Annotated in this window: 54 protein-coding genes and 1 pseudogene (1 of these 55 cut by a window edge); 15 read left to right on the top strand and 40 right to left on the bottom strand. The window is 66.6% G+C overall.

Features of this window, described 5'->3' with window-relative positions; genetic code table 11:
• The 3 genes from MU521_RS13715 to MU521_RS13705 all read left to right on the top strand — a co-directional run.
• Positions 1-507: the 3' portion of a CbiX/SirB N-terminal domain-containing protein gene (locus MU521_RS13715; protein WP_092693391.1), read on the top strand. It extends 372 nt beyond the left edge of the window; 507 of the gene's 879 nt are visible here — the last part of the coding sequence; the start codon falls outside the window, past its left edge; it ends in the stop codon at positions 505-507.
• 167 nt (positions 508-674) lie between these two features.
• Entirely contained in the window at positions 675-1046 is a 372-nt protein-coding gene (locus MU521_RS13710) for an ArsR/SmtB family transcription factor (RefSeq protein ID WP_092693393.1), read from the top strand.
• Position 1047: 1 nt separating this feature from the next.
• Positions 1048-1359 carry a DUF7521 family protein gene (locus MU521_RS13705; protein ID WP_092693395.1) on the top strand — a complete coding sequence of 104 codons (312 nt, stop codon included), beginning with the start codon at positions 1048-1050 and terminating at the stop codon, positions 1357-1359.
• Positions 1360-1375: 16 nt separating this feature from the next.
• On the opposite strand, the gene MU521_RS13700 is transcribed toward MU521_RS13705, so the two are convergent.
• On the bottom strand, positions 1376-2599 hold the full coding sequence (locus MU521_RS13700; RefSeq protein ID WP_092693396.1) for a LolA family protein: 1224 nt from the start codon (positions 2597-2599) through the stop codon (positions 1376-1378).
• Between the two features lie 55 nt (positions 2600-2654).
• A complete protein-coding gene (locus MU521_RS13695) occupies positions 2655-4643 on the bottom strand; it encodes a LolA family protein (protein WP_092693398.1) in 1989 nt (662 codons plus the stop codon).
• A 348-nt stretch (positions 4644-4991) separates the two neighbouring features.
• Between MU521_RS13695 and MU521_RS13690 the strand changes: the two genes are divergently transcribed.
• Positions 4992-6077, top strand: a complete 1086-nt coding sequence (locus MU521_RS13690) for a DR2241 family protein (protein ID WP_092693399.1) — start codon at positions 4992-4994, stop codon at positions 6075-6077.
• Here the strand turns inward: MU521_RS13690 and MU521_RS13685 are convergent.
• Entirely contained in the window at positions 6074-6658 is a 585-nt protein-coding gene (locus tag MU521_RS13685; protein ID WP_092693401.1) for a DUF7524 family protein, read from the bottom strand. The genes MU521_RS13690 and MU521_RS13685 overlap by 4 nt on opposite strands.
• A gap of 38 nt (positions 6659-6696) precedes the next feature.
• Positions 6697-6891 carry a methytransferase partner Trm112 gene (locus tag MU521_RS13680; RefSeq protein ID WP_092693402.1) on the bottom strand — a complete coding sequence of 65 codons (195 nt, stop codon included), beginning with the start codon at positions 6889-6891 and terminating at the stop codon, positions 6697-6699.
• A 158-nt stretch (positions 6892-7049) separates the two neighbouring features.
• Between MU521_RS13680 and MU521_RS13675 the strand changes: the two genes are divergently transcribed.
• Positions 7050-7412: a group I truncated hemoglobin gene (locus MU521_RS13675; RefSeq protein ID WP_092693404.1), complete on the top strand. Its 363-nt coding sequence runs from the start codon at positions 7050-7052 to the stop codon at positions 7410-7412.
• 4 nt (positions 7413-7416) lie between these two features.
• On the opposite strand, the gene MU521_RS13670 is transcribed toward MU521_RS13675, so the two are convergent.
• Positions 7417-8793, bottom strand: a complete 1377-nt coding sequence (locus MU521_RS13670) for an adenylosuccinate synthase (protein WP_092693405.1) — start codon at positions 8791-8793, stop codon at positions 7417-7419.
• Between the two features lie 212 nt (positions 8794-9005).
• On the opposite strand from MU521_RS13670, the gene MU521_RS13665 reads away from it, so the two are divergent.
• Positions 9006-9311, top strand: a complete 306-nt coding sequence (locus tag MU521_RS13665) for a hypothetical protein (protein WP_092693407.1) — start codon at positions 9006-9008, stop codon at positions 9309-9311.
• An 8-nt stretch (positions 9312-9319) separates the two neighbouring features.
• On the opposite strand, the gene MU521_RS13660 is transcribed toward MU521_RS13665, so the two are convergent.
• Entirely contained in the window at positions 9320-11875 is a 2556-nt protein-coding gene (locus MU521_RS13660; RefSeq protein ID WP_092693408.1) for a DUF7527 domain-containing protein, read from the bottom strand.
• 166 nt (positions 11876-12041) lie between these two features.
• Here MU521_RS13660 and MU521_RS13655 point away from each other — a divergent pair, with 166 nt between their 5' ends.
• Positions 12042-12326, top strand: coding sequence for a DNA-directed RNA polymerase subunit L (locus MU521_RS13655; protein ID WP_092693410.1), 285 nt, complete (start codon positions 12042-12044; stop codon positions 12324-12326).
• Here the strand turns inward: MU521_RS13655 and MU521_RS13650 are convergent.
• The 17 genes from MU521_RS13650 to MU521_RS13570 all read right to left on the bottom strand — a co-directional run bounded on the left by MU521_RS13650 (position 12323) and on the right by MU521_RS13570 (position 29408).
• Complete coding sequence (locus MU521_RS13650) at positions 12323-13189, bottom strand: hypothetical protein (protein ID WP_092693411.1); 867 nt, start codon at positions 13187-13189, stop codon at positions 12323-12325. The two genes, MU521_RS13655 and MU521_RS13650, sit on opposite strands and share 4 nt — an antisense overlap.
• Positions 13190-13285: 96 nt before the next feature.
• The gene (locus MU521_RS13645; protein ID WP_092693413.1) at positions 13286-14815 is read right to left on the bottom strand and encodes an NADH-quinone oxidoreductase subunit N; all 1530 of its coding nucleotides are present in this window, start codon (positions 14813-14815) and stop codon (positions 13286-13288) included.
• Positions 14815-16353 (bottom strand): complex I subunit 4 family protein, encoded by a 1539-nt coding sequence (locus MU521_RS13640; RefSeq protein ID WP_092693414.1) that lies wholly within the window; start codon positions 16351-16353, stop codon positions 14815-14817. The genes MU521_RS13645 and MU521_RS13640 overlap by 1 nt, the downstream gene beginning before the upstream one ends.
• Positions 16354-18423 carry an NADH-quinone oxidoreductase subunit L gene (gene nuoL / locus MU521_RS13635; RefSeq protein ID WP_092693416.1) on the bottom strand — a complete coding sequence of 690 codons (2070 nt, stop codon included), beginning with the start codon at positions 18421-18423 and terminating at the stop codon, positions 16354-16356.
• Between the two features lies 1 nt (position 18424).
• The gene (gene nuoK, locus MU521_RS13630; RefSeq protein WP_092693418.1) at positions 18425-18727 is read right to left on the bottom strand and encodes an NADH-quinone oxidoreductase subunit NuoK; all 303 of its coding nucleotides are present in this window, start codon (positions 18725-18727) and stop codon (positions 18425-18427) included.
• Complete coding sequence (locus tag MU521_RS13625; protein ID WP_092693420.1) at positions 18728-19078, bottom strand: hypothetical protein; 351 nt, start codon at positions 19076-19078, stop codon at positions 18728-18730.
• A complete protein-coding gene (locus MU521_RS13620) occupies positions 19075-19350 on the bottom strand; it encodes an NADH-quinone oxidoreductase subunit J (RefSeq protein WP_092693422.1) in 276 nt (91 codons plus the stop codon). The genes MU521_RS13625 and MU521_RS13620 overlap by 4 nt, the downstream gene beginning before the upstream one ends.
• 201 nt (positions 19351-19551) lie before the next feature.
• Positions 19552-20013, bottom strand: coding sequence for a NuoI/complex I 23 kDa subunit family protein (locus tag MU521_RS13615; RefSeq protein ID WP_092693424.1), 462 nt, complete (start codon positions 20011-20013; stop codon positions 19552-19554).
• 28 nt (positions 20014-20041) lie between these two features.
• Positions 20042-21085, bottom strand: coding sequence for a complex I subunit 1/NuoH family protein (locus MU521_RS13610; protein ID WP_092693425.1), 1044 nt, complete (start codon positions 21083-21085; stop codon positions 20042-20044).
• Positions 21085-22761, bottom strand: coding sequence for an NADH-quinone oxidoreductase subunit D (locus tag MU521_RS13605; RefSeq protein ID WP_092693427.1), 1677 nt, complete (start codon positions 22759-22761; stop codon positions 21085-21087). Before MU521_RS13605 ends, MU521_RS13610 begins: the two co-directional genes overlap by 1 nt.
• The gene (locus tag MU521_RS13600; RefSeq protein WP_092693429.1) at positions 22758-23462 is read right to left on the bottom strand and encodes an NADH-quinone oxidoreductase subunit B; all 705 of its coding nucleotides are present in this window, start codon (positions 23460-23462) and stop codon (positions 22758-22760) included. The genes MU521_RS13605 and MU521_RS13600 overlap by 4 nt, the downstream gene beginning before the upstream one ends.
• 3 nt (positions 23463-23465) lie before the next feature.
• Positions 23466-23876, bottom strand: coding sequence for an NADH-quinone oxidoreductase subunit A (locus MU521_RS13595; RefSeq protein WP_092693431.1), 411 nt, complete (start codon positions 23874-23876; stop codon positions 23466-23468).
• A 122-nt stretch (positions 23877-23998) separates the two neighbouring features.
• A complete protein-coding gene (locus MU521_RS13590; protein WP_092693433.1) occupies positions 23999-24748 on the bottom strand; it encodes a hypothetical protein in 750 nt (249 codons plus the stop codon).
• Between the two features lie 76 nt (positions 24749-24824).
• Entirely contained in the window at positions 24825-25589 is a 765-nt protein-coding gene (locus MU521_RS13585) for a hypothetical protein (RefSeq protein WP_092693435.1), read from the bottom strand.
• Between the two features lie 86 nt (positions 25590-25675).
• The gene (locus tag MU521_RS13580; protein WP_092693437.1) at positions 25676-26317 is read right to left on the bottom strand and encodes an AIR carboxylase family protein; all 642 of its coding nucleotides are present in this window, start codon (positions 26315-26317) and stop codon (positions 25676-25678) included.
• Positions 26314-27462, bottom strand: coding sequence for a 5-(carboxyamino)imidazole ribonucleotide synthase (locus MU521_RS13575; protein ID WP_092693439.1), 1149 nt, complete (start codon positions 27460-27462; stop codon positions 26314-26316). The genes MU521_RS13580 and MU521_RS13575 overlap by 4 nt, the downstream gene beginning before the upstream one ends.
• 71 nt (positions 27463-27533) lie before the next feature.
• Positions 27534-29408 carry a flippase activity-associated protein Agl23 gene (locus MU521_RS13570; RefSeq protein ID WP_092693441.1) on the bottom strand — a complete coding sequence of 625 codons (1875 nt, stop codon included), beginning with the start codon at positions 29406-29408 and terminating at the stop codon, positions 27534-27536.
• A 124-nt stretch (positions 29409-29532) separates the two neighbouring features.
• Between MU521_RS13570 and ribH the strand changes: the two genes are divergently transcribed.
• From ribH to MU521_RS13555, 3 genes are all read left to right on the top strand, one after another.
• Positions 29533-29934, top strand: coding sequence for a 6,7-dimethyl-8-ribityllumazine synthase (gene ribH / locus MU521_RS13565; protein ID WP_092693443.1), 402 nt, complete (start codon positions 29533-29535; stop codon positions 29932-29934).
• Positions 29931-31079: a pyridoxal phosphate-dependent aminotransferase gene (locus MU521_RS13560; protein ID WP_092693445.1), complete on the top strand. Its 1149-nt coding sequence runs from the start codon at positions 29931-29933 to the stop codon at positions 31077-31079. Before ribH ends, MU521_RS13560 begins: the two co-directional genes overlap by 4 nt.
• A gap of 67 nt (positions 31080-31146) precedes the next feature.
• Positions 31147-31527: a pyridoxamine 5'-phosphate oxidase family protein gene (locus tag MU521_RS13555; protein WP_092693447.1), complete on the top strand. Its 381-nt coding sequence runs from the start codon at positions 31147-31149 to the stop codon at positions 31525-31527.
• A 2-nt stretch (positions 31528-31529) separates the two neighbouring features.
• Here the strand turns inward: MU521_RS13555 and MU521_RS13550 are convergent, their stop codons facing one another.
• A complete protein-coding gene (locus tag MU521_RS13550) occupies positions 31530-31961 on the bottom strand; it encodes an FAD synthase family protein (RefSeq protein WP_092693448.1) in 432 nt (143 codons plus the stop codon).
• Positions 31958-32464, bottom strand: a complete 507-nt coding sequence (locus MU521_RS13545; protein ID WP_092693481.1) for a Mov34/MPN/PAD-1 family protein — start codon at positions 32462-32464, stop codon at positions 31958-31960. Before MU521_RS13545 ends, MU521_RS13550 begins: the two co-directional genes overlap by 4 nt.
• Positions 32465-32568: 104 nt before the next feature.
• Between MU521_RS13545 and han the strand changes: the two genes are divergently transcribed.
• Together han and MU521_RS13535 are read left to right on the top strand one after the other, a co-directional pair.
• The gene (gene han / locus MU521_RS13540; protein WP_092693482.1) at positions 32569-34473 is read left to right on the top strand and encodes a Hef-associated nuclease; all 1905 of its coding nucleotides are present in this window, start codon (positions 32569-32571) and stop codon (positions 34471-34473) included.
• A gap of 154 nt (positions 34474-34627) precedes the next feature.
• Positions 34628-35197, top strand: a complete 570-nt coding sequence (locus MU521_RS13535) for a hypothetical protein (protein WP_139171130.1) — start codon at positions 34628-34630, stop codon at positions 35195-35197.
• Here the strand turns inward: MU521_RS13535 and MU521_RS13530 are convergent.
• On the bottom strand, positions 35117-36790 hold the full coding sequence (locus MU521_RS13530) for a phospholipase D-like domain-containing protein (RefSeq protein ID WP_245681192.1): 1674 nt from the start codon (positions 36788-36790) through the stop codon (positions 35117-35119). The two genes, MU521_RS13535 and MU521_RS13530, sit on opposite strands and share 81 nt — an antisense overlap.
• Before the next feature lie 166 nt (positions 36791-36956).
• Here MU521_RS13530 and MU521_RS13525 point away from each other — a divergent pair, with 166 nt between their 5' ends.
• Entirely contained in the window at positions 36957-41267 is a 4311-nt protein-coding gene (locus tag MU521_RS13525; protein WP_175452889.1) for a PAS domain S-box protein, read from the top strand.
• Between the two features lie 6 nt (positions 41268-41273).
• On the opposite strand, the gene MU521_RS13520 is transcribed toward MU521_RS13525, so the two are convergent.
• The 4 genes from MU521_RS13520 to MU521_RS13505 form a co-directional block, all read right to left on the bottom strand.
• A complete protein-coding gene (locus MU521_RS13520) occupies positions 41274-44336 on the bottom strand; it encodes an FAD-binding and (Fe-S)-binding domain-containing protein (protein WP_092693486.1) in 3063 nt (1020 codons plus the stop codon).
• 84 nt (positions 44337-44420) lie between these two features.
• A complete protein-coding gene (locus MU521_RS13515; protein ID WP_092693488.1) occupies positions 44421-45728 on the bottom strand; it encodes a HEAT repeat domain-containing protein in 1308 nt (435 codons plus the stop codon).
• 35 nt (positions 45729-45763) lie between these two features.
• Complete coding sequence (locus tag MU521_RS13510) at positions 45764-46528, bottom strand: protein sorting system archaetidylserine synthase (RefSeq protein WP_092693489.1); 765 nt, start codon at positions 46526-46528, stop codon at positions 45764-45766.
• Between the two features lie 48 nt (positions 46529-46576).
• Entirely contained in the window at positions 46577-46846 is a 270-nt protein-coding gene (locus MU521_RS13505; protein ID WP_092693490.1) for a hypothetical protein, read from the bottom strand.
• 102 nt (positions 46847-46948) lie between these two features.
• On the opposite strand from MU521_RS13505, the gene MU521_RS13500 reads away from it, so the two are divergent.
• Complete coding sequence (locus MU521_RS13500) at positions 46949-47443, top strand: plastocyanin/azurin family copper-binding protein (RefSeq protein WP_092693492.1); 495 nt, start codon at positions 46949-46951, stop codon at positions 47441-47443.
• Between the two features lie 75 nt (positions 47444-47518).
• Here MU521_RS13500 and MU521_RS13495 read toward each other — a convergent pair whose 3' ends face one another.
• Genes MU521_RS13495 through MU521_RS13480 form a run of 4 tightly spaced genes read right to left on the bottom strand, consistent with a single transcriptional unit; the run spans position 47519 to position 50013 of the window.
• Positions 47519-48187 (bottom strand): 30S ribosomal protein S3ae, encoded by a 669-nt coding sequence (locus MU521_RS13495; protein WP_092693493.1) that lies wholly within the window; start codon positions 48185-48187, stop codon positions 47519-47521.
• The gene (locus MU521_RS13490) at positions 48184-48405 is read right to left on the bottom strand and encodes a KEOPS complex subunit Pcc1 (RefSeq protein ID WP_092693494.1); all 222 of its coding nucleotides are present in this window, start codon (positions 48403-48405) and stop codon (positions 48184-48186) included. Before MU521_RS13490 ends, MU521_RS13495 begins: the two co-directional genes overlap by 4 nt.
• Positions 48402-49550: a hypothetical protein gene (locus MU521_RS13485; RefSeq protein WP_092693495.1), complete on the bottom strand. Its 1149-nt coding sequence runs from the start codon at positions 49548-49550 to the stop codon at positions 48402-48404. Before MU521_RS13485 ends, MU521_RS13490 begins: the two co-directional genes overlap by 4 nt.
• A 1-nt stretch (position 49551) precedes the next feature.
• Positions 49552-50013, bottom strand: coding sequence for a 30S ribosomal protein S15 (locus MU521_RS13480; protein WP_092693497.1), 462 nt, complete (start codon positions 50011-50013; stop codon positions 49552-49554).
• Positions 50014-50343: 330 nt separating this feature from the next.
• Here MU521_RS13480 and MU521_RS13475 point away from each other — a divergent pair, with 330 nt between their 5' ends.
• A complete protein-coding gene (locus tag MU521_RS13475) occupies positions 50344-51909 on the top strand; it encodes a DUF7289 family protein (RefSeq protein ID WP_092693498.1) in 1566 nt (521 codons plus the stop codon).
• Here the strand turns inward: MU521_RS13475 and MU521_RS13470 are convergent.
• The 6 genes and pseudogenes from MU521_RS13470 to MU521_RS13445 all read right to left on the bottom strand — a co-directional run.
• A complete protein-coding gene (locus MU521_RS13470) occupies positions 51906-52658 on the bottom strand; it encodes a DUF7289 family protein (RefSeq protein ID WP_139171132.1) in 753 nt (250 codons plus the stop codon). The two genes, MU521_RS13475 and MU521_RS13470, sit on opposite strands and share 4 nt — an antisense overlap.
• On the bottom strand, positions 52655-53131 hold the full coding sequence (locus MU521_RS13465) for a DUF7266 family protein (protein WP_139171133.1): 477 nt from the start codon (positions 53129-53131) through the stop codon (positions 52655-52657). The genes MU521_RS13470 and MU521_RS13465 overlap by 4 nt, the downstream gene beginning before the upstream one ends.
• On the bottom strand, positions 53124-54065 hold the full coding sequence (locus MU521_RS13460; RefSeq protein ID WP_092693503.1) for a DUF7261 family protein: 942 nt from the start codon (positions 54063-54065) through the stop codon (positions 53124-53126). Before MU521_RS13460 ends, MU521_RS13465 begins: the two co-directional genes overlap by 8 nt.
• Positions 54053-54634: a DUF7288 family protein gene (locus MU521_RS13455; RefSeq protein WP_092693505.1), complete on the bottom strand. Its 582-nt coding sequence runs from the start codon at positions 54632-54634 to the stop codon at positions 54053-54055. The genes MU521_RS13460 and MU521_RS13455 overlap by 13 nt, the downstream gene beginning before the upstream one ends.
• Positions 54628-55227: a DUF7287 family protein gene (locus tag MU521_RS13450; RefSeq protein WP_092693507.1), complete on the bottom strand. Its 600-nt coding sequence runs from the start codon at positions 55225-55227 to the stop codon at positions 54628-54630. The genes MU521_RS13455 and MU521_RS13450 overlap by 7 nt, the downstream gene beginning before the upstream one ends.
• Positions 55228-55397: 170 nt before the next feature.
• Positions 55398-55516 (bottom strand): annotated as a pseudogene (locus MU521_RS13445) (IS6 family transposase); the annotation flags it as partial.

Genomic DNA, 55516 nt, shown 5'->3' with positions numbered 1-55516 from the left:
AGCGACGTGATCGTCCAGCGTGCCGAGTCGGTCACGGGCGACCCCGATGTCGGCGACGGGTTCGGCCTCGCCGTCGTCGGCCACGGGACCGAGCGCAACGAGAACTCGGCGAAGGCCATCGAGTACCACGCCGACAGCATCCGCGAACGGGGCCGCTTCGACGAAGTGAAGGCCCTCTACATGGACGAGGATCCCGAAGTCGACGACGTGACCGACTTCTTCGACAGCGAGGACGTAGTCGTCGTCCCCCTCTTCATCGCCGACGGCTACCACACCCAGGAAGATATCCCCGAGGACATGGGCCTGACCGACGACTACCGCAAAGGGTGGGACACGCCCGCCGAGGTCGACGGCCACCGCATCTGGTACTCGGGTGCGGTCGGCACCGAACCATTGCTGGCCGACGTGGTACTCGAACGTGCGGCCGACGCCGGTGCGGACGTGCGCGAGGCCATCGAGCGGGTCCGTGCGGAGACCGGTGGCGGACAGGTTACCGCCGACGACTGACGGCCGACGCGACCACCGAGAGCGTCGCCGAACAGTCGAGCGGCGCAGCCGCGAGACTGGGTAGTCACGGAACGAGCGACCGGTCCGTCCGTGACCACGTTCCGCCCGTTTTCTGAGCCGGAAAGTGACTGTGGGCTTTTAACCCCTCCTGGTTCCATGCTCGATTCGTGAGTGAGGATTGGGAGCTGGCCGAGGTCCTCGACCTGCTCAGCGACGAGTACGCCCGCTCAATCCTCGCGGCAACGAGTGTCGAACCCATGTCCGCCAAACAGCTCTCCGAACAGTGTGACGCGTCCCTCCCAACGATCTACCGACGGATCGAGTGGCTTCAGGACTACGACCTGATCGAGGAACGCACGAAAGTCGAATTGAGCGGCAACCACCACAAGGTGTACTCGGCCACCCTGGACGAGTTCGCGATGGACCTCGACGACGGCGGGTACGAGGCCACCATCGAACGAACCTCCCGGGCCGAATTCCCCGGCGAAGACGCCGACGACACCGCCGACCGATTCACCAAAATGTGGGAGAACCTCTAACATGCTCGGGACCGACCAACTCGCGTACTGGCTGATATTCGCCCTCTCGGCCGGGTCGGTCGTCGTCGGGAGCTACGTGGGCTACCAGGCCTACCGCGGGTTCCGCCGCCACGACAGCCGGCCGATGCAGTACCTCTCTATCGGCCTGTTCCTGCTGACGGCCGTCGCCTTCGGACTCTCCTTCGTCGGTTCGATCCTGCTGCAGATGCGGGTGCTCCCGCCAGATACCTTCCAGCAACCGCTGACGCTTTTGACGCGGTTGCTCCAGTTCCTGGGCGTCTTTTTCATCGCCTACTCGTTGCACAAGCGGTAATCCGGACGGGCGACACTCACTCACAGCCGACCGACCTGGCGACCTCGATCAGCAGTTTTGGCGAGACGGCTTTGCCCGACACCTGATACTGGTAGCCGTCACACGACCAGGAGACGTAGGTGGTGTAGCCGACGCTCACGTTCGCTCGCTGGCCGGCGACCTCTGTCGACCGGTCGGGTGTCGGCGGGTAGAACAACCCCGCGACCTTCGAGACGGAAATCTCCGTGCTGGCGTTGACGTACTTCAGGCCGAGGCTCGTGATGCGCGGGCTCTCGGTCTTCGAGGCGAACTGCAGCTGGAACGACGGCGGGAGGTCCGGCGTCGGGACGGAGACGTTCGTCACCCGTCGCAGGGCCGGCGTCGACGCGTAGAAGTCCCGTCGCGGCGTGTCTTCCAGTTCGACGGAGACGTTCGCGGACGGGTCGAACCGGAACACGGACTCGTCGAGACCTGGATTGAACGTGACGTTCTCGTAGACGACCGTCTTCGCGTGCTGGACGCCGTTCGAGTGCCACTCCGAGTGGCGTTTGAGCGGGAAGAACCACTCCGTGTCGACCCATAGCGTCTGCTGGAAGCCACCAACCAGCGACTCGTTGCGGGGCACCACCTTCAGGACGTAGACCGGCCGGCCGTCGATGGTGTCGGTCCCGTTGTAACTCACGGCGAAGGCGGCGTTCCCCACGGCGGCCGGTCGTTCACCGGTCTGGCCCTCCGGGGCACCGCCCGACTGCGGGACGGCAGGCAACGGATTGATCCCCGGCGTCGGCGTCGCGGCGGTCCGGTCCGTGCCATCGGTCACGTTCAGTCGGCCGAACAGCCGTTCGATCTCCTCTCCCTCGGTGCGCTCCCTGGAGATGTCCGGGTTGCTCAGACCGAGCCGCTCGACCGCTCCCGAGGTTCGGTTTTGCCACCACATCACCGACCCGTTCGAGACGGTCAAGTTGTGTCGGTGGCGCGGGCCGTACAGCAACCGCTCGCGGAACCGATCCGTCCCCGGACGCATGGCGACGCGGTAGACGGACCGGTTCACCTCGTCGCCCTCCCGGTTGATCGTGATCCGTGTCGCGTTGAGTCCCTCGACCGCCGCGTATCGCTCCGAGGCGTTCGCGCCGATCTGCTGTGGCATCGGCTCCTCGGTACCATCCACCGACAGGAATCCGACCGCGAGAACGCCCCCGACGAGTGCCAGCAGACAGGCTCCCCCCAGTATCTGTTTCGCTGTGACGGTTCCGCGAGACATCTGACTGGTCAACTAGAGGTCGAGACGTGTTGATAGTCGTTTCGAGACGTATGGTTCAGGGACACGGCATGGATTCGGCCACCTCGACGAGCAGGGGTTTCGAGACGAACCGGCCGCTGACGCTGTACCGAACCTCGCCACAGGACCACGACACCGAGCGAGCCAGTCCGGTCTGCATGTACCGGCCCGTCCGGTTTCCGATCCGTATCCGCTCGCCGGTGGCGACCCCATCGTCCGTCCCGTTCGTCTCGTTCCCGGGCAGCGCCGACTCGTTGGTCGCGTACGCACTGACGATCAGCCGCGAGGTCTCGTTTCGGTACGTCAGCGTCACCGACTCGACGTACTTCGAGTCGGCCGTCCGACCCGAAGTGAACGAGAAACTCGGCGGAACCGTCGGCTTCGTCACCTCGATAGTCGCGTTCTCGACCGTCGCGTTCGGACTCCCGTAACTCTCTGAACTACCGAGGTCGCTCCGCGTGACGTTGGCGTCCGCCGGTGGCTCGAAGGTGAAGGTCCCCTCGGCGAACCCGTCGGTGATCGTCACGTTTCGATAGGTGACCGACACGGTGAACCGGTCGTCGCCGGTGCCGAATTCCGTTCGCTGTTTCACCGGAAAGAACGTCTCGGCGTCGATCCACAGCGTCTGTGAGTAGTTCGCCAGGGTCGACCGGTTCGCCGTCGCGTTTCGGTCCCGTTCCGGCCGTATCTCGAGGACGTACGTCGTCCGGCCGTCGACCTGTGCGGCCCGGTCCAGCGAGACGCCGAACTGATCGGCGGGGAGTTGCGGCGTCGGCGTGGACGGTCCCGACCCGGGAACCGGGGTGAGTCCGGGCCTCGGAATGGACGCCCCATCGTCCGGCGTCGTCCGCGTACGGCTCAGTCGGGCGAACAGCTGTTCGATCCGTCGGTACTGCCGTTGTCGCCCGGTGGCGTCGACTTCCAGCCGCGTCGCGTTGTTCGCGGCGCTGTCGTACAGCCACGACACCGATCCGTTGGAGACGATCAGGCTGTTGTTGACCATCCCGGGGACCGACGGGGAGCGCAGAACTTCGGCGCGCTGCTTGCCCGTGCCCGGAACCATCCGCACCCGCTGGACGGTCTCGTAGGTCGTCTCTCCCGTCTCGTTCCCATCGCTCAGGTTCAGTCCACCGTACTGCCGCTGGAGCGTGGCCGAGAGGCCGTCGATCGATCGAATCCGCTCGGCCGCGTTCACGCCGAGGTCGGGCGTGACGACGGCGGCGGTCTCCGGTGGCTCGTACTCGAACCGCGCCTGGGAGAGTCCGGGCTCGAACGTCATGTCCCGGTACTCGACGGTCGTGGTGACCGATTCCCCGTCGTCGACCCACTCGGTCCGGTACTTGAGGGGAACGAACCACTCGGCGTCGACCCACAGCGTCTGTGAGACGGTCGTCGCCGCGTCGTCACGGGGCCGCACGTGGAGGACGTGGACCTCGCGACCGGAGACGGTCGTCGTTCCGTCGTAACTCACCGTCACCTGGTCGCCGCTTCTGTTGGTCGCCGGGGCGTCGGGCGTGCCCGGGCCCTGGGGCATCACCGGAAGCGGCGAGACACCCGGCGTCCGCTCGTCGGAGGCGGTCTCTGTCCCGTCGGAACCGACCGCACGGTCGAAGAGCCGTTCGATTCGCTCGCCGCGCGTCCGCAGTCGCTGGCTCACCCTGCCGGCGGCGGTCCGGCTCACGAGTCGCGTCTCCGGATCGTAGGTCCACTTGGTCGACCCGTTCGTGACGACGACAGCGCCGTCGTCCGTCGATCCATCGACCGTCCGCAATCGCACCTGTCCGGCCCCCGGCCGCATGGCGACCGCGCTGACGGTTCGGTTGGTTTCACCGCCGCGTTCGACGGTCGTGACGACCGTCGCGTTCAGGCCGTCGAGGGCGACGTACTGTTCGGACGCGTTGTGACCCACCGGCGGTGACGCCTGCCCGCCGGTCGTCAACAGTCCGACGGCCACGGCACCGCCGGCGATTGCGAGAACGCCGACGACGGCGAGGACTGCCGTGGGAGAGGGCTCATCGAACGGCATTGGTACGCTTGAACGACACGACACGAGGCCGAAATAGTTTTCGTACGGCGTCAGTACCGCGCGGTGTCCGAGTCATCTGAAAGATTGGGGGAGGGCGGTGGTCACGGGCGAGAGGGGGCCGAAGCGTGGAGGGCCGAAGCATGGTCGCGGGCAACCGATTGCTGACAGGGCGGCACCCATCGTCAGCGTGAGACCATGCATTGCTACCTATATCCTCCTGTAGCAAAAAGGGGGAATCGACGTTTCCGACCCGGAAGTTCGGCCAAAAATATAAATACGAGAAAGGATTTCCCGGCGGTTCGGGACGGAAAGACGGAGTTTATTCGACTGGCACCCGTCGACTCGGGTATGAGCGAGACGGCGGTTCGCCGGTTGGCGGAAGCCGCGAGCGAGGGCGGCGTCGACTGTGACGGTCTCCGGGCGGAGACGACGGATGCGGGCTATCGCTTCCGGACGCCCGATATCGACCGTGCGGGGCTCTCGGAAGCGGAGTTCCGCGATGTCGCGGCCGATAACCCGGCCTACGTCACGAACTGGGACTTCTGGACCCGCGTCGCACCCGACGCACCCGCGGACCGGGCGTACCTGCGCTGGCTGGAGGGTGCCGAGGAACGGCCCGTCCCCGAGCGCTACGACCGACTGGCCGAGGGAGTGACCCGCGAGTGGGGACAGTTGCGCCTCACCGTCGAGCGCGACGCGGACGGCCAGCGTCGCTACGAAGTCCGTCACGTCGACGACGCCGACGCGGCGGTCGCGGACCTGGAACGTCACGACGATCCGCTGGACGCCCGTCAGATCGCGAAACACGACGAGCGCGACCGGTACCGACCGCTGAAGACAGCGCCGACGCTCCAGGCGGATTGGGTGTTCCCGGACCTGGAGCCAAGAGAGCTGGTCAGCGCGGTCGATTTCTTCTATCCGGCGACGGTCGTCAACTGGCACCGCGAGCGCGAGGGGGATCTGGACGTGGACCACTGGACGGAGACCATGGGGCGGCAGTCGGGCATCTACGGGGTCATCGAGACCTGGGACCGCGGCGAGGGGTACGAACACGTCAACTGGGTGGCCGAGGCCTGCTGTGACGACTCCCAGTGTCTCAAGCGCCGCGAGTGGCAGTACGACGACGAGACCGACCTCGACGTGGACGGCGGCGATGGCGAGTTCCCCTGCCGGGAGCCGTGTTCGCTCGTCGTCTCGGCCGCGCGCCAGTGGACGAAACTCGAAGGCGAGCAGTCACGGACCTACGAGTTCGAGTTGACGCCCAGCGAGAAAGAACAGATCGAGGAAATCATCGACGCGGTCGCCGAGGGCCGCAGCGACGAAATCCGCGAGGCCGACGTGTACGACGACGCGAACCGGTATCGCACACGATACCTCCGGGCAAAACTGTTCGACGACGACGGGAATCTCTCTGGCGTCGAGACCGAGGACTAGCGGACGAGCAGGTAGCCCGCCAGCAGGACGGCAACGAACACGGCGACGGCACCGGCGGCCACCAACCCGCTCTGGAAGGCAGTCGCCGCGCCGATAGCGACGGCGACCGCAAGCGCGCCCAGGGCCAGCACTGGCAACGCCGGACGGTCCGCGAGTGTCGAACCGGGTGTGGCCCCGTCAGTGCTGCTCTCCTCGTCCGTCGTCTCGCGCTCGCCGCCGCCGGGTTCCGCGAGGCTCTCGTCGACTTCGACGCTTCCGGTGTCGTCGGGTTCGGTCAGCTTCACGTCGACCCACCGCGTCGTCGCGCCGTACCCCGCCGAGAGCTTGATCTTGCCGTGGACGACACCGTGTTCGTCGACGCTCACCGGAATCGCCGCTGTACTCTGTGCCTCGACGTAGTAGTTGGTATCCTCAAGCGAGGCGACCGCCGAGAGGTCCTCGTCGAGGTGGACGTGGACCCGGCCTGCGTTCCCGTGATTCCGGACCCTGATGACGAACGAGTCGTCGGTCTCGATGGACGCCGGGACGTTCAGGGAGTTGCGCTCCCGGCGGTTCACGTCGACGGGTAACTCGTCGGGCACACCGCCACCTGCGCGTGGCGGGGGGAAAAAGGTTCAGTCTACGCCGGTGACTCCTCGCGCATGTCCGGCGGCAGGAGGTTCGGAATCCCGTCCTCGATGGGATACTCTTCGCCACACTCGGTACAGACCAGTCGCCCCTCCATGATCTCCTCGTCGTTCCGGCGGATGACCTCCAGGTCGAGTTCGTGTTTGTCGAGTGGACAGCAGATGATGTCCATCAGGTCCTCGCGCATACGCACATCTCCGGCCGGCCGAGGCAAAAACGTGCCGAACCGACCCACGCCGTGCCCGGTCGACACGGATACACTCACCCCGAACGTATTCGCAACGCACACGCCTGTTACGCCCTGTTTACGGCACTCGTTTCACCGGTCCACCGTCCGCCCCGGAGATGGAGGCAACGACCCTCTACGATAGACTGGGTGGTGCCGACGGGATCGAGACCGTCGTCGACGAGTTCTACGACCGGCTGCTCGACGACGAGGGGATGCAACCGTTCTTCGGGGATGTCGACATGGAACGCCAGCGCCAGCACCAGACGCTGTTCATCAGTCGGGTCGCCGGCGGTCCCGCGGAGTACAGCGGCGAGACCACGCGCGCGGTCCACCGCGACCTCGGGCTGACGCGGGACGACTTCGAGACCGTCGTCGCACATCTGCGTGCGAGTCTGGACACCTGCGGGGTCGACGACGGCGACGCTGCCGAGGTGATCGCAGCAGTGCGGGGACCTGAAGACGACGTTCTCCGTCGTTGAAAGTCTAGAACGGCCGTTCCCGGACGATGGTCTGGGAACGGCCCGGGCCGACGCCAACCGCGTAGATCGGCGTGTCGAGTTCGTCGCTGAGGTAGTCGAGGTACGCCCGCGCGTTCTCGTGGAGCGCTTCGTATCCGTCGCTCGCAACCGCGCCCCAGTCCTGTTCGGGCCAGCCCTCGAAGGTCCGGCGGGTCACCTCGCAGTCGGCCCACTGCTCGGTGGTAGCCGGCATCGTCTCCAGGGTCTCGCCGTCCAGGTCGTAGGTGTGGCCGACCTGCAACTCGTCGAGGCCGGCGAGGGTGTCGACGTGGTTGACCGCGAGGCCGGTGAACCCGCTCGCGCGGGTCGCGTGGCGGAGCATCGGCATGTCGAGCCAGCCGACCCGGCGCGGACGGCCGGTGACGGTGCCGTACTCGTCACCCTCCTCGCGGATGTAGGTGGCCAGTTCCTCGTTTTCACCTTCACCCTGTTCGTCGTAGCCCGGCGTGTCGCCCTCGACGCCGCCGAGTTCGGTCGGCATCGGACCACTCCCGACGCGGGTCAGGTAGGCCTTGACGATGCCGACGACTTCGCCGTCACCGACGACGCCCGGGGAGAGGCCGGTCCCGGTGCAGGCCCCACCCGCGGTGGGGTTCGAAGAGGTGACGAAGGGGTAGTTGCCGTGGTCGATGTCGATGATCGTCCCCTGGGCACCCTCGAGGATGACGTTCTGGCCGTCGTCGATGGCGCTGGCGAGGAACTCGCCCGCGTTGACGGTCATGCCCTCGTCCGCCAGTCGGCGACCGAACTCCCGGAACTCCTCGTACAGCGCGTCCACGTCGAGCGCGTCGGGGTCGTCGAGATCCGCCACGTCGAGGCCGTACACGTCCTCGACGATGGCCCGTTTCTGCGGGACGACGTACTCCAGTCGGTCACGGAGGACCTCGGGGTCGAGCAGGTCGCCCACGCGGACGCCCCGGCGGCCGGCCTTGTCCTCGTAGGTGGGGCCGATGCCCCGACCTGTGGTGCCAACCTCGTCGTCGGTCTCGCTCTTTGCCTCCTCCTCGATACCGTCCAGAACCCTGTGATAGGGGAGAATAACGTGTGCGCGTCGTGCGACCCGCACGTCGGGATCCAGTCCACGGTCCCGGAGCGCGTCGAGTTCGTCGAACAGCGTCCGCGGGTTGACGACACAGCCGTTGCCGAGAACGCCGACCTTGCCGCGGACGGCTCCGCTCGGGACGAGCGACAGTTTGTACTCCTCGTCCCCTTCGACGACGGTGTGACCGGCGTTGTCGCCACCCTGGTAGCGGACGACGACGTCGGCGGCGTCGCCGTACAGGTCGACGATGCCGCCTTTGCCCTCGTCGCCCAGCTGGGACCCAACGATAGTTACGGTCATCACCGGGGTTTCTGCCCATCCCGATAAACAGGTTACGGTCCCCTCGCAACCGTCCACTGCACGCGCACAGCGCCGCCCGCTCGGGCGGCCTGTGCCGTGTGGTATCATACAAAGATTTAAACCGGCACCCGTCGAACACGTAATTTGAGGCCGCTTTTTAAGTATGCCGGACAGCAATCTTTAAAGCCTGCGAACACAAGTTAACAATTGCCATGATAGACAGGCTTGAGAAGGAAGTAGATATGCTCGAGCGCCATCTGCAGGTCCTCCGGATGGTCATCGAGAACGAGCCGATCGGCATCGTCAAGATGTCGAACGAGACCGGCTACCCACATCACAAGGTTCGGTACTCGCTGCGCGTCCTCGAGGAGGAGAACCTCATCGAACCCTCGAGTCAGGGCGCTATCACGACCGAACAGACCTCCGAATTCGTCGACGATCTCGACGAGAAGATCGATCACATCATCGAGAAACTCGACGATATGAAGATCGAAGACGTCGCCGAAATCGAAAATTAACCGTTCTCTCAGATCTCGGGCACGGAGAGGTTGAAATTCTCCTCGCGCGCTTCCACCAGACAGAGGTGGAAGCCGTCTTTTCGAGAGAGCTTCACGAAGCTCTCGCGTTTGTCACGGCTGAGCAGGCCGCTTCCCGTCGCGTCCGAGGCCGCCTCCATAGCTTCGGGCTCGAAGAAACTCGACGTGACGAGGAAGGCACCGGCCAGTGACTCCTTGGACTCGCCGACCCGCTGTGACGCCGTGATCAGCCCCTCCATCATGCTCTGACTCGCGGGCTGGCGGGACTCGTTCATGTTCGCGACGATCAGCGGGTTCCCCATCCGGTCGCGCAACACCACGTCGAAGCTCTCCTGACTGCGGTGTTCCTCGCCGTCGTCCTGGTACTGGACGGTGATGGCGCCGTTCAGCTCCGCCCGGTCGATCTTCGGGAGCGCGTCGTACAGCGGCCCGAGCGCCTCCTGGTGGCCGGTGTCGCGGATCTCGTAGGGCAGGACCCGCACGACCCACTCGACGAAGCTGTACTGGATCGTGTCCGTGAGGTGGGCCGCGAACGGCTCCCCGTTGACGGCCACGTCGTCGGCCTCGAACTGGGTGTGGAACTGGATCTGCATGTTGTCGTTGACCGCACCAGCCTCGGCGTTCCCGGCGTGGGCCGCTTCGAGCGTCGCGTCGCCCTTCGAGGCGTACCGGACGAAGAGATTCGTCCCCTCGATGGCCTCGGCCGGGCTGAGCCGCTCCCGGTCTGCGACCGACTCCCCACCCTCCTCGGTTCGGAGTTCGTCGATCCGCTGTTCGAGCTGTTCGACCCGCTCGCGGAGTTCGTCACGCTCGGCCGCCAGCTCGTCGCGTTCCGCCTCCAGCTCGTCGCGCTCGTCCTCGACCGCCGCCAGTTCCGATTCGAGTTCGTCGATCTCTTCCTCCCGGGCCTCCAGTTCCGCCTCCAGTTCGTCGATCTCGGCCGACCCAGGGCCGTCGGGTTCCGGGTCCGGCTCCGTTTCGGCCGGTTCCCGGTGTGGTTCGCCCTGTTGACCCTCCGCCCCCGGCCGCTCGGGCTGGCCCCGCTCGCGCTCGCGTTGTGGCGTCCCCTGCCGCGACGCCGGCTCGGGTCCCTGACCCGCTGCTCCCGATCCGCGGCGAGGCTCGTTGTCAGGATTCCCTGCGGGCCCGGGGTCGGGCTCCGAACGCGCGGTCGATTCGGCGGCCGCCGTCGGCCCGTTCCCGGTCGTCGGCCCCTGTTGCCCGTTCCCGTCGTCGGGCTCGCTCGTCCGGTCGGGATCCAGCGACGGGATGGATCGAGTCTCCAGTTCGCCTACGCTGCCGGTACTGCTCTGCTGTCCCTTCTGTCGACTTCGGCCGGACTCGCCTGCCCCCGCCCGCGGTCCGTTCGCGCTCCCAGTGGTCCCGGCACTCCGCGATCCGGTATCGCGTTGCGTGTCTCTCGGCGTCGGCTCTTGCGTGCCCGACCGCTGTTGTCGGGGCTGTGTCTCACCGCTCCGGGAGGACGCCCCGCGGTCGGACCGCTCTCGCTGTTGCTCCGTCCCCGTGGACTCGGTACGCTGGCTCTCACGTCGCGTGCCGCTGGACTGCTGCCGGTCGGGTCCGTCGCGCGTCTGCTCTCCGTCCCGGGTACGTTCGTCACGCGCGGCCGCCCCCGCCGTGCCACCGCTGGCCGTGCCGTCGCGTCCCTGTTCCCGCGTCTCGGCCGACTCCTGCGTGGGTTCGGACGCGGACGGGTTCGACGTGTCCGCCTCTGTCTCCGTGTCCGCCTCCGCTCGCGCGGGTTCGGACCCCTCGGCCGGCGGCGCGCTCGTCTCTTCGGCGTCGTCGGCAGCCGGCTCCGTCTCGTCGATCTTCGCCTCGCCGGTGTCGTCGTCGGCTGTCGACGGGTCGGCCGGGGCGTCCGACTCGGCCGGCTCGTCGGCGGCCGGTTCCGCACTGGCAGCCTCGGACTCGGTGTCGGCGTCGGTCGCCGCCGCAGTTGCCGCATCGGCCTCCGTCGCCGATCCGCCGCTCGCGGGCTCGGTGGGTTCCGGGAGCTCGACGACCTCGATGTCGACGGGTCGCACCTCGTAGATGCCGACCTCATCGTCGGCTTGGTCGAAGGCCTCGTCGTCGATCAGGAGCTTTTCGCTCGCGCCGACCCAGGCGACGCTCATCGAGCGGCCCTGGTGGTAGACCAGATAGTAGTCCCCGCTGAGGACGTTCTCGGACAGTTCGACGTAGCCCGTGAAGTTCCCCTGCGTGAGCGTCCGGTCGACTTCCTCGATGCTCGTCTCCTCGGTGTAGTACTGGGCGCGGACCTCGTCGCTGCGCTCCTGCATGACCGAGAGCAGCGGCAGTGCCGGGGAGGGGGCCTGGTAGGCGGTCCCCTCCGCGTCCTCGAAGTCCTCGATGGTGCCGTCGAGGATACCGATTACCCGGCCGGAGGTCATGCAGAGTCGCGTCGGTCCCGCCGCGACGATACCGGAGAAGTCGTCGTCAGCCAGGTCGTGCAGGCCGCGGTACCCGCCGGAGAACGGGCGGGAGTCCCAGTCGTCGACCTGCTCGACCGCGCGTGTCGTCATTACCTCACACAAGTCCCATGCGGTCCTAATACTTTGCGGGGAAAACGCGGCCCGCCGGACGTGACCCGGTGAGCCGGGGGTCGATCCGGCCGGAACGGGCACCGAATCCCCGAGACCGCATCCCGTGTTCGTAAGCTTCAATGCCGCCAAGTGTGGACGGGAGACCATGGAACTGCGGGTCATCGAGAAGACCGACACCGAACTCTCTATCGAGATCGCGGGCGAGGATCACACCTTCATGAACGTTCTGAAAGGCGCACTGCTGGAATCGGACGGCGTCGAGGCCGCGACGTACGACGTGAACCCCGAACAGTCCGGTGGCCAGACCGAGCCGATTCTGACGGTCAAAACCAAGGAAGACATCGACGCACTCGACGCGCTCGAAGCCGGTGCCGAACGCGTCATGGAGAAAGCCGACGACTTCCGGTCGGCCTACGAGGCGGCGGCCTAACAGACGATCCGCGTCACGTAGAGGACGCCGTCCGGCCCGGCGTGGAGGTCGACGCCGATCGATTCTTCCGATGCGTCCTCGAAGGAGCTGGTCTGGTCGTAACTCGCCACCAGCCGCCGCGCCAGTTCGCGCTCCGTGGGCGTGTCGCTCGCCCGGTTCAGGTCGTAGGAGTACGTCGCGGGCGCGTACCCGCCCGCGCAGTCGTCGCCGAGCCGGGACCCAACTTCTGACTCGTCGACGGTCGGGCGTTCGTCGGTGTACTGTGCCCGCACCACCTGCTGGTTGATGTACGTCGCCGCCGAGGCCAGGTTCTCGTCGGCGGTCAGATTCGCGAATCCATCGGCGGACCGGCGCGCGTTCAACTCCTCGACGTAGGCCGACTCCACGTCGGCGAACACCAGTCCGTCCGTAGCGGTGGCGTTCCCGGGCACCGGTGAAGCCGGAGAGATTCCTGGAATCTGGACGATACCCAGGACTCCGAGTGCGAGGTACGCCACCAGCGCGGCTACGCCGAGAAAGAGCACGACGAGTTTGGCGTCGAGGACGTCGAGATAGCTCACGTCGGCGCTCGGGGTTCGGTCGGAACTGTCCTCGAGCATTTCTTCGACGATTTCGTCCTCGTCGTAGCGCAACTCCCGGCGTTCGAGTTTCGCGTTCCCACACCGGTCACAGGGCGGCGTGTGCTTGGGGTGGTCGTTGCCACACTCCGTGCAGATCCAGGCGTAGGTCTTCGCGGCCTCCTCGTCGTCGGCTTCGGGAGCCATGGGCACGACTGCCTTCTCGAACTCGCTGTGGCCACAGTTGCCACAGGGTGGATCGTTGCGCTCGTGTGGCTTCCCACAGTGCTCACACCGCCACTTCATCGACCGGAGCGAGGGACCGGGGGACGGAAAGGGTGTCGGTCGGGCGACGCGACCGTAGCGAGCAGAAGAAGACCGACGGGGAAATCGACCCGGCCGTCAGAACAGCGCGGCCGCGGCGTCGAAGGCCGTCCCGGAGACGACGCCGAAGGCCGGCAACAGGAGGAAGGTCACGATGGCGGCACCGACGACGGCCGCGTAGAGGCCGGTCGGGTACGACGAGACCTCGAAGTCACCTGCGGGCTCTTCGATCCACATCGCCTTGACGACCCGGGAGTAGTAGAACAGCGACAGTGCGCTGTTGACGATCAGCGCCGCCGCGAGCAGGTACGCACTCAGCGTGGCGGCGCTGGCCGTCGCCGACAGGAGCGCCCACTTCGAGAGCGCGCCGCCCCCGATGGGCAGGCCCGCGAGGCTGAACAGGAAGATCGTCATCGCGAAACAGGCGACCGGTGCCTGCTTCGCCAGCCCGTTGTAGTCCTCGAAGGTCCGGCCGACGCCCCAGTACTCGACCAGGGCGACGAACAGGAACGCGCCGGTGTTCATGAACCCGTAGACGAACAGGTGGAGCATGCTGGCCCCCAGGGCGTAGCCCTGGTTGGCCGTCCCGGTCACGATGGCGATGCCGATCAGCGCGTAGCCGGCGTGGCCGATCGAGGAGTACGCCAGCATCCGCTTGACGTTCTCCTGGGTGGCCGCGGCGAAGTTCCCGAGCGTCATCGTCACCAGCGCCAGCACGGTAAAGGCGAGCGTCCAGTCGAGGGTGCCCGCGACGACTTCGAGCGGGAACGCGGTGACGAACACGCGGAACGCCAGCACGAACCCGGCGGCCTTCGAGGCCGAGGAGAGGAACCCCGAGATTGGGGCGGGTGCGCCCTCGTAGGCCTCCGGGGCCCAGAAGTGGAAGGGCACGGAGGCGGTCTTGAACGCGAAGCCGCCCGCGACCATCAGGATGCCCACGCCGAGGACGCCGAGCGTCCCCTGTCCCGCGACGCCGCCTCCGAGTGCCGTCGCGATTGCGGGCAGTTTCATCACGCCGGTCGTGGCGTACACCAGGCTGATCCCGTAGACCAGCACGGACGAGGAGACGGCGCCGATCAGGAAGTACTTCAGGCCCGCCTCGACGCTCCCACGGTTGTTCTTGAGGAACGCGACCAGGCCGTAGGACGGGAGACTGGACAGTTCCAGCGCGACGAACGCCGTCGCGAGGCCGTTGGCCGAGGCCATCAGCGTCATCCCGGTCGCCGCGAGCAGGACGAGCGCGTAGTACTCCGCCTGGTGGGCGCGGTCGGCCAGGTAGTCGTAACTGGCGACGCTCACCAGCGCGGTCACGCTCGCGAAGATGAACGTGAAGAACAGGCTCATCCCGTCGACGACGAGCTGGCCGTTGAACAGCTCGATCGCGCCGCCGGTCCGGGGCATGCCCGTTCCGGCTACCAGGTACCAGCCCGTGACGACCATCGCCAGGACCGAGCCCAGCGTCGCGACGCCGGCGAGCAGGCCCGGCGAGTCGTCGTCCGGATCGATGCTGTCGACGAGCAACAGGGCGAGCGCGGTCAGCCCGAGCAGGAGTGTCGGGGCCAGCGCCGCCCAGTCGGGCAACGTACTCTGTGTCTGGAGTGGAATCATCAGGCACCACCTCCCAGGCCCAGTGCCGTCACTTCGAACACTGCGTCCTGGATCATCCGGTAGAACAGATCAGGCGCGACGCCCAGCGCGATGACCAGCGCCAGCAGGACGAACAGCGGCGCCACGTCCTGTAGCGGGGCACGCCCGATCTCGTAGTCCGTTTCGAGCCGGAAGGGCCCGAACAGCGTCTTCTGCATCGCACGCAGCAGGTAGCCCGCCACGATCACGATGCCGAACATCGCGATTCCGGTAAAGAGCGGGGCCATCGGAATCGTCGTCGACCGGAACGCGCCCATGAACACCAGCACCTCGGCCGCGAAGCCGCTCATCAGCGGCAGGCCCATGTAGCCGAAGGCGGCCGCGACGAACACGCCCGCGGTGACGGGCATCCGGTCGGCCATCCCGGACATGTCGCCGATCATCCGGGTGTGGGTCTCGTTGTAGATGACGCCGACCGCCATGAACATCAGCCCGGAGATCAGGCCGTGGCTGACCATCTGGAACGTCGCCCCGCCGACGCCGTGGGGCGTGAACGCGATCAGCCCCAGGATGACGTACCCCATCGAGGAGATCGAGGAGTAGGCGACGATCCGCTTGAGGTCCTGCTGGGCCAGCGCCAGCAGTGCCCCGTAGATCACCGAGACGACCGCGAAGATGGCGATGAGCGCCGCGTTGGCCCGCGCCACGTCCGCAAGCATCGTGAAGTTGAACCGGAGCAGTGCGTAGGTCCCCATCTTCAGCAGGACACCCGCCAGCAGCACCGACACGGGGGTTGGTGCCTCGACGTGTGCGTCCGGCAGCCACGTGTGGAACGGGACGACCGGGACCTTGACCGCGAAACCGAAGAACAGCGCGGCGAAGGCCGCCAGTTTCACCGTGCCGGGGCCGAAGCCGCCGACGCTGCCGAGCTGTCCCGCTTCGAGTGCCTGCGCGATGGCCGGCAGGCCCAGCGTGCTGATGGAGTCACCGAGACCGAATACCAGTGTGAAAAAGCCAGCGAACATCACGAGGCTGGCCACGTTGGTGTAGACGAAGAACTTGATCGCGGCGTACTTCCGGCGTGGCCCGCCCCAGACGCCGATGAGGAAGTACATCGGCACGAGGACGGCCTCCCAGAAGACGAACCACAGCAGGAAGTCAAGCGCCGCGAAGACGCCGATCAGCGCGGCCTGCATGAACAGGACCAGCCCGTAGAACTGGGACTCCCGTTCGTCGATGGGCGTCCACGCGCTGACGATGGCCAGCGTGGTCAGGAGCGTGGTCAACACGACCAGCGGCATGCTCACGCCGTCGAGACCGACGTGCCAGCTGATCGCGTACGGCCCGAGCGTGATCCAGTTCGCCACCGTCTCGAAGGCGGGCTGCCCCCCTTCGAGCAGGGCGTTGCCCGTGCCGTCGAAGATGCTGTACATCCACAGGCTCACGCCGACGGGGACGAGACTGAGAACGGCTGCGAACTGGCCCGCGTACTCGTCGGGGACGAGGAAGACCAGTCCCGCCGCCATCAGCGCGAAGACGATGAGCAGTTCGACCAGCATTCAGAACCACCCCCCGACGATGCCGAAGGCGATCAACAGGAGCGCGAGCCCGATGGTCAGCAGGGCCGCGTAGTTGGAGACGACGCCAGTCTGAATCCGTCGGACGCGGTCGCCCGAGAACAGGCTCACGCTAGAGATTCCGTTGACGACGCCGTCGATGATTCCCTGGTCGAACGTGTCGGCCACGCGGGCCAGTGGGAGGGTCACGCCCTCCGCCAGCCACACCTGATACTCGTCCTGGTAGTAGTTGTGCATGAGCAGCGTCCGCAGACCGCCGAGTTTCTTCGTGTGTTCGACCGGCTCCGGCACCGCGTACAGCCGGTAGGCCAGTCCGACACCGGCCAGTGCCAGCCCCAGCGACAGCGCCGCGGAGAGCAGCAGCGTCGTAATCTCGGAGCCGGCGATGTAGCTCGCTTCGATCCCAGCGACGTTCTTCAGAATCGGCTCGTAGTGTTCGAGCCCGGTCAGGAACTCCGCGTTGAGCGTCTCGGAGCCGACCAGCCACTTGTGGAGGAAGTCGATCTTCAGCCCGGTCAGCTTCTTGATCGGCACCATGTTGATGAAGCCGATAGTCGCCGCCAACACGCCGAGGATGCCGAGCGGGAGCTTCACGTTCCAGCGCACCGACTCGGGGTCCTCGGCCGTATCGGACCGGGGCTCACCGTGGAAGGTCAGGAAGACCATCCGGAAGGTGTAGAAGCCGGTCAGGAAGACGGCCAGCAGGCCCATCGCCCACGCGACGAGCAGGACCGGGTTACCGAGGCCGTGGATCAGTGCCTCGTACAGCACTTCGTCCTTGGACCAGAAGCCCGCGAACGGGACGATGCCCGCCAGCGCGAGCGAGCCCGAGAGGAACGTCCAGTAGGTCACGGGCATCTTTTCTTTGAGGCCGCCCATGTCCCACATGTTCTCGTTGTGGTGCATGGCGATGATGACCGACCCCGCGCCGAGGAAGAGTAGGGCCTTGAACACGGCGTGGGTGGTCAGGTGGAAGACCGCGGCGACGTACCCACCCGAGCCCAGCGCGAGCATCATATACCCGTACTGAGAGATGGTGGAGTACGCCAGCACCTGCTTGAGTTCCTGTTTGACGACGCCCATCGTCGCCGCGAACAGGGCGGTGAAGCCACCGATCAGCGCGATGATGGCCATCGTCGTCGGGGTCAGCAGGTAGAACCCGTACATGCGCGCGACCAGATAGACACCGGCCGCGACCATCGTCGCCGCGTGGATCAGCGCGGAGACGGGGGTCGGACCTTCCATCGCGTCGGGGAGCCACGTGTGTAGCGGGAACTGCGCCGACTTGCCCACGACGCCACCGAGCACGAGCAGGCCCAGGATGGTGAACCACTGCTGGGCCCCCATGCCGACAGCCGAGAGGAACTCACTGACCGGCCCGGGCATCTCCCCGGTGATCGCCTGCTCTGCCATCGCGGGGAAGCCCGCCTCCGTGGCGAACAGGCCCGTGCCGAAGGTGGCGAAGATGCCGACGACGCCGATCAGGAAGAAGAAGTCACCGAAGCGGGTGACCAGAAAGGCCTTCTTCGCGGCGCTGGGCGGTGCATCCTCGCGGAACCAGAAGCCGATGAGCAGGAACGAACACAGGCCCACCAGCTCGAAGAACATGAACGCCATCAGGATGTTGTCCGCGAAGACGAACGCGAGCATGCTGAAGCTAAAGAGCGAGAGCGAGGCGTAGTACCGGGGGAGCCCGGTCTCGTCCTCGTCGTTCATGTAGCCAAGCGAGAAGACGAACACGAGGAGCGAAATCAGCGAGACGATCAACAGCATCAGCGAGGAGAGTGGATCGACGAAGACGCCGAGATGCAGATCGAAGGTGCCGATTCCCGTCGCGAAGGTCCAGATCTCTTCGTGGTACGCGGTCTCCGAGCCGAGGAAGCCCGCGACCGTCAGCGCGGTCCAGATCGAGATGAGCAGCGAGCCGGCCGTCGCGAAGATGCCGGCCAGCGCACCCTTCTTGGGCATCCACTTCCCGAAGGTCAGCGCGACCACGAACGATACGAGTGGCAGCACCGCGATCGCCGGAACGAACTCGAATGCACTCACCATCTTACCACCTCATAGTCGTCGGTTTGGTCACGTCGATGTCCGCGAAGTTGCGGTACAGCACCAGGATGATCCCGATTCCGATGGCGACCTCGGCCGCGGCCAGCGCCATCGTGAACAGGCTGAACACCTGTCCCGTGAGGTTCCCCCACTGGTAGGAGAACGCCACGAGGTTGATGTTCGCCGCGTTGAGCATCAACTCGACGGACATCAGGAAGATCAACGCGTTACGCCGCGTGAGGATGCCGAACAGCCCGATACAGAACATCGCGGCCGACAGCAACAGGTAGTACTCGGCCGGGACCATTCAGTCGTCACCTCCGTCCCGTTTCTGGTCACGCCCGCCGTCGGTCAGCACGCCGCGGATGGACCCGTCGTCTCGCCGGGCCAGCATGACGGCGACGACCAGTGCGGCCACCAGCACGAGGTCGATGATCTCGAACACTATCAGGAAGTTCTCGCTCGGGAACGTAGCCTGGTCGGGCATGTCGAACATCGCGTAGCCGATGCTCGCCGTGATCGACCCCTTGTCACTGAACCCTGCCGCACCGGGGAACCCGGCGGTGACGAAGACGGCCGCTAGCACGGCGAAGAGACCGATGGCGGCGATCCCTGCCGCCCAGTTGACCTCGTTCGCCAGCCGTGGGCGGGTCGTCATGTTGCCACCTCGGACGACTCCGCCGGCTCGTCCTTGCGAGTGAGCATCACGGCGAAGGTGATCAGGATCAAGACGCCGCCCACGTACACGAGTATCTGCATCGTTGCGACGAACTCCGCGCGCAACATCACGTAGTGGATCGCGACGCTGAGCAACGCGACGCCCAGCATGAGCGCTGAGTGCCACATGTCCCGTAAGAGGACGACGCCGAGGCTGCTCGCGATCGTGACGAACGCGAACAACCCGAATGCTATGGTTTCGTACAGTGCCATCTTACTTCACTCTCCAATCGGCGGGCCTTTGAAGATTTCTTTATCAGATTCGCGCGTGCGTCTCGGAGATCGGGTTCCCGACCGAGACGCGTCGGTTTGCCCGCCGGTGTGATTGTCGTGTGTCATGTGCGTCTGGTGTTACGTGTCGTTCAGACGGATCGGGGAAAAAGCTGCACCCGGACGGCGGCCGGTCGCCCGTGGTTACTGGTAGTCGAGTTCGCCCTCGCCTTCGCCGATCCACGCGCCCCGGTCCGGTTCGCGGGACTCCAGCGGATCGATGTCCTTGTACCAGGGAACGTTCTTGAGCTGTTCCTTGTTATAGGCGAGTTCGTCTTTCGTGTCGGCGGTGAACTCGAAGTTCTGGGTCAGCAGGATGGCGTCGACGGGGCAGACCTCCTCACAGAGCCGGCAGTAGATACACTGCCCGATGTGGAGGTTGTACTCCTCACCGTTGCGCTGCTCGTCGGTGACGATCTGAATCGTGTCGTTGGGGCAGACGTTCTCGCACTGCCGACACCAGATACAGCGCTCCTGGCTGAACTTGTGGACCCCGCGGAACCGGGGGCTCACTTCGGGTGCTTCTTCCGGATACTCGACGGTGAACGTCTCCCCGTCGAGCGCGTGTTTCATCGTCGTCGCCATGGATTTGAGCATTCCGATCATGGGTTACCTCCGAATACGCCGTCGATCATCAGGCGATCACCCCGACGATGATCGCCGTCAGGACTAGATTGGCGAAGGAGAGTACGAGCATCCCCTTCCAGCCAATCTCGATGAGCTGGTCGATACGAACCCGGGGCAGCGCCGACCGCGCCCACTGGGTGAACAGGAACACTGCCCAGATCTTGATCAGGAACCAGACGATCCCGGGCAGGACCGGCCCGGTCGGCCCGCCGAGGAAGATCGTCGTGATGATCGCACCACCGAGGAAGATGTGGATGAACTCCCCGAGGTACATCAGCACGAAGTACACCGAGGAGTACTCCGTCTGGTACCCCGCGACGATCTCGGTCGGTGCCTCCGGCGTGTCGAACGGGTTCCGGCCGACCTCGGCCAGATTGGCCACCAGGAAGAGCACGAACGCGAACGGGTTGACGAACGCGTACCACGACGGGATTCCGATACCGGCGATGGTCACGAGCGTCTCGGTCTGGGCCGCGACGATTTCGCTCATCCGGAGCGTGCCGGCGAAGAGGACCACCGACACGCCCGTCAACACCAGCGGAATCTCGTAGGCCAGGTTCTGCGCGACCGCGCGCAGTCCGCCCAGCATCGAGTACTTGTTGTTCGACGCGTAGCCAGCCATCACGAGGCCGATCGAGGCCAGCGACGCGACCGCGAACACGTACGCGAGACCGACCTCGGGGTCGGCGACCTGGACGCCGCTCCCCATCGGAATGACGGCGAAGCCAAAGAGCGCGGACCCTGCGATGATCAGCGGCGCGAGGTCCCACGCCGGGCGATCGACCTTCTCGGGGACGATCAGTTCCTTCGACAGCAGTCGCACCGCGTCGGCCACGATGATCATCAGGCCGAAGGGTCCGATCCGGTTGACTGCGATCCGGTCGGTAAAGGCCGCGGTGATCTTCCGCTTGGCCCACGGCCCCGCGATAGCGACGTTCACGAGCATGAACGTGCCGACGATGGCCGACGCGATGATCGCCGCGATGAAAAACTGCAGCGGATCGTTCGCGTTCAGGCCGAGCAGCCCGGCGATGGTGTCCGACAGCGTCATCAACGGTCCACCTCGCCCATGATCGTGTCCAGGCTACCCAGCGACGCGATCAGGTCCGCGATGTACTCGCCCTCGGCCATCTCCGGGAGCGTCTGCAGGTTGGAGAACGACCCGCCGCGGATCTTGAACCGGGCGGGACTGTCGGTCCCGTCCGAGCGGATGTAGATCCCGAGTTCGCCCTTCGCGGCCTCGACGGACTTGTAGACCTCCGTGTCCGGTTCGGGCTTGATCGTCCGGGGGACGTTGGCCTGAATCGTCCGGTCCTCTTCGGGCCAGTCCTCCAGCAGGTCGACACACTGGTTGATGATCTTGGCCGACTCCTCGACTTCCTGGAGCCGCACCAGCAGACGGGCGTAGTTGTCACAGCCCTCCTCGGTGACCACGTCCCAGTCGAGCTTGTCGTAGTAGCCGTACGGGTCGTCGCGCCGAACGTCGTAGTCGATCCCCGAGCCACGGGCGACCGGCCCCGTCGCGCCGTAGTTCTTGGCGACCTCGGGTTCCAGCCGGCCGGTGTCGACGGTCCGGACCTGCAGGATCTCGTTGCTGGTCAGCAGGTTGTGGTACTCCTCCAGTTTCTCGGGCAGGTCGTCGATGAACGCCCGGATCTTCTCGAAGAACTCCTCGCGGGGTTCGGGCAGGTCCCAGGCGACCCCGCCCAGCCGGAAGTAGTTGAACATCAGCCGCTGGCCGGTCAGGTCTTCGAGGATGTTCTGGACCGTCTCCCGGTCCTGCATCCCGTACATGAAGGTGGCGGTGAAGTCCCCGACGACGTCCAGCGCGTACGCGGCCACCGCGAGCATGTGCGAGAGAATCCGCGACAGTTCGCCGGACATCGTCCGGATGACCTGCGCGTACTCGGGCACGTCGATGTCGGCCAGTTCCTCGGCCGTCCGGGCGTAGGCCCACTCGTTCAGCAGGCCCGCACCGCCCCAGTCCCACCGGTCGGGGTAGGGCATGATCTGGTGGCGGTAGGTGCCCTGCTGGCACATCTGCTCCTCACAGCGGTGGATGTAGCCGATGTCGGGCTCCACGTCGGCGACCTGCTCGCCGTCCAGCGTGGCCTCCACGTGGAGGACGCCGTGGGTCGCCGGGTGGTGGGGCCCGATGTTGAGCATCATCGTGTCGCTGTCGTCGTTGAGCCGCTGGTCCTCCTCGAGCGGGTTCTTGTTCTCCCGCAGCGTGACGATCTGGGGCTTGGTCTGGTCGTAGTCCATCGAGAGCGGATGCCCCTGCCAGGTTTCTGGCAGGAGAATCCGCCGCATGTCCGGGTGATCCGCGTACTCGATGCCCACCAGGTCGTAGGCCTCCCGCTCGTGCCAGTCGGCGGTCCGGAACACCGGTTCGGCCGACTCCGAGACGGGATCGTCCTTGCTGGTGGGGACGACGACGCCGACCTCCTGGGTCCGGTCGTCGTACTTCGTCATGTGGTAGATCGTCTCGTAGCGATCCTGGTACTCCTGTGCGGTGACGCAGTTCAGGAAGTCGAAGCCGGCCTCTTCCTTCAGCGCCGACAGGGTGTCCTGCACGGCGTCGGGCCGGATGACGAACGCCTCGGCGTTGAGGTGTGTCTCCCGGTCCAGTACCGCGTCACCGAGCAGGGATTCGAGTTCGTCGTAGTTGACCTCGCCCGCTTTCGTGAGGCCCACGTCGCGTGGTCCCGGTTCTTCCAGACTCATGGCGAATCAACCCAGTTGTACCGCATGACGAGATCGTCGTGGTCGATCTGCTCGGCGAGTTTCTCGACGAGTTCGTCCCGCTCGAGGTCGCCGAACTCCTCCAGTTCGTACGGTTTGACCGTCACGGGCGCGGACTCGCCGTTCGCGACCCGTTCCTGGAGCTTGGCGATGCCGTAGATCAGGGCTTCCGGGCGAGGCGGACAGCCCGGGACGTGGATGTCGACCGGGATGACCTCCTCTGCGCCCTTGATCACGTTGTACCCCTCCTGGAACGGTCCGCCGGAGATGGTACACGAGCCCATGCCGACGACGAACTTGGGCTCGGGCATCTGGTCGTACACCCGCTTCATCCGCGGGGCGAACTTCGAGACGATGGTCCCGGGGACGATGATCACGTCGGCCTGTCGCGGCGAGGCCCGCGGGACGCCGGCCCCGAACCGGTCGAGGTCGTGCTTGACCGAGTACGTGTGCATCATCTCGATACTGCAGCAGGCGATCCCGAACTGCAGCATGAACATCGACGAGCCCCGAACCCAGTTCATGAACTTGTCGAACTTCGTGAGGATGAACGGGGACGAGCCCAGCGCCTTCCGGAGCGGGGAGTTGAACCGGTTGTCCGCGCCCTCGCCCATGCGGGCTTCCTGTGTCGACTGTCCGGTATCGGCACCGACCGTATCCGTTAGTTTGTCTTGACTACTCATGTGTTATCTGGCATCCTTCCGTTTCTCGGCCCGCGGCGAGCGGACCCACTTGACCGCGCCGTTGCGCCACGCCCACCCGAGACCGACGACGAGAACGCCGATGAACACCAACATTGGACCCAGCGTCCTCGTCAGGCCGACGCCGTTCTCCAGCGCGCTGCGGTAGATGACCGTCCACGGGAAGATCAGGACGGTCTCGATGTCGAAGATCACGAACAGCAGCGCGACCATGTAGTACTGGATGTTGAACCGGATCCGGGTGTCACCGGTCGGAATCTCACCGCTCTCGTAGGTGGAGCGTTTTCCCTGCTCGGGCACGCTGGGTCGGAGAAGCTTCGATATCACCATCATCCCGACTGGGATGAGAAGACCGACCAGCGCCAGCGCCCCGATGGCTATCCATGGATTGCCCATCCGTGTACACCTATCGTTCTACGGGTTGGGGACGGTGCCATATAAGGGTTCATAGATTCCACGCGCCGGAAAACCACCGTCCAGACCGTTGACAGAAGCTCGGTCGCCCGCCCATCGGGCGATCAGGGTCGCTGGAAGTCGGCCAGCCGGTAGTCCTGATCGCTCGTATCGACTGCCAGCGCGAACGGCCAGTCGTACTTCACGCAACTCGTCGGACCGGTCTCGTTCCCCGTGATCCGGAGTTCCATGGTGTAACAGGTCTCGCCGGCGACGGTCGCCGTACCGGTGACCTCCGCCCTCGCCTCGTCCCAGCTCACCGCGAACCCGTCACCCACGGTCACGTCGTCGCCTTGGACCGTCCAGGAGTTGCCCACGGTCAGATCGCGGCCGTAGGCGATGAGTACCGGTATTCTGACGTATCGGAACTCGCTGCCGACGGAGCCCTCGGTGATCGTCTCCGTGAAGATACTCGACTGGATCCCGGTGCTCGTATTCGAGTACGGACCGACGGTGACGTTGACGGTGATCTCGTCGTCCAGCAGTGGCCGCCCGTCCGGCGCGGCCGTGACGACCCACGACATCCGGGTCGTCGTGTCGGAGTAGTTGGCGAGGTAGCCGTACGCCTCGCTCTCGTTGAACAGGAAGACCGTGCTCCACTCCTCGTCGACCGCTGGTTCGCCGTCGGTCCCGTCGCCGCCGGTCTCGTCGCCGCCGGTCACCGTGTCGGTCGTCGCGACGGGCGTCTCCGTCACCGTCACAGTGTCCGTCCCCGCCGGGTCGTTGTTGGCACCGCCGCCGCTACAGCCCGCCAGGACGAGCAACAGCGCCAGTAGTACTGTACCCCCGACCATCCGCGTCCGCAACGTCCCCATAGAAACCCCTACTGCAGTCTGGTGTTTAGTTCTACTGAATGGTCACTGTCGGTGAAAAAGCCGATTCGGCCCGTGTCTACGGTCGGTCGTAGTCGACCAGCACGAACGAACTCGTCTGCGTGCTCGTCTGGGTCTCGCCGCCGGTCGTGGTCCGGGTCTGGAGCTCGAACGTGGCCGACAGTGCGAACGGCCAGCCTTCCTTGACACAGCCGCTGAACGTCTGGTTCTCCGTATTCGCCTCGAACGTGTAACACTGCGTACCCGAGACCTGAGAGGTGCCGGTCACGCTCACGTCGATCTCCCGGGACTGCTGCTGGGTCTGGAGCCCGCCCGACTCGAATTCACTGCTCGACACGGTCCAGGAGTTCCCCGGCGAGAGTTCCCGCCCCTGGACGAACAGCTGTGGGACCTGCATCAACAGGAACGTGAACGCCTGGGCGTTCTGGCTGGAGCCACCGAAGATGTCCCCCTGCGGCCCCGTGAGCGTCGAGGTCTGGGTCCGGCCGCCGAAACTGCTCGACAGGTCGACCGTCACCTGTCCGTCGCTCACGTCCGTGACCGTCCAGGAGTATTCGCTGGTCCCTCCCTGTGCGGCCTCGCTCTCGTAGGTGTAGGATTCTCCCTCCTGCCACTCGTACTCCACCGCCGGGACGTCCGCCTCGCCACCCGCCTCGGCCTCGCCACCGGCCGTCATCTCGGCACTGCTCGTCCCGTTCGTGTCTGTCGATTCGTCCGGAGCCTCCGTCGTCGCGGGGCCGCCACCACCCGAACAGCCCGCCAGGATCATCGTCGCGGCCAAAAGTATCGCCACGATGACTTGTCGGTTGCCACTACTGAGCATACCCGGTCTTCGTCGGAATGGTTGAAAAATCTATGGGATCAGTCAGTTTCGACTCGGTCCGGCGAGTTCGGGTTCCGTCCCGCGGTTCACTCGTCTCTCGTCTTGAACGCTGGCGTCCCGAGTTCGTGCAGGTCGCGTGAGACCTCGGCCACGCCGTCCTGCAGTCCCTCGTGGTAGTCGACGAGGCGGTCACGCAGCGCCCCGTGCTGGCGGGCGAGGTACTGGACCGCCGACAGTGCGGCGTTGAACGACTTCCCCGCGTCGACGGCGGTCAGCGGCGCGCCCTGTGGCATCCCGATCACCGAGTCGACCGACTTCTCCTGGACCGGAACGCCGATCACCGGGAGGGGATAGGCGATGGAGGCGGTCATGTTCGGCAGGTCCGCCGACTTCCCGCCCGCGCCGGCGATGATCACGTCCAGCCCGCGGTCCTCCGCCGTCTCCGCGTACGCGTACATCAGTTCCGGCGTCCGGTGGGCCGAGACGACGAACGTCTCGAAGGTGAACCGCGCCTCGGGTGGGTCGTCGTAGCTCGTTTGCTCCTCGAATCCCAACTCATCGGTCAGGGCGTCGTACGCCCCGGGACGGCCCGACTCGGAGCCGGCCATCACGTCCAGGTCCGAGTCCGAACCCATGACGATCCCGATTTCGGGCGTGTCTTCGGCTGGTCTGTCCCGCGTTGCTTCCTCGCGCAGTTCCTCGATCAGTGCGTCGACGGTGTCGCTCATTCGAAGCTGAGTTCCTCACGTAGTTGCCGTGTCGATGCCAGTAGTTCGTCGGTGCCCTCGCCGTCGCCCGTCAGCGTGACGTGGCCCGTCTTCCGGAGCGGGTAGACTTCGCGTTTCCCGTACCAGTGGAGGTGCGCGCGGTCGCGCTCGAAGACCGCCTCCTCCCCGGTGAGCCGCGCTTCCCGCCGCTCGTCCCCGTCGCCCAGGATGTTGACCGAGACGGTCGGGTCGCGGCGCTCGGTCGACCCCAGCGGGCGGCCCGTCACGGCCCGGACGTGTTGCTCGAACTGGGAAGTGTGACACCCCTCGATTGTCCAGTGGCCGGAGTTGTGTGGTCGCGGGGCGATCTCGTTCAGCAGGATCTCCTCGCCCGTGTCGAACAACTCGATGCCGTAGACGCCCCGGCCCGCCATCTCGCCCAGCACGTCCAGGGCCACCTCGCGGGCGGCGTCGATTCGTTCCTCCGGTGCCCGCGCGGGCGAGACGGATTCCCGGAGGATCTCTTCCTCGTGGATCGTCTCGGTGACGGGGAAGGCGTCGGTCTCGTCGGCCCCTTGACAGCCCATCACCGCCAGTTCGCGCTCGAAGGGGACGAACGCCTCGACCATCGCCGGGCCGGCGATCTCGTCCATCGCCGACGCCACGTCCTCGCGGGTCTCGACGAGGACGTTGCCGCGCCCGTCGTAGCCCCCCTGTCGCGCCTTGAGCATCGCGGGCGTCCCGAGGTCGTCCAGTGCCGCCTGCAGGTCTTCGACCGAGTCGACCTGGCGGAACTCCGGCACCGGAATCCCCGCGTCCCGGAGCCGTTCCTTCTGGACGAGTTTGTCCTGGATCAGCCGGAGGGTCTCCGGCGCAGGGTGGACCGGAACGCCGGTCGCCTCGCTGACCGTTTCGAGCAGATCGGGGTCGGCCAACTCGATCTCGAAGGTGAGGTAGTCGGACCGGTCGGCGAGTGCTCGCAGGGTCTCGGGGTCGTCGAAGTCGCCGACGACCTGGTCGCGGACGACCGGCGCGGCCGGCGCGTCCGGGGTCGGGTCCGACACTACCAGTTCCACCCCGAGCGGTGCCGCGGCCTCGCCGAGCATCCGGCCGAGCTGGCCACCCCCGACGACGCCGAGGGTCGGGCCTGGCGACGTGAGTGTCATCGACCGGCGCTTCCCCGGGCACGCGCTTAAGCATTGTCAACCCGGGAGCCGGTGGGGAACCGTCGCGGCGATCATTCGGGCGGCGTCGCCGACGCGTTCACCTCACCGACGTAGTCGGGGTGGATCAGAAAGACCGTCTCGGTCCCGTAGGTCCGGAGCTCGTAGGTCGCCGTCCAGTACTCCGGGAACTGCGCGCGAGCCTGTGCCTCCTCGTTCTCTTGATCGTCCTCGTCGTTCTCGTCGTGGGCCCGCACGATGACGACCGGCGGCTCCGACTCGGCCGCGTCCTCCAGTTCGAAGCTGCTGTCGGCACAGCTCACGTTCGCACCGCTCTTGTTGAAGTACCACGGGAGCGGCAGGGCGTTGAACCAGTCCGCGCACGCGGGGGCGAGCGTGACCCCTCGCTCGTCTTTGGGCACCAGCTGCGAGTCCCGTGGGTAGCCGTCGTAGACGAAGTCCGTCGTCGCGTTCGTCCCACCGTCGACGAAGAAGTCGCCGTACAGCAACACGTCGGTCCCCTCGTTGGCCGCCGCGGCCATCTCCATGCTGTCCAGCGCCGGCCGCAGATCGTCACCCGGCTGTGCGTACTGCACCATGGCGTTCTCGCCCTCCTGCGCCTGTGGTGCGAGGTACACGCCGTAGACACCCATTCCGACGACGAAGCTGACGGCGACGATCACGACGACCGCGGCTGCACCCATCCCGACGGGGTCGTCCTCGGCGAGTGCGTCCCGGCCCCACCGGAGCACGAGCCCCAGTCCCACCGCCGCGGGGATGGCCAGCGGCACCACCGCGTGCAGCGCCGCCCACGGGGCCTGGATGTCCGTCACGATGGGGTAGCCCAGCACGGAGACGAACCCACAGTAGAACGAGAAGGCCACGAGGTCGCGGGGCCGCTCCCCGGAGTAGCGGTCGACGACGAACCCGATCACCGCGAACACGACGAGCGCGAGCGCACCGTACCCGAGCGTCTCGGCCAGGTCGCCGAGATAGGGGATGTACGCGTGGTCGCTCATTCCGCCGTCGATCCACAGTCCGTAGAACTCTTTCCACGAGCCGACGATGGCGCGGTCGACGACGGTGACGAACATCCCGAGGTCTCCCTGGCCGATGGCGTTGTACAGACCCACGTCGCCGGGGTCGCCGTCCCGAGGTCCGTAGAAGAAGACGATGATCGCAAAGAACTCAAGGGTCGCGAGCAGGATCCAGTGGGCCCAGTTCCAGAGGCCGTAGATCAGGCCCACGACCCGCTCCTTGCAGATCGTCGTCCACGCGCGCTCGCCGTCGCGTGCGAGGAAGAGCCGGTGATCCAGCAGGAGGACCAGCGCGCCGATCCAGGTGACCGGGTAGATCAGCGCGTTCTCTTTGGCTGTCAAGGCGAGCGCGACGCCGGCGACGCCCAGAAAGAGGTACCGGGCCTGCTGGAAGTCGATCAGGCGGACGAAGGCGACGACCGCCCCGAACATGAAGAAGGCGACGATGGGATCGCCCCGCATGAACCGCGAGTAGTACAGCAAGAGTGGGTTGGCAGTCAGAAAGAGCGCCAGGAGGGCGACCTCGATATCCTGGAGCCGGTGCCGGAGGCCGAGCGCGGCCAGTGGCGTCAGTCCGCCCAGCAAGGCCACGACTGCTCGCATCCAGAAATCGGTGGCCCCGAACACGCTGAACAGGACGCCGTTAACGTGGTGGTAGAAGGGACCGTGGATGATCGCGCGATACGCGTAGTCGCCGGTGTGGACGTACTGGAGGATCCACCAGCCCACTCGCCCCTCGTCCCAGTGTGCGATCCGCTCGCCGAGAAACAGGAAGCGGGCGAACAGCGCGAACGCGGCGATCCCGGCGACGACCAGCACGAGGCGGTCGACGCCGAACCACGTGGGGAGGGCGGATTCGGACCGCTGGGCGGCGGATTCCGTCGTGGAATCGTCGTCCTCGACCGTTGCCATTGTCGGTCCAGTCTGTCCGGGGATTTAGAATCCTTCTGGTTGCAACCGAATACTGTGTCCCGGGGGACACGTCTCTCGACCGCCGAACGGTATTTCTTTAGGTCGCGGTTGCTATCGCCACCACATGGTACGGCTCGGACTGGTGGTCGCGGAGTTCAACCGCGACGTCACCGAGGAGATGGAGGCGGCGGCCAGGGCACGCGCCGACGAGCGGAACGTGGAGATCGTCGAGACGGTTCACGTCCCCGGCGCGTACGACTCGCCGCTGGCCGCCGACCGGCTGGCACGCCGGGACGACGTGGACGCCGTGACGGTCGTCGGCGCGATCAAGTCCGGCGACACGGACCACGACCAGGTGATCGGCAACGCCATGGCCCAGGGGCTGACCGACGTGAGCCTCGACCGGGACACGCCCGTGACGCTCGGCGTCACCGGCCCCGGGATGAGCGTGGACGAAGCCCGTGCCCGCACCGACTACGGTGCCGCCGCACTGGACGGAGCCGTCGACCTCGTGGAGGAACTATGACTATGGACTTCGCATCCCGCGTACAACGAGTAGAACCGAGCGCGACCCTTGCGATCAGCAACCTCGCCGCCGAACTCGAAGCCGACGGCGTCGACGTGGTGGACCTCTCGGTCGGCGAACCCGACTTCGACACCCCCCAGAATATCAAAGACGCCGGCGAGGCCGCCATGGAAGCCGGCCACACCGGCTACACGTCCTCGAACGGCATCCCCGAACTCAAGGAGGCCATCGCCGCGAAACTCGAAGACGACGGCCTCGATCACAGCACCGACGAGATCATCGTCACCCCCGGCGGCAAGCAGGCCCTGTTCGAGATCTTCATGTCCCTCATCGACGACGGGGACGAGGTCTGCCTGCTCGACCCCGCGTGGGTCTCCTACGAGGCGATGGTCAAGATGGCCGGCGGCAGTCTCTCCCGCGTCGACCTGTCGCCCCACGACTTCCAGCTCGAACCCGCACTGGACGCCCTCGGCGAGACCGTCTCGGACGACACCGAACTGCTGGTCGTCAACTCCCCGTCGAACCCCACCGGTGCCGTCTACTCCGACGCCGCCCTCGAAGGCGTCCGCGATCTGGCCGTCGAACACGACATCAGCGTGATCTCCGACGAGATCTACAAGGAGATCACCTACGGCGTCGAGCCGACGAGTCTCGGCGCTATCGACGGGATGGCCGACCGGACGATCACGCTCAACGGCTTCTCGAAGGCCTACGCGATGACCGGCTGGCGGCTGGGCTACTTCGCCGGCCCCGAGGAACTGGTCGACCAGGCCGGGAAGCTCCACAGCCACTCCGTCTCGTGTGCGGTGAACTTCGTCCAGCACGCGGGCGTCGAAGCGCTCGAAAACACGGACGAGGCCGTCGTGGAGATGCGCGACGCCTTCGAGGAACGCCGCGACATGCTCGCGGACCTGTTCGCCGACCACGGCGTGGACGTGCCCGTCGGCGACGGCGCGTTCTACATGATGCTCCCCGTCGACGACGACGACCAGGCCTGGTGTGAGGGTGCCATCGAGGACGCCCACGTCGCGACGGTTCCGGGGAGCGCGTTCGGGACGCCCGGCTACGCCCGCCTGTCCTACGCCGCGAGCAAGGAGCGCCTAAAAGAGGGCGTCGAGCGACTGGCCGAACACGGCTACCTGTAATACTCGGGTCCAGGGAGTCGGTTTCTGCCGGAACCAGATTCAGGTGACTGGACTTCGAATCCGTGGTATGGCCAGCGTCCCAGACGAGGCCGAGGACCTCCTCACCAGCGAACCGCTCGTCGCCCACCTCGCGACCTGCCGGGACGGGCGGCCTCACGCCGCGCCGCTGTGGTATCTCTACCGCGACGGGCTGATCGAGATCGCGACGACCGGCGAGAAACTCGAAAACATCCGCCACAATCCCGCAGTCGCCCTCTCGATCCAGAAGGCCGAGGACGGTGACCCGCAGTGGGGTATGACTGTCCGCGGGACGGCGGATGTGATCAAATCGGAGAGCGAGCGGATCACGCAACGACTCAACGAGAAGTACGGGGCCGAGGAGGACGCCTGGCAGGAAAACACCGGGGTCCGGATCGAGATCGGGTCGGTCGACTACTGGACGTACTGAGGTCAGTCACAGCGCTCCCGGCAGATCCGGTCGATGATCTTCCCCGTCGACAACAGTTCGTCCTCGTGGACCTGTTCGCGACCCGACGCTCGTTCGACCCGGCAGTCCAGACCCGCTTCGTCGAGTGCTCCGGCGAGTTGCTCCTCGTCGTGATGCTGGTCGTAGCCCAGCGCGATTACGTCGGGGTCGATCTCACGGATCGGGACGAAGAAGTCCTCGGGGTGGCCGACGTGACCCTCGTCCACGGCGTCCAGTGCTGCCACCATGGCCCGTCGCTGGCGGTTCGAGAGGATCGGCGGGTCCTTGTGGGTGACGTTCTCCCGTCGGGCGACGATGACGTGGAGTTCGTCGCCCATCCCGGCGGCTTCTTCGAGGTAGTGGACGTGGCCGGGATGGAGGATGTCGAAGGTGCCCTGGGCGACGACGGTCGTCATCGGACGCCCCCGTCGAACTCCTCGTCGCGCAACTCGGCGTCGATGTCGGCCTGGGTGAAATCGAAGAACTCCTCCTCGGGGAGGTCGATGTCGAGCACGTCGAGTTTCCGTGGTTCGCCCTCCTGATCGAAGGCCTGCCAGTCGGTCTCGCCGTAGGGCGCGCCGACGATGATGTGGACTTTGCCCTTGTTGAACGTCTGAAGGTCGGCGTCGCTCGGGCGGAGGACGCCGTTGGGGTGTGAGTGGACCGACCCGGCCGCGCGCATGTCGTTCGGGATCATGTTCGTCTTGACAGTGGCGCTGACGGGATTGGACTCGGTGCCCGGGATCACGAGCACGTCCGTGATGACGGTTCCCTCGCGGTCCAGGCCGACTTTCTGGGCGCGTTCGCCCCGGAGCAACCCCATGTATTCGTTGGGGTGTGCGTCCTCGGATGCTTCCAGCGCGAACTCCAGGGCATCCTCGGCGATTCCGAGGATTTCGCCCGACCGGAACAGCCGCATGTATCCATCTCGGGTCGGTTACCTTCTAAGGGTTCCGGATGTGCCGGCACCGACTCGTCAGCGTTTCCAAAGGTTAAAACACGCGAGCGCCGAACCCAAGTCAAATGTCTCCACAGACTCCCGATGACGGGGCGGAGGTCTCCGCCGACGGGGTTCCTACGGTTTACGACCTCGCTGACGGCTGTTCGCTCGACGACGTCGAACGCGGCGAGTACTACCGGGCGACGGTCAACGGCGTCGTGGCCTACGGCGTGTTCGTGGACCTTACCGAGGGCCTCTCCGGCCTCGTTCACGAGTCGAACCTGCTCGGCGACTACGACGTGGGCGACGAGTTGCTCGTCGAACTCTCGGAGGTCCGCGAGGACGGCGACGTGAGCTTCGATGAAGTCGAACTCGCCGACTACGAGACCGAGCGCGTCGACGCCGGTGAGTCCGTCGCCGTCGCCGACCTCGAAGACGCCGTCGGATCGACGGTCACCCTCGACGGCGAGGTCGTCCAGATCAAACAGACCGGCGGCCCGACCATCTTCCACGTCCGCGACGAGTCCGGCGTCGTCCCCTGTGCCGCCTTCGAGGAGGCGGGCGTCCGGGCCTACCCCGAGATCGAACTCGACGACGTGGTCAGGCTCACCGGCCGCGTCGAGATGCGCGAAGCGGCCGTCCAGATCGAGGTCGACAGCCTGGATCGCTACGAGGGCGAGGCCGCCGACGAGGCACGCGAACGGCTCGACGACGCGCTCGACGAGTACGCCGAACCCAACGCCGTCGAGCCGATGGTCGAGTGGGAGGCCTTCGAGAAACTCCGGCCCGACCTCGAACGGGTCGCCCGGCGACTCCGCGAGGCGGTGCTGGAAGGCCGGCCGATCCGAATGCGTCACCACGCCGACGGCGACGGCCTCTGTGCGTCGGTCCCCCTCCAGTTGGCGCTGGAGCGGTTCATCAGTGAGCACCACCACGACCCCGACGCGCCGCGACACCTGCTCAAACGCCTCCCGAGCAAAGCGCCGTTCTACGAGATGGAGGACGTGACCCGGGACCTCAACTTCGCGCTGGAGAATCGCAAGCGCCACGGGCAGAAACTCCCGCTCCTCCTGATGCTCGACAACGGGTCGACCGAAGAGGACACGCCAGCCTACCGGAACCTCGCCCACTACGACGTGCCCATCGTCGTCGTCGATCACCACCACCCGGACCCCGACGCCGTCGGGCCGCTGGTCGACGAGCACGTCAATCCCTACCTCCACGACGAGGACTACCGGATCACGACGGGCATGATGTCGGTCGAACTCGCGCGGATGATCGACCCGTCGCTCACCGACGAACTGCGACACGTCCCCGCAGTCGCCGGGCTCTCGGACCGCTCGAAGGCTGAAGCGATGGACGACTACCTCGATCTCGCCGCCGAAAAAAACTATTCCGAGGCCGACCTCCGGGACGTGGGCGAGGCGCTGGACTACGCGACCTTCTGGCTGAAGTACAACGACGGTCGCGAACTCATCAACGACGCGCTGAACGTCGCCTGTGACGACCGCGAGCGCCACGAGGAACTCGTCGACTTCCTCGCCTCCCGGGCCGAACGCGACGTGGACAAGCAACTCGACGCCGCGATGAGCCACGTCGAACACGAGCGACTGGACAACGACGCCCACCTCTACCGGATCGACGTGGAGAACTACGCCCACCGCTTCACCTACCCCGCACCGGGGAAGACGACGGGCGAGATCCACGACCGGAAAGTCGAGGCGACGGGCGATCCCGTCATCACCATCGGCTACGGGCCGGACTTCGCGGTCCTCCGATCCGACGGCGTCCGGCTGGACATCCCGGAGATGGTCGAGGAACTCGTCGACGAGATCGACGGCGGTGGCGTCTCCGGCGGCGGCCACCTCGTCGTCGGGTCGATCAAGTTCGTCGAGGGGATGCGCGAGGCGGTCATCGCGGCGCTGGTCGAGAAGATGGCCGACGCGGAACTCGACGAGGACCTCGCCGCGACGCGGCCCGACGAATAACCGACACACGCGGTTCCGGCCCACCGCATTGGGCACGGCTTGCTCGTTTTCACGCACGGTCGAGACGCCACATCCAGCGGCTACTGGCGGTTCGGGCTGGCTTACTCCGGCTACGCGACCCATAACGAAACGTGGCCGGACGGAACCGACGGCCATGAGCGACAGCGAGGACGACACCGGGGCGGATGTATCGAAAAAAGAGCGACTGATCAACGCCTGGATCGCCGTCGGGCCGGAGGGCAAGACGACGGACGTGAGCGACCTGACCGGGTCCTCGCGCGGGGCAGGGACGGGCTCCACCCTCACGACCGACTGCAACCGGTCACCCACAGCTCCCGACAGGTGGCGAGCGAGCCCCGCCCGCGGCACAGACTCGACAAACAGGCCACACCCGGCCCCGGATCACTCGAATCAGCCGACGACACCCGGGTTCCACCAGCTACTCGTCGAATTCGACCGCCAACTCGTCGCACAGCAACAGCAGGTGACCGCCGAGTCGAATTCCGTCCCGCAGGGCTCGCACGCACCATCGCAATTTCCAAGTACGACCTCGGCGTCGACCTGCGCGAGTTACTCCGGCAACTGGCGGCTGTCGCCACGGGTCTCTGATTTCCTATCGCGGATAGCAGTTTACGGACTGCCCTCACGTCGCCGGACGAGTCTCGAACTCGAACCGGCGTGCGACCAGTACAGCCCCCAGCGCGGCCAGAGCCACGACGAGTAGCAGACTGGCCGGGAGCCGCCAGTCGCCACCCTGCCAGTCCGCCTGGAACACGCCGGCGAAGTAGCCGGCGACGCCCTCGCCCTCGATCAGAACCGCGACCTCGCGGTTTTCGCGTGCGGAATTGTTGTTCCAGTTGAGCGAACCGACCAGCACCTGGTCGTCGTCGACGATCACGCCCTTGGCGTGGATCTTCTCGAACCGGCCGTTCGGGTCGGCAATCCGGGCTGACAGGGGCAGGTTCTCGCGGGCCGCCCGCTCGTTTAGCCACCCGACCAGCGCTCGATTCTCTTCTTCGACGTACCAGGCGTCGCTGAGCAGGATTCGCACGTCGACGCCTCGCCGTGCGGCCGCGAGGGTCGCGCGAAGGAACGGCTGGCGACGGCTCCCGATGGAGACCTGCTCGATACGGATGGTCTCGTCCGCGTTCCGGAGCAGACGCAGGAGTCTCCGCTCGGCGTTGTCGGGCGCTCGCAGTAACTCGACGCGCTCGGGCTGGAACCGCCGTGGGCCGACCCTTTCCGGAAAGGTTCCGTTCGCTGGAGGGCCGTCCGCCGGCTCGAAGCGCTTCCCCGCCCGATACCGACGCCAGGACTCCGCATCCAGCCCGCTCGCGTCGGCCTGGAACGTCGCTGCCAGCGCCGAGACGATCCGGTCGGCGCTGACGACGACACCCCAGCCGCGACTGGCGTGGCCGCCGGTGCCGGCCGGCTTCCAGTTCTCCGTGGTGACCAGGCCTCGCCCGTCGACGACCGCGTATTTGGCGTGGTGGAAGTCGTACCGTGCAGGTTCGCCCGGGAGGACGGTGACCCCGACTCCGTGTTCTGTCAGGTGATCGAGTGTCCGGGCCGACGGCTGCGACAGGCCACCCACCGGACTGCCGTCGACGAGGACGCTGACGTCGACGCCGCGGCGGGTTGCTGCGACGAGTTCTCCCTCGACTCGATCCGCGGTGAGCGTGTAGCCCGCCAGCAGGATTCGCTCGTCTGCGGCGGCGAGCGTCTCGGTCGGGACTGCCGAGCCGTCGGGGAGGACGAACGCTCGGGTCGACTCGCCCGGCACGGCCACGACGGGGAATTCCGTCGCGCCGACCGGTCGCCAGCGGATGCCGTCGCGCCCCGGTGTGGCAATCTCCCCTTCCGGTGCGTCGGTGTACCGGAGCGTTTCGACTGGTTCGCCGTCGCGCGCGAGCGCGACGTAATCACCGCTGTTCGCGAGCGCTAACCCCTGGTCGAGGGCAAGGATTCGAGCGTCCGTCCGGTTTCGCGTCAGGTTCGGCGCGGTCGTGAGTGCGATCCGACCCTCGACGGTCCGGTTCGGGAGTCGGACCCGATCCTCGCCGTCCGTGATCGTGTAGTTCCCCAACGGCGTCGTCGCCGTGACGTTCAGGATCACGAACTCGCCGTCGTCGCCGTCGGGAACCGGATTGGGGTAGACACCGGTCAGCCCGACGGGTACTGTCTCGTTGATCGGTGCCGGAGCGACGCTGGCTACCTGTTCCGGCCCCCCGGCGAAACCGGTCGCTGGCGCAACGGTGAGACCGAATCCGGCCACCAGAAGCACGAACACGGCGACCGTCGCTCTGAATCGGGGCACGCCCCCGGGTGGTCCCGGTCTGGGTAATAAACCCTCGGCCGCGATATCGAATCAACCGCTCGTCGGCCGGCCGCCTACCCGGTCGCCAGGCGACGGACCACGGAGTTATCATACTGTAGAATGAGGAGTGCGATTCATCTATCTGCGGTTGCTAGACCGATCAATCGTGACGACGCTAAGCGACGAGCCTGATCCGCCTATACGCGTTCTCTACGTGGACGACGACGAGGCGTTCGCCGACCTCGTGCGGACGAAACTCGACCTGATCGCCCCCAGTGTGGAACTCATCTTCGAAAACGGCCTGGAGCCGGCGCTGGATCGACTGGACGAGGGTGTCGACTGTGTGGTCACCGCGTATTCGCTGGCCGACGGGAGTGGAATCGATCTCGTCGAGCGGGTAGAGGAGTGTGACGACGCCGTTCCGACGATCCTGTTCACCGGTCGCGGGAGCGAGCGGATCGCGGGCCAGGCGACACAGGCGGGGGTTTCGGACTACATCCCGATCCAGTCCGAACAGGACGAGTTCGAGATTCTCGCGGCGCGTATCGAGACGCTGGTGGACGCGGCTCGGCAACGCCGGCGGGCCGACGCAGTCACCGACCGGTTCCGTCGGACGATCGAACGGACGACGGACGCGATCTACGCCGTCGACTCGGAGTGGCGCATCGAGTACATGAACGAACGGATGGCGACGCGGGTCGACTGTGATCCCGACGCCGTCGTCGGGGGCGTCCTCTGGAAGGAGTTCCCGACGATCCTGGGGACGGAGCTCGAAGCGAACTACCGGGCAGCGATGGAATCCGGCGAGCCAGTGTCGTTCGAGCAGTACCTCGGCGACCCCTTCGATTACTGGGTCGAAGTGCGTGCGTTCCCGGACGATGACGGACTGACGGTGTTCTCCCGCGAGATAACCGGCCAGCGTGAACGCCGGCTGGAGTTACAGCGACAGGAGCGAATCCTGCAGAACGTCCACGACGTGGTCTTCGCCGTCGATGCGGACCTCGACGTCCGCTTCGCGAACTCGGCGGCCGCCCGACTGCTGGGACAGGACAGTCCCGCCGACCTCGAGGACCGGTCGCTTGCGGCGCTCGTCGACGGAATGGCGACCCCCGAGGCAGTCGAGGAGTTTCGGACGGCAGTGAGCCGGACGCTCTCGGGGAACGCCACCGAATCCGACGGGGGGCTCACGGGACTGTACGACTTCGACCTCAGAATCGGCCTGGAGACGCGGGCCGGGGACCGGACCTTCGACGTGCGGCTCACGCCGTTCGAGGCGGCCGACGTTCGGCAGGTGCTCGTGGTGGCACGAGACGTCACCGACCAGAGCGAGGCTCGAACGCAACTCGAACGCGAGCGGGACGCGCTGGGCGAGATCAAGCGCGTGATGGCCGACAGCGACCTGACGACGGACACCCGCCTGCAGCGAGTGCTGGCGAGTGCCCGTGAGGTCCTCGACCTCGACGTTGGAATCCTCGCGGGGATCGACGGCGACGACTACGAGATCACTGCCGTCTCGGCACCGGATATTCCGCTCAGCACCGGTGACGAGTTCGACCTCGGCGAGACGTTCTGCGATCTGGTCGTCGACCGGGGTGAACCGGTGAGCTTCACGAGTTCCGAGCGGGGTGGCGTGGAGACACACCCCGCCTACGAGAAACAGGGGATGGAGTCGTATCTCGGTGCGCCGATCGCCGTCGACGGGTCCTTCTACGGGACACTGAACTTCTCGAGTCCGGACGCCCGTGACCGACCGTTTAGCGCCTTCGAGACGACGCTCGTTCGCCTGCTCGCACAGTGGATCGGCACGGAGTTGAGCCGTCGCCGGAGCAAAGAACTGGCCGAAGCGAGCCGCGACCGGTTGCGACAGATCATCGACATCCTCCCGCAGCTCGTGTTCGTCAAGGACGCGAGTGGCGAGTATCTGCTCGCCAACGAGCCGCTGGCCGAGGCGTACGGAACCTCCGTCGACGAACTCGAAGGGGCCACGGACGCCGCCTTCGCCGCCTCCCCCGACGAGGTCGAGCAGTTCCAGACTGACGACCTGGAGGTCATCGAATCCGGCGAGCCCAAACACATCCCCGAAGAACCACTCACGGCCGCCGACGGCGAGCGCCGCATCGTCGAGACGACGAAGATCCCGTACGAGCCCATCGACGCCGATGGCGACGCCGTCCTCGGGGTCGCGACGGACATCACCGAACGCAAACGCCGTGAGCGGGAACTCGCACGGTACGAGGCCCTCGTCGAGAGCATGGACACCGGTGCGGTGGTCGTCGACAGCGACGGACGGCTCGAATACGTCAACGAGCGCATCGTGGAGCAGTCCGCAGACTCCCGGGCGGAACTGGAGGGTCGCCCGGTCATGCCGTTCGCGCGCGAAGTGACCAGTGACGCGTCCGCTCTCGATCGGTTCGAGGCGGCACTCGACGCCGCGCTCGCCGGCGAGGACGTTCCCCACGACCGGGTGGAACTCGAAGTCGAGGCGGCGACCGGCGACCGGACCGTCGAGTACCTGTTCTCGTCGTTCCGCCACGACGACGAGCGGAAGGCGGCCATCGTGACCCGCGATATCACTGACCGGACCGAGCGCGAACGGGAACTCCGGGAGATCAAAGAACGTCTCGACCTGGCGGTCACGGGTGCCAACCTCGGCGTCTGGGACTGGAACGTCGAGACGGGCGACGTGACGTTCAACGACCAGTGGGCCGAGATGCTGGGCTACGCGCCCGAGGAGGTCGAGGATCACCTCGATGCCTGGGAACGGCGCGTCCACCCCGACGATCTGCCGGAGGTCGAAGCCACGCTCCAGCGCCACCTCGACGGCGAGACCGACTACTACGACGCCGAACACCGGATGCGGACGAGCGACGGTGACTGGATGTGGATTCGCGACGTGGGCAAAGTCGTCGAGCGCGGCGACGACGGGACGCCGAAACGCGCCGTCGGCATCCACATCGACATCGACGAGCGGAAGGCATCCGAAACCTCGCTGGAGGAGGAGCGCGATATGTTCGCCGAAGGGCCAGCGGTCGTCTTCAAGTGGCGCAACGAAGACGGCTGGCCCGTGGAGTACGTCTCGGACAACGTCACCGAGACGTTCGGGTACTCGCCGGAACAACTCCAGTCCGGTACCGTTCCCTACAGCGATCTGGTCCACGACGACGACCTCAGACGCGTCGTCGAGGAGGTCGAGGCCAACAGTGACGACACGACCGAACGGTTCAGTCACGAACCCTACCGCATGGTGACGGCCGACGGCGAGGTGAAGTGGGTCACCGACAACACGAAGATCGTTCGCGAGGACGGCGAGATAACCCACTATCTCGGGTACTTGATCGACATCACCGAGCGAAAGCGGCTCGAACGCAAGCTCCGTGCCCTCCAGCGGGTCGCCGGCGACCTGGCGACTGCTCGCTCCGTCGAGGAAATCGGAGCGATGGCCGTGGACGCGGCCACCGACATCCTCGGTCTCGATCTCACTGGCATCTGGGCCTACGACGAACGGGCCGACGCGCTCGAACCGGTCGCCGAGACCGAGGACGCGCGGGCGGTGAGCGGTGACTCACCCAGGTTCACGCCCGGCGACAGCCTCGCGTGGAGGGCCTTCGAAGCGGGCGAGCTCCGCACGTACGACGACGCGTCCGAGATCGACGGCCGGTACAACGACGACACGCCGATCCAGAGCGAGATTCTCCTTCCGCTCGGCGATCACGGGCTCATGTCCACGGGCGCGACGGCGCCACGCGAGTTCACCGACAAGGACGTGGATCTGTTCCGGGTGCTCGGTGCGGCGGTCGAGGCCGCGATGGTCCGGGCCGAGCGTGAACACGAGTTGCGGCGCCAGAACGAACGCCTCGACCGGTTCGCGAGTGTCGTGGCCCACGACCTCCGGAACCCCCTGTCGGTCGCGAAAGGGTTCCGGGAAGTCGTCGAGGAGACCGGTGACCTGAGTCATCTGGAGCGCGTCGCGTCGGCCCACGACCGGATCGAACATCTGATCGACGACCTCCTCACGCTTGCAAAGGGCGAGTCGACGGTCGAGGACCCCGAACGGGTCGCCCTCGACGCCGTCGCCACGGAGGCGTGGGGCTACGTCGACACCGACCAGGCGTCGCTGACGGTCACGGACGCGGTGCCCACAATCCACGGCGATCCGGGCCGGGTAACCCAGTTGTTCGAGAACCTGTTCCGGAACAGCGTGGAACACGGCGCGACGAGTGGTGACACGGAGACCGACCTGACGATCACCGTGGGCGATCTCTCCGGCCGCGACGGCTTCTACGTCGAGGACGACGGTGTGGGGATCCCACCGGATCGCCGCGACGAGGTCCTCGAACACGGCGTCAGTTACGGCGAGGGTGGCACCGGGTTCGGGCTCTCGATCGTGTCCGACATCGCCAGCGCCCACCGGTGGGACGTGTCGCTCACCGAGGGGCCGGACGGCGGTGCCCGCTTCGAGTTCGAGACGACCCCGTAGCCGGCCTCACTCCGCCAGCGCGTCCGCGACCGACTCGATGGGGTGGGGCGGCTCCGCGTCGGCGTCGGGACGGTCGCCAAGCTGCGTCCGGCAGGACGCGCCGGGCGCGACGACCCGCTCGCCGTCGCTGTCTTCGACCTGCTCGAACAGGATATCGCCGATAGCCCTGCTCATCGAGTAGTGTTCGGCCTCGTAGCCGAACGAGCCAGCCATCCCACAACAGCCCGAATCGAGCGGGTCGACCCGGTAGCCGGCCCGCCGGAGGACGCCGACGGCGTGGTGGTCCTTGGCCGTCGCCTTCTGGTGGCAGTGGCCGTGGTAGGTCAGGTGCCCGTCGGGCGCGTCGAACTCGATTCCCTCGTCCAGCCGGTGGGTATCGAGGTACTCCAGCACGCCGTACGCGTTCTCGGCGACGGTCTCGGCGGCCGCCGCGTCGTCGGTGTCGCCCAGCAGGTCCAGGTAGTCCGACTGGTACATCACCGCGTCGGAGGGTTCCACGACCACCACGTCCCAGCCCTCGGCGACCCGCGGTGCCAGTTCGGCGACGTTCGTCCGGGCCGTCTCGCGCGCTTTGTCGAGAAACCCCTTCGAGAACGCCGCGCGGCCGCTGTCGGTCAGGCTCGCGGGCACCTCGACGTGGACGCCCGCCGCTTCCAGCACACGGACGGCCGCTTTCCCTGCCTCGGGGCGACTGTAGTTGGTGTAGGTATCCGGCAGGAGAAGGACCCGGCGGTCGGCGTCGTCGGCGGGGACGCGGCTTCCCCGCGTGCGGAACCACTTCGCGAACGTCCGTCGACGGAATGTCGGGAGCGTCCGCTCGCGGGCGATACCGGCGGTCTTCTCGATGACCGTCCGCGCCCCCGGCACCTTCGTCGCGAGGTTCGACAGGGGTGCCAGCGCGCTCCCGACCGCGGACAGCGTGTCGACGTTCGCGAACAGACGGTCGCGCAGACTCGCCCCCTCGCGCTGGTGGTGTTCGTGCGTGAGTTCGGCCTTCAGTTTCGCCATGTCCACCTCGCTCGGACAGTCGTGGGCACAGCCCTTACAGCCGATACAGAGGTCCAGCACTTCCGTGACGAACTCCTCGGAGAACTGCTCGTCCTCGGGGAGTTCGCCCGACATCGCTCGCCGGAGGCTGTTCGCGCGGCCCCGCGTCGACAGCGACTCTTCCTCGGCGGCCCGGAAGGTCGGACACATCACGTCGCCGGTCGTGTCCTGGTGGCCCCGACAGCCGCCACAGCCGTGGCAGAGTTCGGCCATCCCCTGGAGCCCGTTCTCGTTGTCCCACTGGAGTTCGGGCTCGAACCCCGCGTCGAACTCGTAGTCGGGGTCGAACCGGAGGTGTTCGGTCATGTCCGTCTGGTCGTCGGGTCTGGAGACGACCTGTCCCGGATTCAGGAGCCAGTCGGGATCGAACGCGGTCTTGAGGTCCCGGAACGTCTCCCAGACCGCGTCGCCGTACAGTTTGCGGTTCCACTGGGTGCGCGCGCGGCCGTCGCCGTGTTCGCCGGAGACCGAGCCCCCGTACTCGACGACGAGGTCGGTCACGTCGTCGGCGATGGCTTCCATCTGCGCGACGCCAGCTTCGGTCTTGGTGTCGACCAGCGGTCGGATGTGGAGCACGCCCGGGCCCGCGTGCGCGTAGAAACTGGCGTACGTGTCGTGCTCGTCCAGCACCGCACGAAAGTCCGCGACGAACTCGGGCAGGTTCTCGGGCGGGACGGCGGTGTCCTCGACGAACGCGACGTGTTTCGCGTCGCTGGTCCGGCCCAGCAGGATCGGGAGCCCCGACTTTCGGAGCTTCCAGAACTGTTCGCGCTCGGCCTCGTCGTGGGCCTCGTCGGCCGATTCGGCCCGGATCGGCGCATCCGTCCGCACGCCGTCCCCGGTCGGTGCGGCCAGCGCCTCCGTCCCCGGCGCACGGTCGGCCAGCAGGTCCGCCACACGCTCGCGGCCCCCGGCGTCGTCGTCCGCGTAGAACTCCACGAGCAGGACCGCGCCGGTCCCCAGGGGCACCATCTCGTCGACCAGTGTTCCGAACTCGGCGGTGTCGCGGGACAGGTCGAGCAACACGTCGTCCAGCACTTCGACCGCGGCAGGGTCGTGATCGAGGATCGGTGCCACGTCCTCCATCGCGTCGAGCAGGTCGTCGTACCGCAGGAGTGCGAGTGCCTTCGTCTCTGGCACCGGTTCCAGTGAGATCTCGGCCTCGGTGACGACCGCCAGCGTCCCCTCGCTCCCCGCGAGCAGACCGGGCACGTCGACCACGTCGTCCTCGCGGGCGCGTTCGATCAGCCAATCGAGGTTGTAGCCCGAGACGTTACGCTTGAGGTCGGGGTAGGCGTCGGCAATTGTCTCGTCGTCGAGTACGTCCCGGACCGCCGCGTAAATCCGCGCTTCGAGGTCACCCTCGGGGTCGGCCAGTTCGTTCAGTTCGTCGATGGGGACTGGCTCGAACGTGGTGACGGTGCCGTCGGCCAGCACGACTTCGCAGGCCTCGACGTAGGCGTCGGTCTTCCCGTACTGCAGGGAGTGGGCGCCGGTGGAGTTGTTGCCGATGGCCCCGCCGAGTACCGACTTGTCGCCCCAGGCGGGGTCGGGCGCGAACTTCAGACCGTTGTCGGCCAGCGCGGCGTTCAGGTGGCCGAGCGTGATTCCCGGTTGGGCGCGGGCGCGGCGCCCATCCGCGTCGATCTCGCGGATGGCGTCCATGTGTTTCGAGAAATCCAGGACGACCGCGCGGTTGACCGTCTGGCCGGCGAGGCTCGTCCCCGCGCCCCGCGGAAGGACGGGAATCCCGCGGTCGGCGCAGTACTCGACGATGGCGGCCACGTCGGCCGTGGAGGTGGGGAACACGACGCCGACGGGCGTCACCGCGTAGATGCTCGCGTCGGTGGCGTACTGCTCCCGGGAGTACTCGTCGAAGCGGACCTCCCCGTCGATTAGCGATCGGAGGTCGGCGACGAGCCCCGGCCGCGCCACGTCGCCGCCCTGGTAGTCGTAGGCCGCCCGCTCGTCGGTGCTGGGGTCGTCCGACGACGGACCGCTGGCTCCCGACTCGGAACTCATAGACGGGGATAGCGACCGGAGCAGGGAAACAGTTGGCGTTGCGGAACGGGACGGCGATTCGCGGACGGCGAGTCCAGCGGTGGATCAGGCCGACGTGGACTCGGCTGCCTTCTCGGCCTCGACCTGCACGAGGTAGGCGCGGTCGTCGGCGTAGTCGGCCGCGGCCTCGCGGGCGCGCTCGGTCCCGATCCGGTTCAGCGCCCAGGCGGCGCTGGCCCGCACCTCGTCGGCGTCGTCCTCGGCCAGCACGTCCGCCAGCGGGTCGATGGCGCGGGTGTCTCCGAGCAGTCCTAGCGCGCGGGCGGCCGTACTCCGGACCTCCGCGTCGTCGGCGACCAGCTGGTCGGCCACGACCTGCGTCGAGCGCTCCTGCCCGATAGCACCGATGGCGCGCAGGGTGACCTTCCGGAGCGCCACGTCGCCGCCCTCGACGTACTCTTCGATAGTGTCCAGTGCCTCCTCGGCACCGATCCGGCCGAGGATGCGGATGGCCTGCTTGTTGCGTTTCTCGGCCATCGCCAGCAGGTCCTCGGTGGCTTCCGGCGGGGCGATCCGCTCCAGCGAATCGAGGACGTTCTCCTCCATGAAGTCCGACTCGAACTTCTCCAGTCCCAGGAGGATCATCTCGACGGCCTCCTCGTCACCGTCCTTGTAGGCTTTCTCGTGGAGCTTGACGGCGTTCCACTCGGCCGGGAAGTCCTTGCGGTTCTCGGGGTCGAGCGGGTCGTAGAAGCCCCGGGCATCGAGCTGTTCCCGGACAAGCAGGTCGTCCCACTCCTCGGCATCCTCGAGCGCGGTTCCGAGGCTCTCGGCGGCCTCCAGCAACGTCTCGATGGTCTCGGCGTCCTCGTCGGCGTCGAGGTCGGTGTCCTCGACGATCTCGCTCACGGTCCGGAGTTCGGCCGCGAGGTCGCCCATCTCGTCGCTGTCGGGCTCGAAGGTCTCGACGAGTTGACTGCCGGCGGTGTCGAGGAACTCCTCGACGGCCGGGATGACTTCGAGTTCGCCGTCCCCGGTCCACTCGGTGGACTCGACGGTGTCGGCGGCGGCGTCGATCTGCTCGGTCACGTCCTCGGCGTAGGGGCCGCGCTGGCTCTCGACGTCGCCGCGAAGCGAGTCGAGGCGGTCGCGCAGGTCCGCGGCTTCCTCGTCTTCTTCGTCCTCGTCGTCGGGAACCAGGGCCTCGACGGCCTCTTCGATCGCGTCGAGATCCGCGTCGATCTCGTCGAGGTCGGCTTCGGTCTCGGCTTCTTCGAGCGCGTCCTCGACCGAATCCAGCCGGTCCCCGACGGCCTCGGCGTCGGCCGCGGGCACGTCGGCCCCGCCCTCGGGTGCAGTCTCGGCGTCGGTGTCGGCCTCGTTCGCGCCGTCCCCGTCGTCGCCGTTGCTCATACCCGAACACTCGCCTGTCCCCACAAAAGGCGTTTCTATTCAGTCTCCGGACCCGGACCCGGCTCGGGGCCCTCGTCGGCCCCATCTTCCGGGGTATCGACGAGGTACCGCCGGTAGAACCACGGGCCGATCAGGTAGAGAACGGCCCCCACCAGGAGCGAACGGGGGAACAGCCGACCGAAGGCCGTCGGGGCGACGATGGCACCGGCCTGTACCGCGCCCATTCCGAGTGCGTGGGAGGCGCGCAACTCGGGATACGTGACCGTCGTGACCATCAGGTACGTGAACACGGCCGTCATCGCGAGCAACGCCGTCGCGCCGCGGGCCCCGGGCACGCCCGCCAGGTAGACCACGGCGAGGATGGTCGCCGCCAGCGTCGTCTGGACGCCTTCGGTCTCGTCGCTCCCGATGTCGTAGGCGGTATACATCCCCAGGCGGACGACGCCCGACCCGACGAACAGCGCGGGGGCGACGACGGCCGTCGCGAGCAGCGCTGGCGGGTCGCTGCCCGAGAGGGTCAGGCCCCACTCGGCGCTGGCGACGCTGAAGACGAAGATCGCGGGCGCGACACAGAAGGATGCCACGTCGGCCAGCGAGTCGATGAACTCCCCGACGGGCGTACTGCCGACTTTCCGGGCGAGGACGCCGTCGAGCCCGTCGGCGACGGCGGCCAGCAGGATCAGGCGCGCGCCGAGCGCCGGACTGGCGGTGGCGGCGACCGCGGCCGCGAAGCCCAGGCCTGCGTTTGCCACCGTCACCAGGTCGGCGAGTCCCAGCCGGCCGACGAACCGCGGCTGCATACCACGGGCTCCGGGGACCCCAGCCTTAATCGGTTCGATACGACCCCGCTATTCGATGGCGTGCATCAGCCCGGTCACGAGCAACCCGAAGGCTGCGACCGCCCCGAACACGACGAGGACGCCCGCGACCCGGTTGTCCCCGTCGGGATCGAAGCCGTATCCGAGGACGCTCGCCAGACCGACCAGCGCGACGACAGCGCCCGCGCCCACGCCGACGCCGGTCAGTCGCGGAATCTTCGTGCCGAACTCCACCGCGGCGGCCGCGATTGTCGCGAGCCCGACCGCGAGCAGGCCCGCCCCGAACTGCGTTCGCTCCATACCTCCCGTCCGAGCGCCGAGTAGAAAAGTCCGCGCACTCCAGCCCGTGTGTCGCCGCCCGAAACCGCGCGACATATGACGTTCCAGCCCCGAGGCCTGGATATGCGTAGACGAGCCTTCCTCGCGAGCGTCGGCGGCACAGCCCTGACCGTTTCGGTCGCCGGCTGTCTCGGCTCGGGCGGTGCCGGGACGGTAGACGAGTACGACATCGGCATGTCGACCTCCGCGTTCCGCCCGGCGGAGTTCGCGGTCGCCCCCGGCACGACAGTCGTCTGGAAGAACACGAGCAAAAGCACCCACACCGTCACGGCCTACGAGAGCAGTATTCCTGACGAGGCTGACTTCTTCGCCTCCGGCGGGTTCGAGAGCACCGAGGCCGCCCGCGACGGCTGGCTGAAAAACAGCAGCGGTGGATTCTCAAGCAACGAGACCTACGAACACACCTTCACCGTCCCCGGCACCTACGAGTACTTCTGTATCCCCCACGAGAAAACGGGGATGGTCGGGACAATCGAAGTCACCGAGAACGCGACTCGCACGCCGGAGACACCGGTTGCGACAACCGACGGGACGCAATCCGGGACCGACGCCGAGTGACGCTCGCGGATTGACTCGCCTCCCGACCAGCGTCGCCACTCCCGGCGCGTGCAAAAAACCGAAGTTCGTGTCGGATTACTCCTCGTCGGCGTCGGCTTCCTCGTCCTCGGTGGCCTCGGAGTCTTCCTCGCCCACGTCGACACTGGTCTCCTCTTCGGCGGCGATTTCGTCGGGGCGTGCTTCCAGCGTCGTCTTCTGGATCTCGACGCGGCGCACCGGGTAGATCTGCTTGGCCTCGTTGTAGATGGCCGAGGAGAGGCGACCTTCGACGACGCTGTCGACCAGGTCGCTGAAGGTGCGGTCGCTCGCGCTCTCCTCGACGAGGTCGATCATCGTCCGACGGATGGCCTTCTCCTGGCTGTGGTCCGCGGATTTCGTCGTGTAGGCGACGGGCTGGACCTGGAGCCGGTAGTCGTCGGTCGTCAGGACCGTCACGAAGGCCTCGATCTTCGAGGAGCCCCGGCGGACGAGGCTGCGCTTGTAGTCGCGTGTCAGTTCGAAGGTGTCGAACTGGGTGTAGGCGGAATCGCCGGCCACCTCGTCGACCTGGAAGGTGAGCTTCTTGTTGTTCTCGCTGGCGTCGTTTTTCAGATCGCCCAGCGTGGTTTCGATGGTCCGTCCGAGGACCTGTTCCGATTCTTCTGCGGGCGTGTCACCGAGTTCCTCGCGCTCGAACTGCTCGGGCGAAAACACGGTGTACCACTGCTTGCCCTGCTTCTGCCGTGAAACTGATCGTTCGCTCATGTCTGTGTCTGTGTGAGTTCGTCCGCAACTGTGCAGTTGACCACGTAGTCGTCGACCGTCGCGTGTAACCCGCCGGTCGACTCCCGTTCGATCACCGTCCTGACCGTCTCGCCGTCGACCGTCGTCTCCATCTCGTCGGTGTTGTCGGGGGTGAGCGCGGCCGCGACCATCGCGGCCCGCTCGTGAGTGCCGTGGGTCGTCTCGATCACGGCTCTCATAGTGCCTCCCTGAACGCCTCGATGAACGTCGCGGTGTCGGTCTCGACGGTCGCTCGCGCACGCCGACCGGTGCCGGCCGCGCGACCGCCTGCGCTCTCGACTGCCGCGTCCATCGTCGCTCCGAGCTGGCGGTCCGCGACCGACGCCGCGGCGGCCTCGCCGTCGGTGACGAACAGCGCCACCGGCTCCGGCGACCGGAAGTCCCGGCACAGGCGCGCGGCCGTCGCGACTGGCGGTTCGGCGTCGCCAGCTCCCTCGCCTCGCGCGACGAACAGGCCGTCGTACCGGCCGGTCGTCGCGTTCGCGAGCGCGCCGTGTGCGCGCTCGCCGTGGGTCCGCCACGCGTCGAGGGCCGCCTCGCGCGCGTCGTGGCCCAGCGCCAGCGCGACGCCGGTGCCGGGCTGAACGCGAGCGACCGCATCGAGTACGTCGCCGTACCCCTCGACGGTCCCGAAGGGGCCGCCATCGTGGGGTCGGAGCGCGTTTTCGACACACTCGGCGGCGCGTCGACTCGCGTCGCCCGCGCCCACTGTGCGGAGCGCGACCATCGAGGCCAGTCTGCGGCGGTCGTCCTCGTCCATGCCGTCGCCGTCCTCGGCCGCGAGCATGAGGTTGCAGTCGGCCAGCGCCGTCCGCACGGACTCGGGGTCGCCCGAGAACGGTGCGTGCAGGCGCGTGCCGTAGGCCAGTCCCTCGCTGAGGTCTGGTGTCGGCGTCGCGACGCCGGGGCGGCGCTCGACGCTCGCCGCGTCGGCGAGCGTGGCGCTCGGTGTGGCGTCGGCCACGGTCGCACCGGCCAGCGCGAGGACGGCGTCGGCACTGCCGAGTTCTTCGGCGGCCCGGAACGCGACCTCGCTCACGGGTTCTGGCCCGGTCGGGACTGCCGCGTCGGCGGTTGCGTCGTCGCGGCCGAGCGTGACCGTCGCGTCGGCCTCGGTGGCGCGCTCCGCGGTCGCGGTCGGGGCGACGACGCTGGCCTGAAAGGGCCGGTCGGTCGCCGCGAGCGCCCGGGCGAGCACGCCGGTCGCCGCTAGGGCGTCGCCGTCGGCGGTCGCGACGAACCGAACGAACTCGGCGTCGCGACAGACGGCGGCGATATCGCTGGCGGCGGACGCGGACTCGGTGGGACGGTCGGCGGTTGACATCCTACAGGAGTTCCTTGGCGGTGTCGTAGGAGTACGTGAAGTCGGTGTCGAGTTCGTCGCCGCGGTAGTAATCGACCAGGCGGCGGATCTTCGATTCGGTGTTCTGGAGCGCGCGCTTGTTCTGATGGTCGTTGGGGTTCTCGTCCATGTGCTCGCGCAGGCCAACGGCCCGCTCCATCAGGTTGCGCAGGTCCTCGGGCAGATCGGGCTCGGCGTCGTGCTCCTCGAGGATCTCGGTGATCTTCTTGTCCGTGGCGAGGGTCACGTCGGGGACCGGCGTCCCCTGGACACCCTCGTCACGGAGTTTCAGCCCGATCTCGCTGGGACTGTGCCCCTGTTCTGCCAGTTCGACGACGCGCTCCTCGACGGCTTCGGCGTCGACGTCGCTCCACTCCGGCGGTTCGTCTGCCACGGGCTTGTCCGAGTCGGACGAGCCGCGGCGGCGTGTGTGCATTCGTGCCATAGTTAGATTGGAACCGCGACGACCGCTGTCCGGCGTGCCGGCAGGCGGTGCTGGCCTCTAGGGCGCACACCGCGGGCCGGCGGACTGCCGAAACACTACCGCAATCCCAAGCCGCGAAAGTGATCGTCGCGGCGCGTCGGATTTGCGGTCGTGCTGTTCCCACCCCAACCTTCCCGCTCTCCCACTTTACGGTTTCTACTCGTGGCTCCCGGCTGGCCAGGTGTCCGGCAGCGTTCCCACGGACGAATTCGTCGGTTCCGGGTTTCTTTCGATCAATCCTGCGAATACGGCCAGAGCGCTTTTGCTACTCGATACGCAACGTGAGTGAACATGGCAGCAGGGACGCGGCGGCCGGGCACGCGCGCACAATCCGGGCCTATCGGCTACGTTCTCGTCTTCGCCATCGTCATGGCCGGGATGGCGATCATCGTGCTCATCGGCGTCGGCGGACTGTCGGCGACCCAGTCCCAGTCGGAAATCCAGCGCGCCGAACACTCGATGACGCTCTTCGACTCCCGGGCGGCGATGGTCGCGCTGGGCGACTCCAACGGGCAGACCATCTCGTTCGGCCAGGGCGGCGGGACCTTCGCGGTCGAGGACGACTCCGGCTGGATGCGCATCGTCCACAACAATTACACCGACGACGGCGACGACGAGCGCGAGGTCATCTACAACAAGTCGATGGGAGCGTTGACCTACGAGAACGGCGACCGGTCGCTCGCCTATCAGGGTGGTGGCGTCTGGGAGCGTTCCGCCGACGGCGAGGCCGGCATGATCTCCCCGCCGGAGTTTCACTACCGGGGCGCGACGCTGACGCTCCCGATCATCCGCACGCTCGGCGGCGGCAACGCCAAGGGAAGCGTCGACGTGTCGATCCGGCCCCAGACACAGGCCAAACTCGTCTTCCCCGCCAGGTCGCCGCCGACCGCCGGCGACGAGATCGGTGTCCCCTACAACGGGACCGACCGCAACTACTCGAACCCGATCCGCAACGGGACGGTCAACGTCACGGTCCGCAGTGACTATTACGAGGCCTGGGCCGAGTACTTCCGGGAGCGAACGACCGGCGAGGTCACCGTGTGGGACAGCAATCGGACCGTCCGCCTCCAGCTGAAGTCCATCGGCGGCCCGCCGGGCTCGTTCACCATCCCCGAGGAGGGTGAGAGCGTCCCCGCCGACGGGATCGCAGACGGCCACCCGCTCACGGAGTTCGAACTCGACATCGTCTACACCAACGGGAACAACGACCACTTCTCGCTGTACGACGAGAAGAACAACCAGGAGTACGAGTTGCACGTCCTCCCGACGGGGAACAACTACCACAACAGCTGTCCGAGTACGCCGACCTCGGACGTGTACGTCGGAATGTACTACTATTCGGGTGACGGCTCCGGCGAGTACCAGTACTGGGAGGCGTCCATCGACCCCTCGAACAGCGCCATCAGCTGGAGCTGTACCAGCGAGGGGCCCCAGCTGTCCATCGACATGTTGTCGAGTGCCGTCGACATGGACTACGACCAGAACGCGCCCGGGATCAGCTGTGGCGGTGGCCCCGGCGGCGGCAACAAGTGGCGCTTCGGCGAGCACATCAAGTGTGACTACACGCACGGCGACGCCACGCTCGACCAGCACGACGGCGACGTGGGCTGGGAGCCGGCCGGTCCGTACTCCCCCGGAGACACCTCGACCGGGCGCACGCTCGACGAGATCGTCAACCACTACACCTCGCTGATGGGGCCGGACATCGACATGACCTCACAGATGGGGCCGGGCAACAGCCGCGCCATCGTGCAGGACGCCTCTTCGGGTAGACTCAACTACAAGACTGCGAGCGGCGCGGAGTACATCACGTACCTCCACGTGACCGAAAACGAAATCGGGGTCGAGTTCGACTAGGTCTCGAACTCGAAGTTTATCAGCGTCCGCGTGACCGCCAGCCGCTTCGGATCGTCGATCCGACACTGGACCGTCTCCGGGCGGGTTATCTTGCAGGTGGCGTCGGCGTCGTCTTCGAGGTAGCGTCGCCAGAGCCGGTAGCGGGGCGAGGTGATGTTGACGATCAGCGCGTCGTAGTCGGCCTCCCGCTGGACGAACTCCGGTAGGGGCTCCCGGACCGCTCGTTCGGCCCGGACCCGGACCGTCCCGCCGCTGATGCTCGTGGTGTTGCCCATCTGCTGGGTCTGGATGATCGGGATGATCACTTCGCCGTCCGAGAACCGGAACGGCGGCTGCTCGCTGACGACACCACCCTGTGGCGCGTCACGGAAGACGGCACCGCCCTCGTAGACGATGGCCGTGTCGCTCCGGCCCTCGTACATGATCGGCGTCGACGAGTAGGAGACGCTGGGATTCGTCCCGGTCGGATTGACGCCAGTGACGTTGATCTCGATGGGATCTCGCACCTCCAGCCGTGCGTTGTCGAGTTTGATCTCCGTCGATCGACTCGGCGCACCCTCCTGATGGATGTCGGCCATGTTGTCTGCGAGCACGTCGAAGGCTCGCTCGGCGTTGTTCAACTGCTCTGCGTTGCGTGCGTCCTGCAAGATGCCGATGCCGCTGACCGAGACGATACCCACGGTCGCCGCGACCAGCGAGAAGACGATCACGAACCCGAGCACGTCGCTCACCGCACGATCCCGGCTCATATCGCCTCGTCCTCCAGTCTGAGTCGGTCGCTCGCGGTGAGGTTGACCGCGACCGTCCCGCCGGAGACCGACGACGGTTCTATCGGTGTCGACGTCTTGACCGGGACCGTCACGGTGATCTCGGGATCGGTCGTCCGGACGACGACCTGCGGGTCCGACCCCCCTTCGATACTGACCTCGTACGTGCTCCCGGCGACGCGTGGCGGGAGGCTACGGCCCACCTGGACCGACTCGTTGTCGCCCGTCGTCTCGACCAACCGGTCGGCCATCGTCACGTCGGCACTCACCTGTTCGCCCAGCACCTCCAGTTCCGTCCTGATGCTCCGGTCGCGCTGGTTCTCGACGAACGTCCCGCCCGCCAACAGCAGGCCCGTGATCAGGATGAGTGCGATACCGAGCCCGAGCACGTAGTTCAGCGTCGTCGAGACGCCACGGTCGTCACGCACCCCCGCCCATCCTGGCCCCTCAGTCATCGCTCCCACCCGGGCGGACCTGCGTGTCGGTCGCGTACGACAGCGACGTGGACTGGTACTCGACGTGGACCGTCGCCGTGTAGACCGCCGGCAGCGCGAACGGCACGTCGGGTGCTGTCCCGTAGTTCGTCGAATCGATGGCCGCATCGCGGACGACCAGCGAGTAGGTGCCCTGGAACTGGCGGCCATTCCGGACTTCGATATCGTAGGGCGTGGAGACTCCCTCACCGAACTCCAGGGCCGAACAGTCGGTGCCGTTGAACGTGCCAGCCGTGAGCCCGATGGTCGGGTTCTTCTTCGCCGAACAGGTCGATGACCCTGCCGCGTTCGTGATTTCGATCGTGGTGTCGTCCGCGGTGCCGTCGTTGAACAGCGTCAGCGTCCAGTCGTCGGAGCCGTCGGTAACTCTGAGCGTGAGCGGATCGCCACTCGCCTGATCCAGTTCCGACGAGTCGGTCACGTTGAACCGCGCCGAGCGCGTCCCATCGACGCCCGTAGCGACCGTCCAGTCGCTGGCCACGTCGGCGCTGGCCGGCACGGTCGAGTTGGTGAAGTTCCCCGCCGTCCGATTCTGGCCGATACGAGTCCCCCACTCGACCGCGACCAGCGTCGCGTTGGCACTGATCCCGCGCAACACCTGGAACTGCGCGGCGCGGCGACTCGTCGAGACGACCGCCCGCGAGAGTTTGTCCCGCAGGACCGGCTGTGTCGAGCCGTTCCGGTTGACCGACTCGACGATCGACTCTAGTCCGTCGGCCACGTCGTTGCGATAACTGATCGCGTCTCCGCCGCCGGCGTCGGCCCCGCGGGTGGCGAGGTTCTCCGTGTAGATGACCGAGTTCAACACCAGCGTCAGCGCGACGAACGACGCCGCGAGGACGAACCCCGCGACCAGCAGGACCTGCGCGCGGTCGTCGCTCCTCAGATCCGCCACACGACCACCTCCACGCGAACCACGTCGAAGACGGGTCCCTCGCCGTTCTTGTCGGCGTAGAAGTTCGAGTTGTTGATCCGCGGCCCGCGAGTCATGTTCTCGTTCAGGAGGTGCGTGTCGTTCGTGATGACGACCATCCTACCCGCCGACACCGCGTTGTCGGTCGGCTCACCACGGTAGAGGACGGGCTTGCGCTGTGGCCGCCCGGACTTGTAGTAGGTCACGTAGACGTTGTAGGCGATGCCACGGTCCCCGAACGTCTGTTCGAGGTTCCGGCCCAGTTCCGTCGGGAGGCTTCGGGTGTAGAACCCGTTGACCGTCGCGCCGTGGAACTGGCTCTCCGTGCTGTTCCAGTACAGTACCGTCTCGCGCAACGAGTCGTCCCGGGCCGCCATCGCCAGCACGCCCGCCGCGCTGGCCTGCTGCTGGTTCTCGATGTGCTGACTCGACGTACTCGCAGACAGCGGCGTCACCGCCGTCATCTGCAGCGCGAAGACGACACTCGAGGTCAACAACAGCCCCGCGACGATGGCCTCCAGCGTGTGGACCTGCCCGCGCTCGCTCACCATAGTTTCACCACCAGCGAGACGCTGGTCCCGTTGATCGAGACTGCGCGACGGGCCGTCATCGACGACTGCACGCCCGATTGCGCATCGTCTCCGACCGCGAGCGTCTCCACGTCACCCGCCGTGCAGTCCGTGTCGTCCTGCTCGACCAGCTCCCCGGTCGTCTCGTCCCAGCAGAGCAACTCGTTGGGCGATGCCGACCCGCTCACGTTCCCGCGTATCGTCACGTTGAGGAACGCACTCCCGGTTACCCCGACCTGCTCGTCGAGCGGCTGGTCGGTGAACCGACAGTCCGCCGGTGGGCTCCCGCCCTCGAAGAACGCCACCGTACAGTCCGTGTCCAGAATGTATGGCGTGTCCGGATCGCCGAGCGTGTCTTTCGAGAGTCCGTCGGCGACTCTGTTGACCGCCACGATGTTCTCCTGATCACCACTCGTGAACGGCTGGATCGTCCCCGCCACGAACGCGAAGATGGCAACCAGCACGAACACGAACAGCACGACGCCGACCGTGAAATCGATCGTCGTCTGCGCCCGTCTCCGTGACCGGCGACTACTGGCCGCGTTCGTCCCGTCGGACGGACTTCCCTTCTCCATACAAATCCCTCGTCTGAACGAGGCCGAACAGTCATCACTCGGTTCCTGCACGTCGCCCGGCCCGCTGCCGACTGGTCCTCTCAACTACCCCTAATGGCAGCACCGTGGATATAGGAATTGTGGCCGCTGAGATGGCTATATAACGATTTTGGCCGGACAAACGGTAGTGTTCAGATTAGCTGATTCCATGCGAAGGCGAACGATTGGAGCCAGTCGTCGGCTGTTTCTCGCTCGGCGTTGCTGAAACAATTTGAGAACGAAGAGGTACGGCGTTTTACCTCACGAAAGA

This window comes from Halorientalis regularis, assembly GCF_023698535.1.
Classification (GTDB): domain Archaea; phylum Halobacteriota; class Halobacteria; order Halobacteriales; family Haloarculaceae; genus Halorientalis; species Halorientalis regularis.
The sequence above is the reverse complement of the archived record's forward strand: the minus strand, read 5'-3'. Positions and strand labels throughout refer to the sequence as shown.

Excerpts from the sequence above, each read along its gene's own strand:
- MU521_RS13660 (WP_092693408.1), bottom strand. The coding sequence starts at position 11,875 with ATGACGACACGCGCGGTCGAGCAGGTCGACGACTGGGACTCCCGCCCG.
- MU521_RS13705 (WP_092693395.1), top strand. The coding sequence starts at position 1,048 with ATGCTCGGGACCGACCAACTCGCGTACTGGCTGATATTCGCCCTCTCG.
- MU521_RS13690 (WP_092693399.1), top strand. The coding sequence starts at position 4,992 with ATGAGCGAGACGGCGGTTCGCCGGTTGGCGGAAGCCGCGAGCGAGGGC.
- MU521_RS13625 (WP_092693420.1), bottom strand. The coding sequence starts at position 19,078 with ATGACGACCCGCCCACGGCTGGCGAACGAGGTCAACTGGGCGGCAGGG.
- nuoL (WP_092693416.1), bottom strand. The coding sequence starts at position 18,423 with ATGGTGAGTGCATTCGAGTTCGTTCCGGCGATCGCGGTGCTGCCACTC.
- MU521_RS13510 (WP_092693489.1), bottom strand. The coding sequence starts at position 46,528 with ATGCAGCCGCGGTTCGTCGGCCGGCTGGGACTCGCCGACCTGGTGACG.
- MU521_RS13585 (WP_092693435.1), bottom strand. The coding sequence starts at position 25,589 with ATGCTCAGTAGTGGCAACCGACAAGTCATCGTGGCGATACTTTTGGCC.
- MU521_RS13535 (WP_139171130.1), top strand. The coding sequence starts at position 34,628 with ATGAGCGACAGCGAGGACGACACCGGGGCGGATGTATCGAAAAAAGAG.
- MU521_RS13645 (WP_092693413.1), bottom strand. The coding sequence starts at position 14,815 with ATGATTCCACTCCAGACACAGAGTACGTTGCCCGACTGGGCGGCGCTG.
- MU521_RS13485 (WP_092693495.1), bottom strand. The coding sequence starts at position 49,550 with ATGTCAACCGCCGACCGTCCCACCGAGTCCGCGTCCGCCGCCAGCGAT.
- MU521_RS13670 (WP_092693405.1), bottom strand. The coding sequence starts at position 8,793 with ATGACCGTAACTATCGTTGGGTCCCAGCTGGGCGACGAGGGCAAAGGC.
- MU521_RS13520 (WP_092693486.1), bottom strand. The coding sequence starts at position 44,336 with ATGAGTTCCGAGTCGGGAGCCAGCGGTCCGTCGTCGGACGACCCCAGC.
- MU521_RS13470 (WP_139171132.1), bottom strand. The coding sequence starts at position 52,658 with ATGAGCCGGGATCGTGCGGTGAGCGACGTGCTCGGGTTCGTGATCGTC.
- MU521_RS13450 (WP_092693507.1), bottom strand. The coding sequence starts at position 55,227 with ATGGAGAAGGGAAGTCCGTCCGACGGGACGAACGCGGCCAGTAGTCGC.
- MU521_RS13545 (WP_092693481.1), bottom strand. The coding sequence starts at position 32,464 with ATGCGGCTGTTCCGGTCGGGCGAAATCCTCGGAATCGCCGAGGATGCC.
- MU521_RS13655 (WP_092693410.1), top strand. The coding sequence starts at position 12,042 with ATGGAACTGCGGGTCATCGAGAAGACCGACACCGAACTCTCTATCGAG.
- MU521_RS13595 (WP_092693431.1), bottom strand. The coding sequence starts at position 23,876 with ATGGGCAATCCATGGATAGCCATCGGGGCGCTGGCGCTGGTCGGTCTT.
- nuoK (WP_092693418.1), bottom strand. The coding sequence starts at position 18,727 with ATGGTCCCGGCCGAGTACTACCTGTTGCTGTCGGCCGCGATGTTCTGT.
- MU521_RS13480 (WP_092693497.1), bottom strand. The coding sequence starts at position 50,013 with ATGGCACGAATGCACACACGCCGCCGCGGCTCGTCCGACTCGGACAAG.
- MU521_RS13640 (WP_092693414.1), bottom strand. The coding sequence starts at position 16,353 with ATGCTGGTCGAACTGCTCATCGTCTTCGCGCTGATGGCGGCGGGACTG.
- MU521_RS13455 (WP_092693505.1), bottom strand. The coding sequence starts at position 54,634 with ATGGTGAGCGAGCGCGGGCAGGTCCACACGCTGGAGGCCATCGTCGCG.
- MU521_RS13680 (WP_092693402.1), bottom strand. The coding sequence starts at position 6,891 with ATGCGCGAGGACCTGATGGACATCATCTGCTGTCCACTCGACAAACAC.
- MU521_RS13700 (WP_092693396.1), bottom strand. The coding sequence starts at position 2,599 with ATGTCTCGCGGAACCGTCACAGCGAAACAGATACTGGGGGGAGCCTGT.
- MU521_RS13555 (WP_092693447.1), top strand. The coding sequence starts at position 31,147 with ATGGCCAGCGTCCCAGACGAGGCCGAGGACCTCCTCACCAGCGAACCG.
- MU521_RS13475 (WP_092693498.1), top strand. The coding sequence starts at position 50,344 with ATGGCAGCAGGGACGCGGCGGCCGGGCACGCGCGCACAATCCGGGCCT.
- MU521_RS13575 (WP_092693439.1), bottom strand. The coding sequence starts at position 27,462 with ATGACACTCACGTCGCCAGGCCCGACCCTCGGCGTCGTCGGGGGTGGC.
- MU521_RS13615 (WP_092693424.1), bottom strand. The coding sequence starts at position 20,013 with ATGATCGGAATGCTCAAATCCATGGCGACGACGATGAAACACGCGCTC.
- MU521_RS13695 (WP_092693398.1), bottom strand. The coding sequence starts at position 4,643 with ATGCCGTTCGATGAGCCCTCTCCCACGGCAGTCCTCGCCGTCGTCGGC.
- ribH (WP_092693443.1), top strand. The coding sequence starts at position 29,533 with ATGGTACGGCTCGGACTGGTGGTCGCGGAGTTCAACCGCGACGTCACC.
- MU521_RS13570 (WP_092693441.1), bottom strand. The coding sequence starts at position 29,408 with ATGGCAACGGTCGAGGACGACGATTCCACGACGGAATCCGCCGCCCAG.
- MU521_RS13610 (WP_092693425.1), bottom strand. The coding sequence starts at position 21,085 with ATGACGCTGTCGGACACCATCGCCGGGCTGCTCGGCCTGAACGCGAAC.
- MU521_RS13605 (WP_092693427.1), bottom strand. The coding sequence starts at position 22,761 with ATGAGTCTGGAAGAACCGGGACCACGCGACGTGGGCCTCACGAAAGCG.
- MU521_RS13500 (WP_092693492.1), top strand. The coding sequence starts at position 46,949 with ATGCGTAGACGAGCCTTCCTCGCGAGCGTCGGCGGCACAGCCCTGACC.
- MU521_RS13590 (WP_092693433.1), bottom strand. The coding sequence starts at position 24,748 with ATGGGGACGTTGCGGACGCGGATGGTCGGGGGTACAGTACTACTGGCG.
- MU521_RS13505 (WP_092693490.1), bottom strand. The coding sequence starts at position 46,846 with ATGGAGCGAACGCAGTTCGGGGCGGGCCTGCTCGCGGTCGGGCTCGCG.
- MU521_RS13580 (WP_092693437.1), bottom strand. The coding sequence starts at position 26,317 with ATGAGCGACACCGTCGACGCACTGATCGAGGAACTGCGCGAGGAAGCA.
- MU521_RS13665 (WP_092693407.1), top strand. The coding sequence starts at position 9,006 with ATGATAGACAGGCTTGAGAAGGAAGTAGATATGCTCGAGCGCCATCTG.
- MU521_RS13600 (WP_092693429.1), bottom strand. The coding sequence starts at position 23,462 with ATGAGTAGTCAAGACAAACTAACGGATACGGTCGGTGCCGATACCGGA.
- MU521_RS13620 (WP_092693422.1), bottom strand. The coding sequence starts at position 19,350 with ATGGCACTGTACGAAACCATAGCATTCGGGTTGTTCGCGTTCGTCACG.
- MU521_RS13560 (WP_092693445.1), top strand. The coding sequence starts at position 29,931 with ATGACTATGGACTTCGCATCCCGCGTACAACGAGTAGAACCGAGCGCG.
- MU521_RS13495 (WP_092693493.1), bottom strand. The coding sequence starts at position 48,187 with ATGAGCGAACGATCAGTTTCACGGCAGAAGCAGGGCAAGCAGTGGTAC.
- MU521_RS13490 (WP_092693494.1), bottom strand. The coding sequence starts at position 48,405 with ATGAGAGCCGTGATCGAGACGACCCACGGCACTCACGAGCGGGCCGCG.
- MU521_RS13550 (WP_092693448.1), bottom strand. The coding sequence starts at position 31,961 with ATGACGACCGTCGTCGCCCAGGGCACCTTCGACATCCTCCATCCCGGC.
- MU521_RS13515 (WP_092693488.1), bottom strand. The coding sequence starts at position 45,728 with ATGAGCAACGGCGACGACGGGGACGGCGCGAACGAGGCCGACACCGAC.
- MU521_RS13650 (WP_092693411.1), bottom strand. The coding sequence starts at position 13,189 with ATGAAGTGGCGGTGTGAGCACTGTGGGAAGCCACACGAGCGCAACGAT.
- MU521_RS13465 (WP_139171133.1), bottom strand. The coding sequence starts at position 53,131 with ATGACTGAGGGGCCAGGATGGGCGGGGGTGCGTGACGACCGTGGCGTC.
- MU521_RS13675 (WP_092693404.1), top strand. The coding sequence starts at position 7,050 with ATGGAGGCAACGACCCTCTACGATAGACTGGGTGGTGCCGACGGGATC.
- han (WP_092693482.1), top strand. The coding sequence starts at position 32,569 with ATGTCTCCACAGACTCCCGATGACGGGGCGGAGGTCTCCGCCGACGGG.